Source organism: Mycobacterium sherrisii (assembly GCF_002102355.1).
GTDB classification, from domain to species: domain Bacteria; phylum Actinomycetota; class Actinomycetes; order Mycobacteriales; family Mycobacteriaceae; genus Mycobacterium; species Mycobacterium sherrisii.
The window spans coordinates 1-56285 of sequence record NZ_LQPT01000072.1 but is presented as its reverse complement, the minus strand read 5'-3'; the positions used below and the strand labels follow the sequence as shown (position 1 = coordinate 56285).

61 protein-coding genes (1 of these 61 running past the window's edge) are annotated in these 56285 nt (G+C 66.5%); 35 read left to right on the top strand and 26 right to left on the bottom strand.

Annotated elements, in window-relative coordinates:
• The 7 genes from AWC25_RS12330 to AWC25_RS12300 all read right to left on the bottom strand — a co-directional run.
• A protein-coding gene (locus tag AWC25_RS12330; RefSeq protein WP_069400682.1) for a cytochrome c biogenesis protein DipZ crosses the window boundary here: on the bottom strand, window positions 1-186 show its 5' portion. The gene continues 1554 nt to the left of window position 1, outside the view; only the first 186 of its 1740 coding nucleotides appear in the window; its start codon is at window positions 184-186; its stop codon lies beyond the left edge, outside the window.
• A 54-nt stretch (window positions 187-240) separates the two neighbouring features.
• Window positions 241-3138, bottom strand: a complete 2898-nt coding sequence (locus tag AWC25_RS12325; RefSeq protein WP_085166859.1) for an MMPL/RND family transporter — start codon at window positions 3136-3138, stop codon at window positions 241-243.
• Window positions 3135-3554 carry an MmpS family transport accessory protein gene (locus AWC25_RS12320; protein ID WP_069400684.1) on the bottom strand — a complete coding sequence of 140 codons (420 nt, stop codon included), beginning with the start codon at window positions 3552-3554 and terminating at the stop codon, window positions 3135-3137. Before AWC25_RS12320 ends, AWC25_RS12325 begins: the two co-directional genes overlap by 4 nt.
• Before the next feature lie 315 nt (window positions 3555-3869).
• The gene (locus AWC25_RS12315; protein ID WP_069400685.1) at window positions 3870-4322 is read right to left on the bottom strand and encodes a DUF5078 domain-containing protein; all 453 of its coding nucleotides are present in this window, start codon (window positions 4320-4322) and stop codon (window positions 3870-3872) included.
• 65 nt (window positions 4323-4387) lie between these two features.
• On the bottom strand, window positions 4388-5320 hold the full coding sequence (locus tag AWC25_RS12310; protein WP_069400686.1) for a crotonase/enoyl-CoA hydratase family protein: 933 nt from the start codon (window positions 5318-5320) through the stop codon (window positions 4388-4390).
• A gap of 14 nt (window positions 5321-5334) precedes the next feature.
• Complete coding sequence (locus tag AWC25_RS12305) at window positions 5335-5655, bottom strand: hypothetical protein (protein ID WP_084229353.1); 321 nt, start codon at window positions 5653-5655, stop codon at window positions 5335-5337.
• Between the two features lie 2 nt (window positions 5656-5657).
• On the bottom strand, window positions 5658-7697 hold the full coding sequence (locus tag AWC25_RS12300; RefSeq protein WP_069400688.1) for a prolyl oligopeptidase family serine peptidase: 2040 nt from the start codon (window positions 7695-7697) through the stop codon (window positions 5658-5660).
• Window positions 7698-7773: 76 nt separating this feature from the next.
• Between AWC25_RS12300 and exaC the strand changes: the two genes are divergently transcribed.
• The 6 genes from exaC to AWC25_RS12270 all read left to right on the top strand — a co-directional run bounded on the left by exaC (window position 7774) and on the right by AWC25_RS12270 (window position 12484).
• The gene (gene exaC / locus AWC25_RS12295) at window positions 7774-9297 is read left to right on the top strand and encodes an acetaldehyde dehydrogenase ExaC (protein ID WP_069400689.1); all 1524 of its coding nucleotides are present in this window, start codon (window positions 7774-7776) and stop codon (window positions 9295-9297) included.
• A complete protein-coding gene (locus AWC25_RS12290; RefSeq protein ID WP_069400690.1) occupies window positions 9297-9794 on the top strand; it encodes a DUF779 domain-containing protein in 498 nt (165 codons plus the stop codon). The genes exaC and AWC25_RS12290 overlap by 1 nt, the downstream gene beginning before the upstream one ends.
• An 18-nt stretch (window positions 9795-9812) precedes the next feature.
• Window positions 9813-10091 (top strand): putative holin, encoded by a 279-nt coding sequence (locus AWC25_RS12285; RefSeq protein ID WP_069400691.1) that lies wholly within the window; start codon window positions 9813-9815, stop codon window positions 10089-10091.
• Window positions 10084-10722: a hypothetical protein gene (locus AWC25_RS12280; RefSeq protein ID WP_232327058.1), complete on the top strand. Its 639-nt coding sequence runs from the start codon at window positions 10084-10086 to the stop codon at window positions 10720-10722. Before AWC25_RS12285 ends, AWC25_RS12280 begins: the two co-directional genes overlap by 8 nt.
• A gap of 79 nt (window positions 10723-10801) precedes the next feature.
• Window positions 10802-12199: a dihydrolipoyl dehydrogenase gene (gene lpdA, locus AWC25_RS12275; RefSeq protein ID WP_069400692.1), complete on the top strand. Its 1398-nt coding sequence runs from the start codon at window positions 10802-10804 to the stop codon at window positions 12197-12199.
• Between the two features lie 9 nt (window positions 12200-12208).
• Window positions 12209-12484: a hypothetical protein gene (locus AWC25_RS12270; RefSeq protein WP_069400693.1), complete on the top strand. Its 276-nt coding sequence runs from the start codon at window positions 12209-12211 to the stop codon at window positions 12482-12484.
• Between the two features lie 4 nt (window positions 12485-12488).
• Here the strand turns inward: AWC25_RS12270 and AWC25_RS12265 are convergent, their stop codons facing one another.
• Window positions 12489-13064, bottom strand: a complete 576-nt coding sequence (locus AWC25_RS12265) for a carboxymuconolactone decarboxylase family protein (RefSeq protein WP_085166858.1) — start codon at window positions 13062-13064, stop codon at window positions 12489-12491.
• On the bottom strand, window positions 13061-14482 hold the full coding sequence (gene ramB, locus AWC25_RS12260; RefSeq protein WP_069400695.1) for an acetate metabolism transcriptional regulator RamB: 1422 nt from the start codon (window positions 14480-14482) through the stop codon (window positions 13061-13063). Before ramB ends, AWC25_RS12265 begins: the two co-directional genes overlap by 4 nt.
• 129 nt (window positions 14483-14611) lie before the next feature.
• Here ramB and AWC25_RS12255 point away from each other — a divergent pair, with 129 nt between their 5' ends.
• From AWC25_RS12255 to AWC25_RS12240, 4 genes are all read left to right on the top strand, one after another.
• Window positions 14612-15406: an acyl-[acyl-carrier-protein] thioesterase gene (locus AWC25_RS12255; RefSeq protein WP_069400696.1), complete on the top strand. Its 795-nt coding sequence runs from the start codon at window positions 14612-14614 to the stop codon at window positions 15404-15406.
• A 261-nt stretch (window positions 15407-15667) separates the two neighbouring features.
• Window positions 15668-16954, top strand: coding sequence for an isocitrate lyase (gene aceA / locus AWC25_RS12250; RefSeq protein ID WP_069400697.1), 1287 nt, complete (start codon window positions 15668-15670; stop codon window positions 16952-16954).
• A gap of 171 nt (window positions 16955-17125) precedes the next feature.
• Window positions 17126-17989 (top strand): 3-hydroxybutyryl-CoA dehydrogenase, encoded by an 864-nt coding sequence (locus AWC25_RS12245; RefSeq protein ID WP_069400698.1) that lies wholly within the window; start codon window positions 17126-17128, stop codon window positions 17987-17989.
• Window positions 17990-18084: 95 nt separating this feature from the next.
• Window positions 18085-18945, top strand: a complete 861-nt coding sequence (locus AWC25_RS12240; RefSeq protein WP_069400699.1) for a cyclopropane mycolic acid synthase family methyltransferase — start codon at window positions 18085-18087, stop codon at window positions 18943-18945.
• 48 nt (window positions 18946-18993) lie between these two features.
• Here AWC25_RS12240 and pcaA read toward each other — a convergent pair whose 3' ends face one another.
• On the bottom strand, window positions 18994-19857 hold the full coding sequence (gene pcaA / locus AWC25_RS12235; RefSeq protein WP_085166857.1) for a cyclopropane mycolic acid synthase PcaA: 864 nt from the start codon (window positions 19855-19857) through the stop codon (window positions 18994-18996).
• Between the two features lie 183 nt (window positions 19858-20040).
• Window positions 20041-20742: a TetR/AcrR family transcriptional regulator gene (locus tag AWC25_RS12230; protein ID WP_061558207.1), complete on the bottom strand. Its 702-nt coding sequence runs from the start codon at window positions 20740-20742 to the stop codon at window positions 20041-20043.
• Between the two features lie 138 nt (window positions 20743-20880).
• Here AWC25_RS12230 and AWC25_RS12225 point away from each other — a divergent pair, with 138 nt between their 5' ends.
• From AWC25_RS12225 to deoC, 6 genes are all read left to right on the top strand, one after another.
• Complete coding sequence (locus AWC25_RS12225; RefSeq protein WP_198166661.1) at window positions 20881-22260, top strand: DUF445 domain-containing protein; 1380 nt, start codon at window positions 20881-20883, stop codon at window positions 22258-22260.
• Window positions 22261-22348: 88 nt separating this feature from the next.
• Entirely contained in the window at window positions 22349-22771 is a 423-nt protein-coding gene (locus AWC25_RS12220) for a helix-turn-helix domain-containing protein (protein WP_069400701.1), read from the top strand.
• 101 nt (window positions 22772-22872) lie between these two features.
• Window positions 22873-23481, top strand: a complete 609-nt coding sequence (gene hbhA, locus AWC25_RS12215) for a heparin-binding hemagglutinin HbhA (RefSeq protein WP_069400744.1) — start codon at window positions 22873-22875, stop codon at window positions 23479-23481.
• Between the two features lie 96 nt (window positions 23482-23577).
• Window positions 23578-23841: a DUF2516 family protein gene (locus AWC25_RS12210; protein ID WP_142278814.1), complete on the top strand. Its 264-nt coding sequence runs from the start codon at window positions 23578-23580 to the stop codon at window positions 23839-23841.
• Between the two features lie 4 nt (window positions 23842-23845).
• Entirely contained in the window at window positions 23846-24319 is a 474-nt protein-coding gene (locus AWC25_RS12205) for a DUF2599 domain-containing protein (RefSeq protein ID WP_069400703.1), read from the top strand.
• Between the two features lie 11 nt (window positions 24320-24330).
• Window positions 24331-24999 carry a deoxyribose-phosphate aldolase gene (deoC, locus tag AWC25_RS12200; RefSeq protein WP_069400745.1) on the top strand — a complete coding sequence of 223 codons (669 nt, stop codon included), beginning with the start codon at window positions 24331-24333 and terminating at the stop codon, window positions 24997-24999.
• 9 nt (window positions 25000-25008) lie between these two features.
• Here the strand turns inward: deoC and AWC25_RS12195 are convergent, their stop codons facing one another.
• From AWC25_RS12195 to AWC25_RS12185, 3 genes are all read right to left on the bottom strand, one after another.
• A complete protein-coding gene (locus AWC25_RS12195; RefSeq protein ID WP_069400704.1) occupies window positions 25009-26019 on the bottom strand; it encodes an LmeA family phospholipid-binding protein in 1011 nt (336 codons plus the stop codon).
• A complete protein-coding gene (locus AWC25_RS12190; RefSeq protein ID WP_085166856.1) occupies window positions 26016-26858 on the bottom strand; it encodes a carbon-nitrogen hydrolase family protein in 843 nt (280 codons plus the stop codon). Before AWC25_RS12190 ends, AWC25_RS12195 begins: the two co-directional genes overlap by 4 nt.
• A gap of 70 nt (window positions 26859-26928) precedes the next feature.
• Window positions 26929-27450: a DUF2505 domain-containing protein gene (locus AWC25_RS12185; protein ID WP_069400706.1), complete on the bottom strand. Its 522-nt coding sequence runs from the start codon at window positions 27448-27450 to the stop codon at window positions 26929-26931.
• A gap of 26 nt (window positions 27451-27476) precedes the next feature.
• Between AWC25_RS12185 and AWC25_RS12180 the strand changes: the two genes are divergently transcribed.
• Both AWC25_RS12180 and AWC25_RS12175 read left to right on the top strand, forming a co-directional pair.
• Complete coding sequence (locus AWC25_RS12180) at window positions 27477-28577, top strand: UDP-N-acetylmuramate dehydrogenase (RefSeq protein ID WP_069400707.1); 1101 nt, start codon at window positions 27477-27479, stop codon at window positions 28575-28577.
• 45 nt (window positions 28578-28622) lie between these two features.
• A complete protein-coding gene (locus AWC25_RS12175; RefSeq protein WP_069400708.1) occupies window positions 28623-29975 on the top strand; it encodes a L,D-transpeptidase in 1353 nt (450 codons plus the stop codon).
• Here the strand turns inward: AWC25_RS12175 and AWC25_RS12170 are convergent.
• Window positions 29959-30708, bottom strand: coding sequence for an SDR family NAD(P)-dependent oxidoreductase (locus AWC25_RS12170; RefSeq protein ID WP_069400709.1), 750 nt, complete (start codon window positions 30706-30708; stop codon window positions 29959-29961). The two genes, AWC25_RS12175 and AWC25_RS12170, sit on opposite strands and share 17 nt — an antisense overlap.
• A 177-nt stretch (window positions 30709-30885) precedes the next feature.
• On the opposite strand from AWC25_RS12170, the gene AWC25_RS12160 reads away from it, so the two are divergent.
• The 6 genes from AWC25_RS12160 to regX all read left to right on the top strand — a co-directional run bounded on the left by AWC25_RS12160 (window position 30886) and on the right by regX (window position 37025).
• Window positions 30886-32193 (top strand): ROK family transcriptional regulator, encoded by a 1308-nt coding sequence (locus AWC25_RS12160; protein WP_085166855.1) that lies wholly within the window; start codon window positions 30886-30888, stop codon window positions 32191-32193.
• A gap of 42 nt (window positions 32194-32235) precedes the next feature.
• The gene (gene mshA, locus AWC25_RS12155; protein ID WP_085166854.1) at window positions 32236-33576 is read left to right on the top strand and encodes a D-inositol-3-phosphate glycosyltransferase; all 1341 of its coding nucleotides are present in this window, start codon (window positions 32236-32238) and stop codon (window positions 33574-33576) included.
• A 55-nt stretch (window positions 33577-33631) separates the two neighbouring features.
• Window positions 33632-34141, top strand: coding sequence for a type III secretion system chaperone family protein (locus AWC25_RS12150; protein WP_169717124.1), 510 nt, complete (start codon window positions 33632-33634; stop codon window positions 34139-34141).
• A gap of 23 nt (window positions 34142-34164) precedes the next feature.
• Window positions 34165-34914 (top strand): phosphoglyceromutase, encoded by a 750-nt coding sequence (locus AWC25_RS12145; RefSeq protein WP_069400713.1) that lies wholly within the window; start codon window positions 34165-34167, stop codon window positions 34912-34914.
• 151 nt (window positions 34915-35065) lie between these two features.
• Complete coding sequence (locus tag AWC25_RS12140; RefSeq protein WP_142278806.1) at window positions 35066-36295, top strand: sensor histidine kinase; 1230 nt, start codon at window positions 35066-35068, stop codon at window positions 36293-36295.
• 46 nt (window positions 36296-36341) lie between these two features.
• On the top strand, window positions 36342-37025 hold the full coding sequence (regX, locus tag AWC25_RS12135) for a two-component sensory transduction protein RegX (protein WP_044509684.1): 684 nt from the start codon (window positions 36342-36344) through the stop codon (window positions 37023-37025).
• Here regX and AWC25_RS26530 read toward each other — a convergent pair.
• The 4 genes from AWC25_RS26530 to AWC25_RS12120 all read right to left on the bottom strand — a co-directional run bounded on the left by AWC25_RS26530 (window position 37022) and on the right by AWC25_RS12120 (window position 40452).
• Complete coding sequence (locus AWC25_RS26530; RefSeq protein ID WP_142278805.1) at window positions 37022-37225, bottom strand: hypothetical protein; 204 nt, start codon at window positions 37223-37225, stop codon at window positions 37022-37024. The two genes, regX and AWC25_RS26530, sit on opposite strands and share 4 nt — an antisense overlap.
• 88 nt (window positions 37226-37313) lie before the next feature.
• Window positions 37314-39176 (bottom strand): GMC family oxidoreductase, encoded by a 1863-nt coding sequence (locus AWC25_RS12130; RefSeq protein WP_085166852.1) that lies wholly within the window; start codon window positions 39174-39176, stop codon window positions 37314-37316.
• A complete protein-coding gene (locus tag AWC25_RS12125; protein ID WP_085166851.1) occupies window positions 39173-39502 on the bottom strand; it encodes a hypothetical protein in 330 nt (109 codons plus the stop codon). Before AWC25_RS12125 ends, AWC25_RS12130 begins: the two co-directional genes overlap by 4 nt.
• Window positions 39499-40452: a hypothetical protein gene (locus tag AWC25_RS12120; RefSeq protein ID WP_069400716.1), complete on the bottom strand. Its 954-nt coding sequence runs from the start codon at window positions 40450-40452 to the stop codon at window positions 39499-39501. The genes AWC25_RS12125 and AWC25_RS12120 overlap by 4 nt, the downstream gene beginning before the upstream one ends.
• Window positions 40453-40503: 51 nt before the next feature.
• Between AWC25_RS12120 and AWC25_RS12115 the strand changes: the two genes are divergently transcribed.
• Both AWC25_RS12115 and AWC25_RS27680 read left to right on the top strand, forming a co-directional pair.
• A complete protein-coding gene (locus AWC25_RS12115; RefSeq protein WP_085166850.1) occupies window positions 40504-41223 on the top strand; it encodes a FadR/GntR family transcriptional regulator in 720 nt (239 codons plus the stop codon).
• Window positions 41224-41444: 221 nt separating this feature from the next.
• On the top strand, window positions 41445-42686 hold the full coding sequence (locus tag AWC25_RS27680) for a PPE family protein (RefSeq protein WP_085166849.1): 1242 nt from the start codon (window positions 41445-41447) through the stop codon (window positions 42684-42686).
• A gap of 166 nt (window positions 42687-42852) precedes the next feature.
• Here the strand turns inward: AWC25_RS27680 and AWC25_RS12105 are convergent, their stop codons facing one another.
• Window positions 42853-43638 (bottom strand): DUF3109 family protein, encoded by a 786-nt coding sequence (locus AWC25_RS12105; RefSeq protein WP_085166848.1) that lies wholly within the window; start codon window positions 43636-43638, stop codon window positions 42853-42855.
• A 127-nt stretch (window positions 43639-43765) separates the two neighbouring features.
• On the opposite strand from AWC25_RS12105, the gene AWC25_RS12100 reads away from it, so the two are divergent.
• The 9 genes from AWC25_RS12100 to AWC25_RS12060 all read left to right on the top strand — a co-directional run bounded on the left by AWC25_RS12100 (window position 43766) and on the right by AWC25_RS12060 (window position 51310).
• Window positions 43766-44779, top strand: a complete 1014-nt coding sequence (locus tag AWC25_RS12100) for a Ppx/GppA family phosphatase (RefSeq protein WP_069400720.1) — start codon at window positions 43766-43768, stop codon at window positions 44777-44779.
• Complete coding sequence (locus tag AWC25_RS12095) at window positions 44776-45783, top strand: hypothetical protein (RefSeq protein ID WP_069400721.1); 1008 nt, start codon at window positions 44776-44778, stop codon at window positions 45781-45783. The genes AWC25_RS12100 and AWC25_RS12095 overlap by 4 nt, the downstream gene beginning before the upstream one ends.
• A 15-nt stretch (window positions 45784-45798) precedes the next feature.
• Entirely contained in the window at window positions 45799-46641 is an 843-nt protein-coding gene (locus AWC25_RS12090; protein WP_069400722.1) for a sugar phosphate isomerase/epimerase family protein, read from the top strand.
• A gap of 25 nt (window positions 46642-46666) precedes the next feature.
• Complete coding sequence (locus AWC25_RS12085; protein WP_069400723.1) at window positions 46667-47491, top strand: thioesterase family protein; 825 nt, start codon at window positions 46667-46669, stop codon at window positions 47489-47491.
• A 33-nt stretch (window positions 47492-47524) separates the two neighbouring features.
• Window positions 47525-48403 (top strand): pyrroline-5-carboxylate reductase, encoded by an 879-nt coding sequence (gene proC, locus AWC25_RS12080; protein WP_211281042.1) that lies wholly within the window; start codon window positions 47525-47527, stop codon window positions 48401-48403.
• 140 nt (window positions 48404-48543) lie between these two features.
• Complete coding sequence (locus AWC25_RS12075) at window positions 48544-48792, top strand: cell division/environmental response transcriptional regulator (protein WP_069400725.1); 249 nt, start codon at window positions 48544-48546, stop codon at window positions 48790-48792.
• 132 nt (window positions 48793-48924) lie between these two features.
• Window positions 48925-49026 (top strand): 30S ribosomal protein bS22, encoded by a 102-nt coding sequence (locus tag AWC25_RS12070; protein WP_003402602.1) that lies wholly within the window; start codon window positions 48925-48927, stop codon window positions 49024-49026.
• 83 nt (window positions 49027-49109) lie between these two features.
• Window positions 49110-50237 (top strand): SDR family oxidoreductase, encoded by a 1128-nt coding sequence (locus AWC25_RS12065; protein WP_085166846.1) that lies wholly within the window; start codon window positions 49110-49112, stop codon window positions 50235-50237.
• On the top strand, window positions 50219-51310 hold the full coding sequence (locus AWC25_RS12060) for a lysophospholipid acyltransferase family protein (protein WP_142278803.1): 1092 nt from the start codon (window positions 50219-50221) through the stop codon (window positions 51308-51310). The genes AWC25_RS12065 and AWC25_RS12060 overlap by 19 nt, the downstream gene beginning before the upstream one ends.
• A 95-nt stretch (window positions 51311-51405) precedes the next feature.
• On the opposite strand, the gene AWC25_RS12055 is transcribed toward AWC25_RS12060, so the two are convergent.
• The 6 genes from AWC25_RS12055 to AWC25_RS12030 all read right to left on the bottom strand — a co-directional run bounded on the left by AWC25_RS12055 (window position 51406) and on the right by AWC25_RS12030 (window position 56060).
• Complete coding sequence (locus AWC25_RS12055) at window positions 51406-52332, bottom strand: cyclopropane mycolic acid synthase family methyltransferase (RefSeq protein ID WP_069400728.1); 927 nt, start codon at window positions 52330-52332, stop codon at window positions 51406-51408.
• Window positions 52333-52342: 10 nt separating this feature from the next.
• Entirely contained in the window at window positions 52343-52855 is a 513-nt protein-coding gene (locus tag AWC25_RS12050) for an FAS1-like dehydratase domain-containing protein (RefSeq protein ID WP_069400729.1), read from the bottom strand.
• 46 nt (window positions 52856-52901) lie between these two features.
• Window positions 52902-53813 carry an HAD family hydrolase gene (locus tag AWC25_RS12045; RefSeq protein ID WP_069400747.1) on the bottom strand — a complete coding sequence of 304 codons (912 nt, stop codon included), beginning with the start codon at window positions 53811-53813 and terminating at the stop codon, window positions 52902-52904.
• Window positions 53814-54024: 211 nt separating this feature from the next.
• Window positions 54025-54690, bottom strand: coding sequence for a hypothetical protein (locus tag AWC25_RS27360; RefSeq protein WP_232327063.1), 666 nt, complete (start codon window positions 54688-54690; stop codon window positions 54025-54027).
• A gap of 286 nt (window positions 54691-54976) precedes the next feature.
• Window positions 54977-55366: a hypothetical protein gene (locus tag AWC25_RS12035; RefSeq protein ID WP_069400730.1), complete on the bottom strand. Its 390-nt coding sequence runs from the start codon at window positions 55364-55366 to the stop codon at window positions 54977-54979.
• Between the two features lie 493 nt (window positions 55367-55859).
• Entirely contained in the window at window positions 55860-56060 is a 201-nt protein-coding gene (locus AWC25_RS12030) for a hypothetical protein (protein ID WP_084229350.1), read from the bottom strand.
• Window positions 56061-56285: the final 225 nt, after the last annotated feature.

The following is a 56285-nucleotide window of genomic DNA, read 5'->3' as shown; positions in this document are numbered from 1 at the left end:
CAGACTGAAACTGCACACCAGCCCGGCGATCACCAGGTAGGGACGCATCGCCGAATTCAAGCCGCGGGCGCCGGCCCGGTCGCTGTCCATGCCGGACAGGAAGATCACCGGAAGCACCGGCAGGATGCATGGCGAGATGCCGGTAATCAGGCCGCCGAGGAAGCCGATGAGCGCGATGGTGTGCATACAGGTGGTATTCGCAGCCGTGAGGGTGTCGGAGGGGATGTCAAAGACTGTGACTTACACGGTAACCGCGTCTGCCCCGTTGGGGACCGCACCCATGACATTGGTCGTTGCCTGCGCCGCCGGAACCGGGCGCGGCCGGGAGCGCACCCGCATCGGCCACCAGAACCAGCGTCCCAGCAGGGCCGCGATGGCGGGGGTGATGAACGCGCGCACGACCAGGGTGTCGAACAGCAGGCCAAGACCGATGGTCGTGCCCAGTTGGCCGATCACCCGCAGATCGCTGACCACCATGGACGCCATCGTGAAGGCGAATACCAGGCCGGCGTTGGTGACCACCCTGCCGGTCCCGCCCATCGAACGGATGATGCCGGTGTTCAGTCCGGCATGGATCTCCTGCCGGAACCGGGACACCAGCAGCAGGTTGTAGTCGGACCCCACGGCCAGCAACACGATGACCGACATCGCGAGCACCGACCAATGCAGTTGCAGGCCGAGGAGATGCTGCCAGACCAGGACGGACAGGCCGAAGGAAGCGCCGAGCGAAAACGCCACGGTGCCCACGATGACGCCGGCGGCCACGAACGCCCGGGTGAGGATCAGCATGATGACGAAGATGAGGCACAGCGCACACACTCCGGCGATGATCAGGTCGTAGTTGGCGCCCTCGGCAATGTCTTTGAACACCGCGGCCGTGCCTGCCAGGTAGATCTTGGCGTCCTCTAGCGGAGTTCCCTTCAACGACTCCTGCGCCGCCATACGTATCGCGTCGATGCTCGCGATCTCCGCGGATGTGGCGGGGTCGCTGCGATGCAAAATGATGAAGCGGGCCGCGTGACCGTCGGGCGACAGGAAGGTGCTCATGGCTCGCTGAAAGTTCTTGTTGGAGAACACTTCCGGTGGCAGATAAAACGAGTCGTCGTTCTTGGAGGCGTCGAAGGCGTGCCCCATCGCCATTGCGTCCTGGCTCATCTCGTCCATCTGAGCGAAGATCCCGGACATGGTGCTGTGCATGGTCAGGATCGTGGTCCGCATGTTCACCATGGTGCTGATCATCGTGGGTATCTGGGCCAGCAGTTGCGGCATCAACCGGTCCAGATCAGACACGTCGCCCGACAGGGCGGTCAACTTCTCGGTGATCTGGTCGACACCGTCGAGCGCATTGAAAACCGATCCCAGCGACGCGCACAGGGGAATGTCGAAACAGTGCTTCTCCCAATAGAAATAGCTCCGGATCGGGCGCCAAAAATCTTCGAAGGTGGCGATGTTGTCCCGCAATTGGTCGGTGACGTCCACCATTTCGTGTGTGACGCCGTTCATGTCGTGCGTCGCCGTCGCTATCTGGGCGGTGATGCCGTACACCCGCTGCATGGCGTCGATGGATTGCTGCAGATCGTCGGCCTCCTGCAACAGGTCGTTCATCCGGTCCCGCTGGTACTGCATGGTTTGCAGTTGGCTGGCGTTTTGCATGCTCAGCTGAAACGGTATCGAGGTGTGGTCCATCGTCGTTCCGTCGGGCCGCGTAATGCCTTGCACCCGAGCGATTCCCGGAACCCGGAAGATACCCTTGGCCAGTCGGTCCAGCACTAGTGAGTCGGTCGGATTGCGCAGATCGTGATCGGCCTCGACCAGCAGGACCTCGGGCTTGAGCCGGGCCTGGGAAAAATGGCGGTCGGCCGCCGCGAATCCCTGGTTGGCCGGCAGGGTCGACGGCAGATACGCGCGATCGTTGTAGCTGGCGGTGTACCCCGGCAGTGTGACCAAGCCGATCAGGGCCACCGCGCAGGATGCGGCGAGAATCGGTAGCGGCCAGCGCACCACCACGGTGCCAACCCGTCGCCAGCCGCGAGGTTCGATCGGCCTTTTCGGGTCGAACAGGCCGAACCGACTGCCGACGGCCAGGACGGCAGGCCCCAGTGTGAGCGCGACGACGACCGCGACGATCATGCCCAACGCGCAGGGCAGGCCCATGGTGTTGAAATACGGAAGGCGCGCGAAGGCCAGGCAAAAGGTGGCCCCCACGATCGTCAGCCCGGAGCCGGCGATGACGTGGGCTGTGCCGCGATACGTTGTGTAGAAAGCAGTTTCGGGATCTTCTCCGGACTGCCGGGCCTCTTGATAGCGCCCGATGAGGAAGATTCCGTAGTCGGTGCCGGCCGCGATGGCCAGCGACGTGAGCAGGCTGACCGCAAACGTGGTGAGCCCGATCGAGGTGTGGTGCCCGAGCAGCGCGACGGCTGTCCGGGCCGCCATCGTTTCAACACCGACCGTGGCCAACAGCAGAACGACGGTGACCATCGAGCGGTATACGACCAGCAACACAAGGGAAATCACCACGACGCTGGCGACGATCATCTTCATCATCGACCGGTCGCCGCTTTGATGCATGTCGGTGGCGATCACCGATGCGCCGGTGATCCATACGGTGACGCCGGCCGGTGCGGTCATGCCGTTGACGATGCTGCGGACCGACTCGATGGATTCGCCGGCCAGTCGCTCGCCCCGATCTCCGGCGAGGTTCACCTCCACATAGGCGGCTTTTCCGTCGTTGCTCTGCACGCCCGAGGCGGTCAGCGGATCGCCCCACAAGTCCGGAACGCTTCGCACGTACCTGGTTTCGGCGCGCAGCTTGGCCACCAATCGGTCGTAGTACCGGTGGGCCTCGTCCCCAAGGGGTTTGGTGCCCTCCAGCACGATCATCGCCGAGTTGTCGGAGTCGCCCTCGTTGAACACCTTGCCGATGCGCTTCATCGCCTCGTAAGACGGTGCGTCGCCGGGGCTCAGGGCGACCGCCCGCTCTTGGCCGACCGATTCGAGCGAGGGAACGGAGGCGCTCAGCACGATGACCAATGCGACCCACCCCAAGACGATCGGTACCGCAAAGCGGTGGATCACCCCGGCCATAAACAAGTGTTCCGGGGGCTTCGACACATCGATGGCGGCGTGCGCGCTCATGCCGACTTCACCAGGCAGTAGGTGTAGGCGTTGACCTCATGGGAAATCCGCTCGGCTTTGACCTCGCCGTCGATCGTGATCCGGCAGCCGATGCTCTCACTATTGCCTTGCGCGATAAGGTCTCCCAGCGCGCCCGGTTTGGTCATCGTGATCTGCAACGACCACGGTAGCCGGGTGCCCTCCAGTCGCTGGGGATCGGAGTTGACGTCGAAATAGCTGATGTCGGCGAGGGTTCCGGCCGCGCCGAAAATCTCGTAAATGATGGACTTGGGCTTGAGCAGGCGGGGACCGGCGAGGCTCCCTGCGGCATACGATTCCGGCGTGCGAGAGCCGAAGTGGTTGTGGACGCGGTACACCACGAGGCCCCCGGCGACCAGTACCGCTATGACGACCGACGGAATCCACAGCCGCGACATGATCTTGAAAATCGCAAAACCCCTTTACCGATTGCCGCGATACGATCTGCCACTAAGTAGCTAAGGCTTACCTAAGGTGCGATCAGTGTAGGGCCGCGATCAGTCCCGCTGCTACCTGGGGTATGCGGATGGCGTTGCGGATTCACAATCAAAGCGCAGGCCAGAGGCACAACGAAGACACGGGCGGCGCATGGCGCAAGTCGCACGTGGACGTTCGGGTTCGCAAGTGGCGCAACTCACATCCCGACGCCTAGACGCCGAAGCAGCGGCGAGGCCCCCGGGACTGGCTCGGGGCTATGTCGGGAGGGTCAAAAACTACGCCCAGTTCCAGACCGACATGTCGCCGGCCGGGTACTGCATGCAGGCGTCGGTGGACTTGGCGACGACGCCTTTGTTGTTGAAGAAGATTTTCATGTGGTTCGGCCAAGCCACCCACAGCGGGTCGGAGACCGGCGCGTAGAAGTTCTCCGAATAGCCGCGGCGATCCTGCGGTGCCAGGGAGAAAAACCAATGCGCCTTGTCGATTGTCGCCTGCTGGACGTTCGGGTGGTTGTTGAAGTCGATCATGTACCGCTGGTAATACACCGGGCTGGTATCCCGGGTGGCCGCCAGGATCTGCTCGGCATCACAGCTCGTGTTGATCATCCGGCGGGGGATCGGGAAGTCTTCCGTGGAGTCGGCGACCGCGGTCTGCGGGAAAGCCACAGCGGCCATACCGAGGGCGACGGACACAGCGCCTGCGCGCAGGAACGAACTCAGCCGAGACATAGCGATAACGGTAGCACTTCAGCCCGCGCACGGGCGAGTCTCGGCCAACTTTCTAGTCCGTCTTATTAGCTATTGCCATCAGGGACAATGATGTGCGACGGATCGGGGCGCAGCTGCGCAGGTGCCTGGCTGTAGTCCCCGAAGGGGCCGTCGCGCCGCTGCACCGCCGCGCGTACCCCCTCGGTTTCGGCGGTGTGAATGAAGTCCAGGGCGTCCGGGGTGTTGCGCATCAGGCCGTCGAGGATGCCGCCCAGCGTCTGGGTGGAGGCCAACCCCATGTTCTCGTAGGCCTGGTTGACGATCAGCTTCTGCGCCTGCAACTGCGACAACGGGATCTGCGCCAGCTCGGCGGCGATCTCGCCGACGCGAGCCTCGAGGCGGGCGAACGGCACCGCCTCGTTGATCAGCTCGATCTCGGCGGCCTGCACGCCGGTCAGCGGCCGGCCGGTCAGCGAATGCCACTTGGCCTTGGCCAGGCTCAGCCGGTACAGCCACATGCCGGTCAGGTAGGCCCCCCACATCCGGCTGTACGGCGTCCCGATCACCGCGTCTTCGCTGGCGACCACGATGTCCGCGCACAGTGCGTAGTCGCTCGCCCCGCCGACGCACCAGCCGTGCACCTGGGCGATCACCGGCTTGGACGCCCGCCAGATCGCCATGAACTTCTGCGTCGGGCCGGTCGCACGGGCGCTGACCATCGCGAAGTCCTTGCCCGGATCCCACTTACCGTCGGTCATCATGGATTCGCCCCAGTGCTGGAAGCCACCGCCGAAGTCGTAGCCGCCGGAGAAGGCGCGCCCGGCGCCGCGCAGCACGATGACCTTGATTGTCTGGTCTCGCTCGGCCAACCCGATCGCGGCCTCGATCTCGTCGGGCATCGGCGGGACGATCGTGTTGAGGTGCTCGGGGCGGTTCAAGGTGATGGTGGCGACCGGGCCGGCGGTCCGGTACAGCAGGGTCTCGAAGTCGGACCCGGAACGCGACGTGGATGCTGGCATAGCCCAAGTGTGGGCTAACGCTGTTCGCCGGGCGGGTCGGGCTCACGATTCTCCGGGCTCGACGCGTAGATCCGGTCGCCGATCTTGAGGTAGGGCGTCGTCAGGTAGGCCGTCACCACCACGATGCCGCCGAAGATCAACGTCGTCATCACACCATTCGGCCAGAGTTTGCCCGTGCCGAACGCGAAGAAGATGATGCCCAGCGCCGAGGTGCCCCAGTAGAAGTACCGACCCTTGCGGCGTTCGGCGATGAACCGAAAGCGAGACTGTGCCCAACCGGCGATGATCAGGATCAGTCCGGCGATGACCAAACCGAATTCGATGATGTCGAGGATCTTCACGCTCGGCCTCCCAGGGTGCGCCACAGGAACGAATAGCTCAGGGCCGCCTTGAACGCGGCCTGCTCGTTGTCGGCCGCGCCGGCATGTCCACCCTCGATGTTCTCGTACAACCAGACCGAGTGGCCGGCCGCCTGCAGCGCGGCGACCATCTTGCGGGCATGGCCGGGATGCACTCGATCGTCGCGGGTCGACGTGGTGAACAGCACCGGCGGGTAGCGTCTGGTCGCCGAAATATTCTGATACGGCGAGTATTTGGCGATGAACTTCCAATCGTCCGGGTTGTCCGGGTCGCCATACTCGGCGACCCACGAGGCGCCGGCCAGCAACAGGTGGTAACGCTTCATGTCCAGCAGCGGCACATCGCACACCAGGGCGCCGAACTTCTCCGGGTATTTGGTCAGCATGATGCCCATCAGCAGTCCGCCGTTGCTGCCGCCCTGCGCGCCGAGTTGTTTGACCGTCGTGATGCCGCGTGCCACCAAATCGTCTGCCACGGCGGCGAAGTCCTCGTCGACCTTGTGCCGGTTCTCCCGCATCGCCTGGGTGTGCCAGCCGGGCCCGTATTCGCCGCCGCCACGGATGTTGGCCATCGCGTAGGTGCCGCCACGGGCCAGCCACAGCCGGCCCAGCACTGCGCTGTAGCCCGGGGTCCGGGAGGACTCGAAACCCCCGTAACCGCCGAGTAGGGTGGGCCCGGGCTGGACGGCGTCGCGCGAACGCACCACAAAGTACGGGATCGACGTTCCGTCCTGCGACGGCACGAAATATTGCTGTATGTCCAGGTTCTCGGCGTCGAAGAACGCCGGAGCCGACTTGATCTGCTCGAGCTGGCCGGCGTCCGTGCCGCGCAACAGCCGCGACGGCGTGTCGAATCCGCTTGAATCCAAGAAGAACTCGTCGCCGATGTCGTCGGCGGCGACGACGACCGTGTTGGTCGCCGGCGGTATCCCGGCCACGACCTCGCGCCGCCACGTTCCGGGCGTGACGATTTCGACCCGGCTGGCCACGTCGGCCAACGTCACCAACAGCAGCCGGTCCCGGGTCCAGGCGTTCTGATGCAGACAAGTGTGCTCGTCGGGTTCGAACACGACCCGTAAATCTCTTGCGCCGCTGAGGAATTCGTCATACTTCGCGGCCAACAGGGAGCCGGCTCGGTAGCTGCCGGCGCCGACGGTCCAATCGCTGCGCAGCTCGACCAACAGCCACTCACGGTGCACCGACACGGTCGCGTCGGTCGGCGTGTCGATGCGAAGCAATTCCGAGCCGCGAACCTCGTAGACCTCGGAGTTCCAGAAATCGATCGAGCGGCCGACGAAACAGCGTTCGAAGCCGGGCGTGCGGTCGACGCTTGCCGACACGCTGACGTCGCTGGGTGTCCCCTCGAAGACGACCTCGGCCTCGTCGAGAGGGGTGCCGCGGCGCCAGCGTTTGACGATCCGCGGATAGCCGGATTCGGTCAGCGAGCCGGGCCCGAAATCGGTGCCTACCAATACCGTGTCCGGATCCGCCCAGCCGATGTCGGACTTGGCCTCGGCAAGAGTGAAGCCGTCGGCAATGAATTCGCGTGTGGTCATGTCGAATTCGCGCACAATCACCGCATCCGAACCGCCGCGCGACAGGTTGACCAGCGCGCGGGTGAACTCCGGATCGAGCACCGCGGCGCCGGCCCACACCCACTTCTCGCCGTCGGCACGCCCCAGCGCGTCCACGTCGATCAGCACGTCCCAGTCGGGCGAGTCGGTGCGGTAGCGCTGCAGCGTGGTGCGCCGCCACAGGCCGCGTGGGTTGCGCGCATCGCGCCAGAAGTTGTACAGGTACTCGCCGCGCCGACGCACGTAGGGGATCCGGGCATCGGTGTCGAGCACTTCCAGCGCCTCGGTGCGCATCCGCTCGAAATCGCCGTCGCAGAACTCGGCCAGGGTGGGTTGGTTGTGGGCCCGCACCCAATCCAGCGCGTTGTCCGCGGTGACATCCTCCAGCCATAGGTAGGGGTCGTCTTGCTCGCGATTTGCGGGTGCGGCAACCTCTGCTGTCATGGAAGCCATTGTGGCCCCAGCGGTAGTGTGAGCTGTAGCACAACAGTCGTCGAAGAGCGAGCGAGGAGCCGAGAAGATGACCGTTTTCGCACGTCCAGGGGCCGCCGGCGCGCTGATGTCCTACGAGTCGCGGTACGACAATTTCATCGGCGGTCAGTGGGTCGCGCCCACCCAGGGCCGGTACTTCGAGAACCCGACACCGGTGACCGGCCAACCGTTTTGCGAGGTGGCGCGGTCCGACGAAGCCGACGTCGACAAGGCGCTCGACGCGGCGCATGCGGCCGCCCCGGGCTGGGGCAAGACCTCCCCGGCCGAGCGGGCGGCGGTGCTGAACAAGATCGCCGATCGCATCGAGGCCAACAAGGACGCGTTGGCGGTGGCCGAGGTGTGGGACAACGGCAAGCCGATCCGCGAGGCGTTGGCGGCCGACATCCCGCTGGCCGCCGACCATTTCCGTTACTTCGCCGCGGCGATCCGCGCCCAGGAGGGCTCGCTGTCGCAGATCGACGAGGACACCGTCGCCTACCACTTCCACGAGCCGCTCGGCGTCGTCGGGCAGATCATCCCGTGGAACTTCCCCATCTTGATGGGCGCCTGGAAACTGGCCCCCGCGCTGGCCGCCGGGAACACGGTGGTGCTCAAGCCCGCCGAGCAGACCCCGGCGTCGATCCTGTACCTGATGTCGCTGATCGGTGATGTGATCCCGCCGGGCGTGGTCAACATCGTCAGCGGCTTCGGCGTCGAGGCCGGCAAGCCGCTGGCGTCCAGCAACCGCATCGCCAAGGTCTCGTTCACCGGGGAAACCACCACCGGCCGGCTGATCATGCAGTACGCCTCGCAGAACCTGATCCCGGTCACCCTCGAACTCGGCGGCAAGAGCCCCAACATCTTCTTCTCCGACGTGATGGCGGCCAACGACAACTTCCAGGACAAGGCGCTGGAGGGCTTCACCATGTTCGCCCTCAACCAGGGCGAGGTCTGCACCTGTCCGTCGCGCAGCCTGATCCAGTCCGACATCCACGACGAGTTCTTGGAGCTCGCCGCGATCCGCACCAAGGCCGTCCGCCAGGGCGACCCGCTGGACAGCGAGACCATGTTGGGCTCCCAGGCCTCCAACGATCAGCTGGAAAAGATCTTGTCCTACATCGAAATCGGCAAGGGGGAGGGCGCCAAGGTCGTCACCGGCGGGGAACGCGCCGAGCTCGGCGGTGACCTATCCGGCGGGTACTACGTTCAGCCCACGATCTTCTCCGGCAACAACAAGATGCGCATCTTCCAGGAGGAAATTTTCGGCCCGGTGGTGGCGGTGACGTCGTTCAGCGACTTCGCCGACGCGATGAGCATCGCCAACGACACGCTCTACGGGCTGGGCGCCGGGGTATGGAGCCGCGACGGCAACACCGCCTACCGGGCCGGGCGCGAGATCAAGGCCGGCCGGGTGTGGGTGAACTGCTACCACGCCTATCCGCCGCACGCGGCGTTCGGCGGTTACAAGCAGTCCGGGTTCGGCCGCGAGACCCACAAGATGGCGCTCGAGCACTACCAGCAGACGAAGAATCTGCTGGTGTCCTACGCGGACGAGGCGCGGGGGTTCTTCTGATGCCGGCCGGCGTCGTCGTCACGGCCGCGGCCGCCGATTTGCTGGGCCGGCTGCAGCAGCGGCACGGCCGGGTGATGTTTCACCAGTCCGGCGGCTGCTGCGACGGATCGTCGCCGATGTGCTATCCGGTCGGTGACTTCCTCGTCGGCGACCGCGACGTCCTACTCGGAGTCCTCGACGTCGGCGACGAGGGCGTCGAGGTGTGGATCTCGGGCCCGCAGTACCAGGCTCACTATCGAGGCGAGAAGCGCACCCAGCTGGTCATCGACGTGGTGCCCGGCCGCGGCGGTGGGTTCAGCCTGGAGGCTCCCGAAGGGGTGCGGTTCCTCAGCCGCGGCCGCGCCTTCACCGACGAGGAAAAGGCCGAGCTAGAGACCGAATCGGTGATCACCGGCGCGGTGTACCAGCGGGGTGAACGTCCGCCGGTACGCGGTCCGGTGATTGACCCTGTGAATTACGAAGCCGTGCCGGAAACGTGCCCGCCTCGTATTCCGTGACTCAGTAACCTCGATGGGGTGATCCCTTTACCGCGTCCCTGGCAGCTGGCCAGCGCGATGCTGATGGGCACCGCGGTCGGGTTGCTGTTGGGAGTGGCGCTGACCGTGCTGATTCACACCCCGGTGCGACCCGACGTGGTGATCGCCCTGGTCGTCGGCCTGCCCAGCGTGATCGGGCTGCTGACCATCCTGTTCTCCGGGCGCCGATGGGTCACGATGCTGGGCGCCTTCATCTTGGCGTTGGGGCCCGGCTGGTTCGGGGTGCTGGTGGCCATCGAGGTGACGGCCCGTGGCTGACAAACCCGTGGCTGACAAGGACGCCGAACACGGCCCGGCCACCAACCCGGGCACCGAGCCGTTTGTCCCCGACTTCGACTCCGACGACGGCGGCACCGACACCGGGACCCAGGGTTTCGTCCCGGATTTCGACGACACCGGTGCTCAGCCGATACCCGTCCTCGCCGGGCACCGGGACGCGGCCAAGAACACGGCCGAACCGGGCAAACCCGAAGTCGCGCCCGCGGCGGAGCGAGACGCCGGGACGCCGGAGGCCAGCGGCGCGCCGGCGCAGTCGGTCAGCGTGCCGGGCCGCTACCAATACCTGAAGTGGTGGAAGCTGGCGCTGGTGATCCTCGGCACCTGGGCGGTGACCGCCGAGGTCGGCCTGAGCTTGTTCTATTGGTGGTACCACACCATCGACAAGGCGGCGCCGGTGTTCATGACGCTGGTCTACGTGGTCGCGTGCGTGGTCGGCGCCGTGATGCTGGCGATGGTGCAGGGCAAGCCGGTGGTCGCGGCGCTGTCCATCGCGGTGTTGTCCGGGCCGTTCGGCTCGCTGCTCGCCGCGGCGCCGCTCTACGGCTACTACTACTGCGCGCGCGTCGGCCCGCCAGTAGGTCACTGCGTGATCGGCGTCATCCCGTACTGACCGACCGACCGGGGCGGCCCGGGCCTGGGCCGGCCCACGTGTCGTGCGGCCAGAAGTCGTCGCCCACTAATGTGGGCTCGTGACTTCTCACTATGACGTCGTTGTCCTCGGAGCCGGCCCCGGCGGTTATGTCGCCGCCATCCGCGCCGCGCAGCTGGGCCTGAACACCGCAGTCGTCGAACCGAAATATTGGGGCGGCGTTTGCCTCAACGTCGGCTGCATCCCGTCCAAGGCGTTGCTGCGCAACGCCGAACTCGTGCACATCTTCACCAAGGATGCGAAGACCTTCGGCATGACCGGCGAGGTGTCGTTCGACTACGGGGTTGCCTTCGATCGCAGCCGCAAGGTGGCCGAGGGGCGCGTCGCCGGCGTGCACTTCCTGATGAAGAAGAACAAGATCACCGAGATTCACGGCTACGGACGGTTTACCGACCCGCACACGCTGTCGGTCAACCTCAATGACGGCGGCACCGAAACGGTCACGTTCGACAACGCCATCATCGCCACCGGCAGCAGCACCCGGCTGGTGCCTGGGACGTCGCTGTCGGAAAACGTGGTCACCTACGAAGAACTGATCATGTCCCGCGAGTTGCCGGAGTCGATCATCATCGCCGGCTGTGGGGCGATCGGCATGGAGTTCGGCTACGTGCTGCGCAACTACGGCGTCGAGGTCACCGTCGTCGAGTTCTTGCCGCGCGCGCTGCCCAACGAGGACGCCGAGGTCTCCAAAGAGGTCGAAAAGCAGTTCAAGAAACTCGGCGTCAAGATCCTGCTCGGAACCAAGGTGGAGTCGATCACCGACGAGGGATCCGTGGTCCGGGTCGCGGTCAGCAAGGACGGCAAGTCCGAGGAACTCAAGGCCGAAAAGGTGTTGCAGGCCATCGGTTTTGCGCCCAACGTGGAGGGCTACGGGCTGGACAAGGCCGGTGTCGCGCTCACCGATCGGCGGGCCATCGGGATCACCGACTACATGCGCACCAACGTCGAGCACATCTACGCGATCGGCGACGTCACCGGCAAGCTGCAGCTCGCGCACGTCGCCGAGGCCCAAGGGGTGGTGGCAGCCGAAACCATCGCCGGCGCAGAGACTTTGGCGCTGGGCGACTACCGGATGTTGCCCCGCGCCACCTTCTGCCAACCCAATGTCGCAAGCTTCGGGCTCACCGAGGAGCAAGCCCGCGCGGAAGGCTACGACGTCGTGGTGGCCAAGTTCCCGTTCACCGCCAACGCCAAAGCGCACGGGGTGGGCGACCCCAGCGGCTTCGTCAAGCTGATCGCTGACGCCAAGTACGGCGAGTTGATCGGCGGCCATTTGGTCGGCCACGACGTCTCCGAGTTGCTGCCCGAGCTGACGCTGGCCCAGAAGTGGGATCTGACCGCCACCGAGCTGGCCCGCAACGTGCACACCCATCCGACCATGTCCGAGGCGCTGCAGGAATGCTTCCACGGCCTGATCGGCCACATGATCAACTTCTGAGCCTGGTCGATGCTGCGCGGCGAAACCATCCTCGGTGCCATCGGCGGCGCCGCGACCGGTTATGTGCTGTGGCTGATCGCCATCTCAGTTGCCGGCGACAACGCGACGGCCGGGCATTGGGCCCCGTTGCTGCTGCTGGCGTCGGTGCTGCTGGGCGTCGCTGCAGCGATCTTTGGCTGGCAATTGCGGCGCCGGGGCAAGTACCTGTGGGCGGCGTTCGCGTTCGACTTGCCGATCCTGCCGGTGATCCTGACGCTGGCGGTGCTGGTCGACGTGCTCGCCTGAGTCCCTACCGGGGGTTGTCCAGCTCGATGTTCAGCGCGCTGATCGTCGCCGCCAGTCCATCGTATTGCGTTGCGAGCAAACAGAATTCGATGAGACGACGGCGGTCGAGATGCGCCGCCAGCTGCTGCCAGGTGCCGTCGCTGATGGACCGGTGTTTGATTAGCTCGTCCGTCGCGTTGAGTAGCGCCTGCTGACGCGCGCTCAGGATCACCCGGGGGCCGTCACCGGCGGGGGCGTCGGGCCAGGCGAAAATTGCCTCCTGCACGTGCGCGTCCAGACCATAGTGGCGGCCCATCCGCCGATGGTGCTGCAGTTCGTACTCGCTGCCGCGCAGGTGCGCGACGCGCAGGATCACCAATTCGGTGTCGACCCGGGGCAGCCGGCCGCGCAGCAACCGCCCCCCGTATAGCGACCACGCCCAAAACAGGCCTTGGCGTTGACCCAGCGTGGTGAACAGATGCATCTCGGGTGCGGAAACGGTGCGGGCGGCCGCCCTCGCCAGCACCCAGTTGACCGGCCCCAGCCGGCGCAACTTGGTGGAGGACGGAATGCGGGCCGCGTGGCCCGCCTGCTCGCTCACGGCTGCTTCACCAGGTAGGGCGACACCGTGCTGCGGTGCTCGTCGAGATCGAGTGCGCGACCGAGCGCCGGGAAGGCCCGCTGCGGACAGTTATCGCGCTCGCAGACACGGCAACCCGCGCCGATGGGGGTGGCCGCAAGAGGGTTGCCCGACAAGTCGAGTCCTTCCGAGTAGACGAGCCGGTGCGCGTGCCGCAACTCGCAGCCCAGCCCGATCGCGAAGGTCTTACCGGGCTGACCATACCGGGCGGCGCGGCGTTCGACGGTACGCGCCACCCACATGTAGTTGCGGCCGTCGGGCATCTGGGCGATCTGCACCAAGATCTTGCCGGGGTTGGCGAAGGTCTCGTACACGTTCCACAACGGGCAGGTCCCGCCGCTGGAGGAGAAGTGAAAACCGGTGGCGGACTGACGTTTTGACATGTTGCCGGCGCGATCCACCCGGACGAAGGAGAATGGCACACCGCGCATCGACGGCCGCTGCATGGTCGAAAGCCGGTGCGCGATGGTCTCGTAGCTCACCGAATAGAACGCCGAGAGCCGTTCGACGTCGTACCGGAAATTCTCGGCGACGTCGTGGAACTGCCCGTAGGGCAGGACCGCCGCCGCCGCGAAGTAGTTCGCCAAGCCGAGCCGCGCCAAGGTGTGCGACTCGGGGCTGGTGAACTTGCCCTCGGCGACCATGGCGTCGATCAGGTCACCGAATTCGAGATAGGCCAATTCGGCGGCCATCTTGAACACCTGCTGCCCCAGCGACAGGTGACTGCTGATCTCCAGCGTGTTGGTCTTGGCGTCGTAGCGGTGCAGCACGGTGTCACCGAGGTCGACGCGCCGGTTGATGTGCACGCCGTGCACCTCGGTGAGCCGGCGGGTCAACTCGCGGGCCAAATCACCCTGGTTGAGCCGGGTGTGGATGGTGAGGTCCTCGGCCGCGGTGTCGAGCTCGTGCAGGTAGTTCTGCCGCTCGTAGAAGTAGTCGCGCACCTCTTCGTGCGGCATCGTGATCGACCCGCTGCCGCTGCCGTCGGAGTAGCGCTCCTCGGTGGCCGCGGCCAGCTGGGCGGTGGTGAGCCGGTAGCGCCGGTGCAGGTTGACCACGGCGCGGGCCAGCGCGGGATGGGCGTTGACCATGTCGGCGACCTCGGACGGATCGACGTTGATGCCCAAATCGCGGTCCATCGTCACCTCCCGCAGCTCGGCGACCAACCGGGTGTCGTCCTGGGAGGCGAAGAACGTCGCGTCGACCCCGAACAGTTCGGTGATTCGCAGCAGCACGGCCACCGTCAGCGGGCGAACATCGTGTTCGATCTGGTTGAGGTAGCTCGGTGAGATCCCCAGCATCTGGGCCAGCGCGGCCTGCGAGAGCCCGCGCTCGTTGCGCAGTTGGCGAACCCGTGACCCGACGTACGTTTTCGACATTTAACGAGCCTACCGGCAATGCCAAGGTTGGCTTAGCAGACTTGGCAACCGGGACAGGTTTGGTGTTTCGGCGTCTCGTTGGCATGATGCGCACGAAGCCCATGTGAAGGTCAACGGGGGAGCAAAGTCGTGAGCCTGGACAAATCAATGATGCCGGTGCCCGACGGTCACCCCGACGTGTTCGACCGCGAATGGCCGCTGCGCGTGGCCGACATCGACCGCACCGGCCGGTTGCGCCTGGACGCCGCGTGCCGGCACATCCAGGACATCGGCCAGGACCAGCTGCGCGAGATGGGATTCGAGGAAACGCACCCGCTGTGGATCGTTCGGCGCACCATGCTCGATTTGCTGCGCCCCATCGAGTTCCAGGACATGCTGCGGTGCCGGCGGTGGTGTTCGGGCACCTCCAACCGGTGGTGTGAAATGCGGGTCCGCATCGACGGGCGCAAGGGCGGCCTGATCGAATCCGAGGCGTTCTGGATCAACATCAACAGGGAAACGCAGATGCCGTCGCGTATCTCCGACGACTTCCTGGCCGGCCTGCACAAGACGACGTCCGTCGACCGGCTGCGCTGGAAGGGTTACCTGAAGCCCGGTAGCCGCGACGATGCGGCCGAGATCCACGAGTTCGGGGTCCGGGTCACCGACATCGACCTGTTCGACCACATGAACAACTCGGTCTACTGGTCCGTCATCGAGGACTACCTGGCGTCGCATCTGGCGCTGATGGCCCGTCCGCTGCGCATCACGATCGAGCATGAGGCCCCGGTGGCGCTGGGCGACAAGCTGGAGATCATCTCGCACATTCATCCGGCCGGGTCGACCGACCAATTCGGTCCCGGGCTCACCGATCGGCCTGTTACAACGCTCACATATGCGGTCGGCGAGGAGACCAAAGCGGTCGCCGCGCTCTTCAATCTCTAACAGGACAAGCGTCCGGTTAATTTGCGCGTTGACCTGCGGGTTTCGGTTACCGGTCGGTAGCTTCTGAACCGGTTCAGTTACCCCCTATCTTCGCAATCTTCACAACATCGGCTCGGAGTCGTGGCCGAAATTGGCAAAGAAAATGGGTGGACCTGCATCAACACCCTGTGTCATCGTCGGTAAAGCATAGGAGCGAAGTTGAGCCACAGTCATCGCAAGACGCGCGGTCCGGCTCAAAAAAGAACATAAGGAGCAAGCCCAATGTCTGTTGTTGGCACCCCGAGAAGCGCCGAGCAGATCCAGCACGACTGGGACACCAACCCGCGCTGGAAGGCGATCAGCCGTACCTACACCGCCGAGGACGTCGTGGCCCTGCAGGGCAGCGTCGTCGAGGAGAGCACGCTGGCCCGCCGTGGCGCGGAGGTGCTGTGGAAGCAACTGCACGAGCTCGAGTTCGTCAACGCGCTCGGCGCACTGACCGGCAACCAGGCCGTTCAGCAGGTCCGCGCCGGCCTCAAGGCCATCTACCTGTCGGGTTGGCAGGTCGCCGGTGACGCCAACCTCGCCGGCCACACCTACCCCGACCAGAGCCTCTACCCGGCCAACTCGGTGCCGCAGGTCGTGCGCCGCATCAACAACGCGCTGCTGCGTGCCGACCAGATCGCCAAGATCGAGGGTGACACCTCGGTGGAGAACTGGCTGGCCCCGATCGTGGCAGACGGCGAGGCCGGCTTCGGTGGCGCGCTGAACGTCTACGAGCTGCAGAAGGCGATGATCGCCGGCGGTATCGCCGGTTCGCACTGGGAGGACCAGCTCGCCTCGGAGAAGAAGTGCGGCCACCTCGGTGGCAAGGTGCTGATCCCGACCAGCCAGCACATCCGGACCCTGACCTCCGCCCGCCTGGCCTCGGACGTTGCCGACGTGCCGACCGTGGTCATCGCCCGCACCGACGCCGAGGCGGCGACTCTGATCACCTCCGACGTCGACGAGCGCGACCAGCCGTTCATCACCGGCGAGCGCACCAAGGAGGGCTTCTTCCGCGTCCGTAACGGCCTGGAGCCCTGCATCGCCCGCGCCAAGGCCTACGCGCCGTACTCCGACCTGATCTGGATGGAGACCGGCACCCCGGACCTCGAGCTCGCGGCCAAGTTTGCCGAGGGCGTCAAGGCCGAGTTCCCGGACCAGATGCTGGCCTACAACTGCTCGCCGTCGTTCAACTGGCGCAAGCACCTGGACGACGCGACCATCGCGAAGTTCCAGAAGGAGCTGGCCGCGATGGGCTACAAGTTCCAGTTCATCACGCTGGCCGGCTTCCACGCCCTCAACTACGCGATGTTCGATCTGGCCTACGGCTACGCCCGCAACCAGATGAGCGCTTACGTGGAGTTGCAGGAGCGCGAGTTCGACGCCGAGGAGCGCGGTTACACCGCGACCAAGCACCAGCGCGAGGTCGGCGCGGGTTACTTCGACCGCATCGCCACCACGGTGGACCCGAGCTCGTCGACCACCGCGCTGGCCGGCTCCACCGAAGAGGGTCAGTTCCACTGAGCACTGAGCACTGAGCACTGAGCACTGAGCGATGCTTTGCCGAACGTGCATCTGGTGCGAGGAGCAGTGAAGATCGGCTGAAGTAGCATAGGCCCCGCCCGGCGATCCCGGGCGGGGCCTCTTGCGGTCCACGACGGCACAGTGGAGAAACGACGACACAACGGAGAAACAGTGAGCGACACAGGGATTGCGCGAGTAGGAGTTGTCGGGGCCGGGCAGATGGGATCCGGAATCGCCGAAGTCTCCGTCCGCGCCGGCGTCGCCGTCACCGTGTACGAAACCACCGACGCCCTCGTCACCGCGGGGCGAAACCGCATCGTGAAGTCGCTGGAGCGAGGCGTCAGCGCGGGCAAGGTGACCGAGCGCGAGCGGGACCGTGCGCTGAGCCAGCTCACCTTCACCACCGACTTGACCGACCTCGCCGACCGGCAGCTGGTGATCGAGGCGATCATCGAGGACGAGGCCGTCAAGGCCGAGGTCTTCGCCAAGCTCGACGAGGTGATCACCGACCCGGACGCGGTGCTCGCGTCGAACACCTCCAGCATCCCGATCATGAAGCTCGCGGCCGCCACCAAGAATCCCAAGCGGGTGCTGGGCCTGCACTTCTTCAACCCCGTTCCGGTGCTGCCGCTGGTCGAACTGGTCAGCACGCTGGTCACAGACGAGGCCGCGGCCGCGCGCACCGAAGAGTTTGCCAGCGCCGTGCTCGGCAAACGGGTGGTGCGCTGCTCGGACCGGTCCGGGTTCGTCGTCAACGCCCTGCTGGTGCCCTACCTGCTGTCAGCGATACGGATGGTGGAGTCCGGTTTCGCCACCGTCGAGGACGTCGACAAGGCGATCGTCGCCGGACTGTCGCACCCGATGGGGCCGCTGCGGCTTTCCGACCTGGTGGGGCTGGACACCCTCAAGCTGATCGCCGACAAGATGTACGAGGAATTCAAGGAGCCGCACTACGGCCCACCGCCGTTGCTGCTGCGGATGGTCGAGGCCGGCATGCTGGGCAAGAAATCCGGTCGGGGTTTCTACACGTACTGAGACACCCGGGCGCCACGCACTTCGGTTATCTGGCATTTACTTCGTTTTTTGGATACCATCCTCGCGACCAATCGAGGGAAGGTAGCCACCCGGGCATGGCGCAACTGAGACCGTATTACGAAGAATCGCAATCGATTTACGACGTATCCGACGAATTTTTCGCTCTATTTCTGGATCCGACGATGGGTTACACGTGCGCGTATTTCGAACGCGACGACATGACTCTCGAGGAAGCGCAGCAGGCCAAGTTCGACCTGGCCCTGGGCAAGCTGAACCTCGAACCGGGGATGACGCTGCTCGACATCGGGTGCGGCTGGGGCGGCGCGCTGGTGCGCGCGGTTGAGAAGTTCGACGTCAACGTCATCGGAATCACGTTGAGCCGCAACCAGTTCGAATACAGCAAGAAAAAACTGTCCGCCATCCCGACCAACCGCTCCGTCGAGGTGCGGCTGCAGGGCTGGGAGGAATTCGAGGACCGGGTGGACCGTGTCGTCACCATCGGTGCATTCGAGGCGTTCAAGATGGAGCGCTACGCCGCGTTCTTCGACCGGATGTACAACGTCCTGCCTGACGACGGCCGCATGCTGCTGCACACGATCTTGACCTATACCCAGCAGCAGCAGCTGCAGCGCGGCGTGAGCATCACGATGAGCGACATCCGGTTCATGCGGTTCATCGGCACCGAGATCTTCCCGGGCGGCCAATTGCCCGCGCAGGAAGACATTTTCAGGTTCGGCGAGGCGGCCGGCTTTTCGATCGAGCGAGTGCAATTACTGCCAGAGCATTACGCCCGAACGCTGAACATTTGGGCCGCCAATCTCGAGGCCAACAAGGAAAAGGCGATCGCTATCCAATCCGAAGAGGTTTACGACCGTTATATGCACTATTTGACGGGATGCGAGAACTTCTTCATCAAGGGCATCAGTAATGTGGGGCAATTCACCCTGGTGAAATGACGAGACCCCGGGCGCGGTGCCGGGGCCTCGGAGGCGGAATAGCGCCGGTTACTTTTCCAGCGTGAACTGGTCGACGTCGGTATAGCCCTGGCGGAACAGCTTCGCGCAGCCGGTCAGGTACTTCATGTAGCGGTCGTAGACCTTTTCGGACTGGATCGCGATGGCGGTGTCCCGGTTCGCTTCGAGCGCGGCGGCCCACATGTCCAGGGTCCGCGCGTAGTGCAGCTGCAAAGACTGTGTGCGGGTGAGTTTGAAACCCGCGTCGCACGCGTGCTCCTCGACCAAGGCGGGAGTGGGTAGCCAGCCGCCCGGGAAAATCTCGGCCAGGATGAATTGCGTGAAATGAACGACTTCGTGCGTCAACGGCAAGCCCTTGGCCCGGGCCTCCTTGAACGACGGACGCACGATGGTGTGCAGCATCATCACCCCGTCGGCCGGCAACACCGAGTACGCCATCTCGAAAAAGCGCGCCCACCGGGCGCGGCCGAAGTGCTCGAAAGCGCCGATCGACACGATCCGGTCGACCGGCTGGTCGAATTTCTCCCAACCCTCGAGCAGCACCCGGCGGGTGCGGTGGGTGTCCAGTTCGTCGAACGACTTCTGCACGTGTTCGGCCTGATTCTCCGACAGGGTCAGCCCCACGACGTTGACGTCGTATTTCTCGATGGCCCGGCGCAGGGTAGCGCCCCAACCGCAACCGATGTCGAGCAGCGTCATCCCGGGTTCGAGGCGCAGTTTGGACAGCGACAGGTCGATCTTTGCGAGCTGAGCCTCCTGCAGCGTCATGTCGTCGCGCTCGAAGTACGCGCAGCTGTAGGTCTGGGAGGGGTCGAGAAAGAGCCGGAAAAAGTCGTCCGACAGGTCGTAGTGCGCCTGCACATTGCCGAAATGCGGGGTGAGCTGCACGGCCATAACGAAAGGAGCCTTCCTGTATCCCGGAGGTGCGGGGCCGACGTGGTCGGGGGTTGCCATGCACCCCCGGCGCATGCCCCTGCATGCTAGCGGTTTCCGCAGGCACATGCCGTGTGCCCCGGGCCACACCTAGGGTCACACGGCGCGGGCCGAACGCACAAAACGGCAGGCATGCCGGGGCGTTTACGAGTCTCGTGGTGGCACGATCGGCGACGGATGCGGCTCGGCGCGAAATTTCTCCAGCGATCCACCCACCTCGACGATTCCACACAGGGCGTTCCAGCTGAGCATCGTCAGGTAGTCGATCAACTCGTCTCTGGTCATCCGTGGATTGGACATCCACGAGTGCGTGGCCAATTGCACACCACCGACTATCAAGTAGGACCACGGCTCGGCGCCGCCGGTGTCCATCCCGGCCTGCACCATGCGACGGCGCATCATCACCGCGATCATCCGGGCGATGATCCGCTCGGAGTCGGCGATCACCTTGCTCTTGCTGGCCGAGCTGTTCGCCATCACGAACCGATACGGTTCGGGCTCGTTGGCCACGGTGTCGACGTAGACGCGGATGACCTCCCGGGTCAGGTCGATCCCGTCGAGGTTGGAGGTCAACGCCGCGGCCATGTTCGGAATCAGCGTGGTCTGGGCAAACCGCATCATCACAGCCGTCGTCAAGTCGTTTTTGTCGACGAAATATCGGTACAGCACGGTTTTGGAAACGCCGATCTCCGCGGCGATCTCGTCCATGCTCAAGTAGCGGCCGTGCCGGCGAATCGCGTCGATCGTTCCATCAACCAGCTCGTTGCGGCGCTCCACCTTATGTTGGTGCCAACGCCGCTTACGACCGTCCGTCTTGACGATTACAGCCGGGATTTGCTCTGTCACTATCGACGATTCCCATTCACTAGAACGCTGTTGATAATACGGCGTAGCCGGTGTGGATGGCGGACGGGACGGCCATCGGAAACGGCGCCTGCGGCGGTGTCGTAACACGAACTGGCGCAATCGATACATGATGGTGGGGTGGCACATAGACCCTCGTCGCGAGCCGACGCACCGGGCACGGCCGCCGGGTGGGCGCAGCCGCCCTCGCCCGCGGCCGCGTCGCCGGCCCCGCGGACGTCCTTCGCGGAGTCGTTCGCTGGCGCCGACCCGGAGGCGGATGCCGCGCGGCGGGTAGCGCTGCGCCGCATGAAGTTGGTCGCGCTGAGCTTTCTGATCGGCGCCACCGGCGTGTTCCTTGCGTGCCGCTGGGCGCAGGCGCACGGCAGCGCCGGCGCCTGGGCCGGTTACGTCGGCGCGGCCGCGGAAGCCGGCATGGTGGGTGCGCTGGCCGACTGGTTCGCGGTGACGGCGCTGTTCAAGCATCCGTTGGGCATACCGATCCCGCACACCGCGATCATCAAGCGCAAGAAGGACCAGCTGGGTGAGGGCCTGGGCACCTTCGTGCGGGAGAACTTTTTGTCTCCGGAGGTGGTGGAGACCAAGCTGCGCGACGCCCAGGTGCCTGGCCGGCTCGGCAAGTGGTTGTCGGACGCCTCGCACGCCGAGCGGGTAGCCGGCGAGACCGCAACCGTGCTGCGCGTGCTCGTCGAGTTGCTGCGGGACGAAGACGTCCAGCAGGTGATCGACCGGATGATCGTGCGGCGCATCGCCGAACCGCAGTGGGGGCCGCCGGCGGGTCGGGTGCTGGCGACGCTGCTCGCCGAGAACCGCCAGGAAGCCCTGATCCAACTGCTGGCTGACCGGGCGTTCCAGTGGTCGCTGAACGCGGGCGAGATCATCCAGCGCGTCGTCGAGCGTGACTCGCCGACGTGGTCGCCGCGCTTCGTCGACCACCTCGTCGGGGATCGCATCCATCGCGAACTGATGGACTTCACCGACAAGGTGCGCCGCAACCCGGATCACGAACTGCGCCGATCGGCCACCCGCTTTCTGTTCGAATTCGCCGACGATCTGCAACACGATCCGGACACCATCGCCCGCGCCGACGCGGTCAAAGAGCAGCTGATGGCGCGCGACGAGATCGCCAATGCCGCGGCGACGGCGTGGAAGACGCTGAAGCGTCTGGTGCTCGAGGGCGTCGACGACCCGTCCTCGGCGCTGCGCACCCGCATCGCCGACGCCGTCGTTCGCATCGGCGAGTCGTTGCGCGACGACGCCGAGCTACGCGACAAGGTCGACGCCTGGATCGCGCGGGCCGCCCAGCACCTGGTCTCGCAGTATGGGGTCGAGATCACGGCGATCATCACCGACACGATCGAACGGTGGGACGCCGAGGAGGCAAGTCGGCGCATCGAGCTGCATGTTGGCCGCGATCTGCAGTTCATCCGGATCAACGGCACCGTGGTCGGCTCGCTGGCGGGGTTGGTGATCTACACCATCGCGCAGCTCTTTTTCTAGGGGTGCTAACTAGCGCTTGCAAATGCAAGCACATGTCCGTACGCTGCGTACCTGTCAATGTTTGCCCACGGGACGAAAAGGAGCCCGCATGCCGCCGGAGGAGACGCTCTCCGCGAAGGTGTCCACCGCGGCCTCCGACATGGCGTCCGACATCGGCAGCTTCATCCGCAGCCAGCGCGAACTGGCCCAGGTGTCGGTGCGCCAACTCGCCGAACTGGCCGGCGTCAGCAACCCGTACCTGAGCCAGGTGGAGCGCGGACTGCGCAAACCGTCCGCCGACGTGCTCAGCCAGATCGCGAAGGCGCTGCGGGTCTCCGCTGAGGTTCTCTACGTGCGGGCCGGAATCCTCGAGCCCAGCGACAAGAGCCAAGTGCGCGACGCCATCATCACCGACACCGCGATCACCGAGCGTCAAAAGCAGATTCTGCTCGACATCTACGCCTCCTTTGCCCAGCAAAACGAGGCCATCCGTGAGGAGCCCGCACCCGAATCGACAGCCACGAATGAGTAGCCGCGTCCCGGCGCCGCGGTCGCGCTGATGCCGACCGGGTCCCGCCCGGAGACCGAATTTCACAGACCTCAGCCCGACAACCAACCATGAAAGGAAAAACCATGGCTGAAAACACGAACATCGAAGAACTGCGGGCACCGTTGCTCGCCGCCCTGGGGGCCGCCGACCTGGCCCTGGCCACCGTGAACGAACTCATCGGCAACCTGCGCGAGCGGGCCGAAGACACCCGCACCGACACCCGCAGCCGCGTCGAGGAGAGCCGCGCTCGGATCGCCAAGCTGCAGGAAGACCTGCCCGAGCAGTTCACCGAGCTGCGCGAGCGCTTCACCCCCGAGGAACTGCGCAAGGCCGCCGAAGGCTACCTGGAGGCCGCGACCAGCCGGTACAACGAGCTCGTCGAGCGGGGCGAGGCCGCGCTGCAGCGGCTGCGCAGCCAGCGGCCGTTCGAGGAGACCACGGCGCGCGCCGAGGGCTACGTCGACCAGGCCGTCGAGCTGACCCAGGAGGCGCTGGGCACCGTGGCGTCGCAGACCCGCGCGGTCGGCGAGCGTGCCGCCAAGCTGGTCGGCATCGAGCTGCCCCGCAAGGCGGAGGGGACCTCCACGGCGGTGGCCAAGAAGGCCCCGGCCAAGAAGGCTCCGGCCAAGAAAGCCCCCGCCAAGAAGGCACCGGCGAAGAAGGCCGCCGCCAAGAAGGTCACGCAAAAGTAGTCCGAGCGCCGAGTGGCCCTGCGGGGCGGCTCGGATTCGACGGACATGACGCAACCCGCATACCCTTGAGCGGTGAGCCAAGCCGTGAATACCGTCATGTGGGTCTTGCAGATCGGCGTCCTGGTCATGACGGTGTACGCGTTCGTACACGCCGCGATGCAGCGGGCCGACGCCTATACCGCCGCGGACAAGATGACCAAGCCGGTGTGGCTGGTGATCCTGGGCGGGGCCGTCGCATTGACATCCATCCTGGGCTATATTTTCGGGGTGCTCGGGATGGCAATCGCCGCCTGCGCGGCGGGTGTGTATCTGGTCGACGTGCGGCCAAAGCTGCTGGAAATTCAGGGTAAGTCGCGCTGACGCGATGAAGATCCTGATGGCCGTGCCCGCGGCCGTCGTCCTGCTGGGCGCGGCGCCGGCGGCGGGCTCGCTCGCCGGTGTGGCGTCGGCCGAGCCCGGCGCGATCGGCCCGGCCGACTCCGGCCCTGAGTCAGGTCCGCCGTTCGTCGATCACACCGCGTGGGTTTCCGAGTGGTCGCAGTGGGGAGACCGACCGACCCTGCGGGTCTTTCCGACCCCGTCCGGACGGCTGGCGTCCGGCCACCCCGGGACCGCGGCCGCCGGGGCCTGGTCTGAGGCCTGGTCCGAAGTGGTGGCAATGACGCCGGACGCCGACACTGCCGGTATGCGGGCGCAGTTCAGCTGCCATTGGCAGTTTGCCGAGACGGCCGAGCCCGGCAAGACCAGCTGGAATCTCGAGCCATGGCGTCCCGTCGTCGACGACGCCGAGATGGTCGCCTCCGGCTGCAATCCGGGCGGCCCGGAGGACCTCCGCTGATGGCCCCTCTGATGGCACTGAGCCGCACGCAGATGGCGGGCCTGGTCGACCATACGCTGCTCAAACCCGAGGCCACCGACGCCGATGTGAGGGCCTTGGTCGACGAAGCCGTGGACCTGGGCGTCTACGCGGTGTGCGTGTCCGCGTCGATGGTGCCGGTCGCCGCGGCCGTCCCGGGCGTGCGGGTCGCGGCGGTAGCCGGCTTTCCGTCGGGCAAGCACACATCGGCGGTCAAGGCCCAGGAGGCCGCCACGGCGGTCGCATCCGGTGCGAGCGAAGTCGACATGGTGATCGACATCGGTGCCGCGCTAGCCGGGCAGCTGGCGGCGGTGCGTTCCGACATCGCGACGGTGCGCGCCGCGATACCCGACGCGGTGCTCAAAGTGATCGTGGAATCGGCTGTGCTGCTGGGTGATTCGGACGGGCGCACGCTGACCGACGTGTGCCGTGTCGCTGCGGACGCCGGCGCCGACTTCGTCAAAACCTCGACCGGATTTCACCCCGCCGGCGGCGCGTCGGTTCGTGCCGTCGCCCTGATGGCCCAGACCGTCGGCGGCCGACTCGGCGTCAAAGCCAGCGGCGGAATCCGCACCGCGGCCGACGCGATCGCGATGGTGGGCGCCGGTGCCACCCGGCTGGGCCTGTCCGGCACCCGGGCGGTGCTCGACGGACTCGGCTAGCGCCCGCCCCTACAGGTTGGCGAAGCAGGAGTCGTTGTTGTCCCCGGCCGGAATGGTCGCATTGCGGGTGGAGAAGTGACTCGTCACCCCGGAGTCGGTGACCTGCACGCTGTCGGCGTGAATGCCCAGCGGGTAGTTGGCCGTCAGCTTCTGCGTGTAGCTATCCAGCGTCGACTGCACACTTTCGCGGGGCATTGTGAAGCCGAGCGCGTTGAAGCTCTGGATCTGTAGCTGGATGCCGTTGCCGGACACCACCGGCTTGGTGGTGATGTTGTCCAGCATCCCCTTGAGCTCGACGGTGCCGTCGCTGGGATGGGTGGTCACGCTGTTGGTGACGAAGGGACCCAGCACCGGGATCGCGTTCTGCACGGACTGCTTGATGCCGTCGCTGGTCCAGGTGATGGTCGCGTCGAGCGCGCCGATGGTGCCCTTGGCGTTGGCCGTCTTGTCGAGTTTGACGTCCTTGATGCTGATGTCGATCTTCATGGCCTTGGCGTCACGGACCTGGTTGCCCGCCGTCGACACCGAGATGTTGGTGAAGTGCTGCGTCGCGAGCTGCCACAGCAGCAGCGGCGCGACGCCGAACGACGCCGTCGCCTGATCCTGGACCTCGCAGGCGACCGCCTGGGCGACCTTGTTGTTGGCGACGTGACGGGCGTAAAGCTCCCCGCCGATCAGGCCCGCGAGCACCAACGACACCACGATCACGCAGATCAGGACGATGGCCAGCGGGTCGCGCAGCCGTTTGCCCTTCTTCGGCGCCGGCTCCTCGCTGGGGGCGGCGGTGCGTTGGGTGGGCGGCGCGGGCGGCGGCGCATAGCTCCCGCCCGGACTGTCCGGGCCGGCCGGGCCGCCGGGGCGAGGCCCCCCGGCGGCCGCCGCCGGATGCGGCGGCGGGGTGTTCCCGGGCGCGCTCAACCGCTCGGTAGGGCGTTCAGTGGGCGGGCCGAACGGGGTCTGATTGCCGGGACGCGCCCACGACGACGGGCCCTCGCTGGATGGTCCTTGCGGGTTCGTCACCCAACCGATTCTGCCCTATCGCCATGAGCAAACTCCGCTTGGTTGCGCAGCACCGCGATGCTCTCTCGGGCCCTGACGACCTCGTCGATGTCGATGTCGGCGACCACCAGCTGCGGGTCCGCGCCGGCCGCGGCGACCACTTCGCCGAAGGGGGAGGCCACCAAACTGCCGCCCACTCCGGTCGGCGCTGCGGACGCCGATCCCGAGTCGGCCAGCGTGTCACCGGGATCAGCCTGGCCGGCCGCGGCGACGTAACTCATCGAGTCCAGCGCGCGAGCGCGTGCCAGTAACGTCCACTGCTCGAGTTTTCCGGGACCCGACCCCCAGGAGGCGCACACGGCAATGAGCTGGGCGCCGCGGCGGGCCAGTTCGGTGTAGAGGCCCGGGAAGCGGATGTCATAGCAAACGGTCAGGCCGACGCCCACCCCGTCGACGGTGATCACCACCGGTTCCCGGCCGGGCGCGACGGTGCGCGACTCGGTGAAGCCGAACGCGTCGTAGAGGTGGATCTTGTCGTAGTGGGTGTCCGGCTGGTTGGGGGTGCCCGGTCCGGCCGCGATCAGGGTGTTGGTGACGCGGCCGTCGCCGGACGGGGTGAACATGCCGGCCACGACCGTGATGCCGGCGTCGGCGGCGATCCGTCGGACACCGTCCGCCCACGGGCCGTCGATGGGCTCGGCGATCGGTTTGAGCGGGACCCCGAACCGGCACATCGTCGCCTCGGGGAACACCACTAGCGTCGCGCCAGCGTCGGCGGCGCGACGGGTGTAGTCGCGGACCTGCTGCAGGTTCGCGGCCGGGTCGCTGCCACTGAGCAGTTGCGCCAACGCGATTCGCATGTCCGCCAGCTTAGGCGTGGGACGACGCGGGCAGCACGATCCCGGACCTATGCCCGGAACTATGCCGGAACTATGCGTTGTGGGTGATCCATTCGGTGGTGAAGCGTTGTTCCCGGTTGACCAGCTCGGCCAGATGGGTGCCGATGATCTTCTCCACCTTGCCGCCGATCAGCGGGATCCGGACCTGGATGGTGGCACGGTAGGTCAGGCGGGCGCGGCCGTCGGCGATCGGGGACAGCTCGGCCGTGCCCGCCACGTGCACCGGGGTATCCACGATCGAGCCTCGGATGGCTGCCGTCGCGACGCCGTCGGTGACCGCGCCCCAGCGTTCTTCGCGCCGGAACAACAGATCGCCGCGATGCAGCTGGGTCACCATCGCGGGCAGGTTGTGGCTGCGCACGTGCTGCAGGGTTACCACCTCGATGGTGCCGTCGTCCCCGGAGTCCCCCCCGACGCGAAGCGACTCCAGCCGAGCCTCGTCGACCGGAATATCGGCGAGCCGGGCCTGCCAGTAGGCCGCGTCAGCGAAAGCACGGTGCAGCTCCTCGACACGGTCCGCATAGTCGGCGGACAAGTCGAATGAGCGTGGCATAGCAGGTCAGGCTACCGTTACGGGCCATGAAGCCGAGCGAGGCCGGATCGCTCTTCGCCGGTGCGCACGTCGACGAGGCGGTGCCGTTGGCCCCGTTGACCACGTTGCGGGTGGGGCCGGTGGCGCGGCAGCTGATCACCTGCACCAGCAGCGAACAGGTCGTCGCCGTGCTGGGCGAGCTGGACGCGGCCAGCCGCGCGGGCGACGGCGGACCCGTGTTGGTGTTCGCCGGCGGCTCGAACCTGGTGATCGCCGACGACCTGCCCGACCTGACCGTGGTGCGGCTGGCCAGCCGCGGCATCACCGTCGAGGCCAACGTGGTGCGCGCCGAGGCCGGCGCGGTGTGGGACGACGTGGTGGTCGCCGCCATCGAACAGGGGCTGGGCGGGCTGGAATGCCTTTCCGGCATCCCGGGATCCGCCGGGGCGACCCCGGTGCAGAACGTGGGTGCCTACGGGGCGGAGGTCGCCGACACGATCACCCAGGTCCGGGTGCTGGATCGCCGCACCGGCGCGGTGCGCTGGATCCCCGGCGCGGAGCTCGGTTTCGGCTACCGCACCAGCATGTTCAAGCAGAACCCGCAGGTACCGGCGGTCGTGCTGGAGGTGGAATTCGCGCTGGACGCGACGGGCCGCAGCGCGCCGTTGCGCTACGGCGAACTGACCGCGGCGCTCAACGCGGCCACCGGTGACCGGGCCGACCCGCAGGCGGTGCGCGACGCGGTGCTGGCGCTGCGCGCCGGCAAGGGCATGGTGCTCGACCCCGCCGACCCGGACACCTGGAGCGTGGGCTCGTTTTTCACCAATCCGGTTGTCGCGCCGGCGGTTTACGAGTCGCTGGCCGCGCAGGTCGACGGCCCGGTGCCGCACTACCCGGCCCCGGCCGGGGTCAAGCTGGCCGCCGGCTGGCTGGTGGAGCGCGCGGGTTTCGGCAAGGGCTATCCCGACGATCCGACGGCTCCGTGCCGACTGTCCACCAGGCACGCGCTTGCTCTGACCAACCGCGGCAACGCCCGCACCGCGGACGTGATCGCATTGGCGCGTACCGTTCGCGACGGCGTGCGCGACGTGTTTGCCATCACACTGGAACCCGAACCTGTGCTGCTTGGGTGCGGGTTAGACGGCTAAATCACGCCCGGTCGGACGCCTTTTCGAGTTGTCGCGGCGCCGAGGATGTCGCCGCTGCCGGTATCTTTTAGTGTCGTGAGCACATCCGAGGACAGGCCGCCGATGAACCGGCGGCTAGCCCTGACCGCCCTGGGGCTGGGTGTGTTCGCGCCGAGTGTGCTGGCCGCCTGCGGCGGCAGTGCGACCAAGCAAGCGGAGAAGAGCAAACAGCAGTCGGCGCCCAGCCTGAAATACCAGCCCGCCGACAACGCCACCGATGTGGTTCCCATCGCGCCGATCAGCGTCTCGGTCACCGACGGCTGGTTTCAGAAGGTGGCGTTGACGAACTCGTCCGGCAAGGTCGTCGCCGGCGCGTTCAACGCCGACCGCACCGTCTACACCACCACCGAGCCGCTGGGCTACGACGCCACCTATAGCTGGAGTGGCTCGGTCGTCGGCCACGACGGCAAGACCGTCCCGGTCACGGGCAAATTCAGCACGGTCGCGCCCGCCAAGAAGATCGACGGCGGCTTCCAGTTGGCCGACGGGCAGACGGTCGGCGTCGCCGCGCCGATCATCATCCAGTTCGACGCGCCGATCAGCGACAAGGCCACGGTCGAGAAGGCGTTGACGGTCACCACCAACCCGCCCGTGGAGGGCAGCTGGGCCTGGCTGCCCGACGAACAGCAGGGCGCCCGCATCCACTATCGCCCCCGCGAGTACTACCCCGCGGGCACCACCGTCAGCGTCGACGCCAAGTTCTACGGGCTGCCGTTCGGTGACGGCGCCTACGGCCTGCAGGACATGTCACTGAAGATCCAGATCGGCCGGCGCCAGGTGGTCAAGGCCGAGGTGTCCTCGCACCGGATGCAGGTCGTCACCGACGCTGGTGTGATCATGGACTTCCCATGCAGCTACGGCGAGGCCGACAAGGCCCGCAACGTCACTCGCAACGGCGTCCACGTGGTCACCGAGAAGTACGCCGACTTCTACATGTCCAACCCCGCGGCCGGCTACAGCCACGTGCACGAACGCTGGGCGGTGCGAATCTCCAACAACGGCGAGTTCATCCACGCCAACCCGGCCAGTTCCGGTGCGCAGGGCAACACCAACGTCACCAACGGGTGCATCAACCTGTCGACCGAGGATGCCGCGCAGTACTACAGCTCGGCGATCTACGGCGATCCGGTCGAGGTGACCGGCAGCTCGATCCAGTTGTCTTATTCCGACGGCGACATCTGGGACTGGGCCGTGGATTGGGACACCTGGGTGGCCATGTCGGCGTTGCCGCCGCCGAGCGCACACCCGCCCGCCAGTCAGATCCCGGTGACCGCGCCGGTCACCCCGTCGACGGCGCCGAGCCTGTCGGGAACTCCGACCACCACGACGACGTCGCCGTCCCCTAGCCCCGGCGGTTGAACCGCACCGCGTTGGCCTGATCCCGCGGCCGGACCACGATCAGGTCCAGGTTGACGTGCGACGGCCGGGACGCCACGAACCCGATTACCTCCGCGACGTCGGTCGCGGTCAGCGGCGTGATGCCCGCATACACCGCGTCCGCGCGCTGCTGGTCGCCATCGAAGCGCACCAGTGAAAACTCGGTTTCGACTGCGCCAGGGGCGATTTCGGTGAGCCGCACCGGTTTTCCGAGCAGCTCACCGCGCAGCGTGCGGTGCACGGCGGCCTGGGCGTGTTTTGCCGACGTGTATCCCGCGCCGCCGTCGTAGACCTCCAGCGCGGCCCCCGAGGTGACGGTGATGATCAGGCCGTCGCCGGAGTCGATCAGCTTGGGCAACAGCGCGCGAGTGATCCGCAGCGTCCCCACCACATTGGTCTCCCACATCCACCGCCAATGCTCCAGGTCGGAGTCGGCCACCGGCGCCAACCCTCGAGCGCCACCCGCGTTGTTAACTAGCATGTCGACCCGGCCCACCGCGGAGGCCAAGGCTTGCACGGCCACCTCGTCTGTGACGTCGGCCACAACCGCGCTGCCGTCGATCTCCTCCGCGAGGGCGTTGATGCGGTCCGCGCGTCGGGCCACCGCAACCACATGAAACCCAAGGGCGGCAAGGGTTCTCGCGGTTGCTGCACCGATCCCGGAACTGGCGCCGGTGACTACCGCCACCCGTTGATTGGCGTTCGCAACACTCACCGGGACAACTCTAATAAACGTGCTAAATTCCTGATGTGCACCACAGCGCCCAGTTCAACAACACCGCCGCGTGTCTTTGCGCGGCATGTGCGTGTTGTTGCCGCGCACTTTGCCGCGCCTGAACCCAAAACAGGTTGTGGCCAAGACCGGCCATCAGAACTCGGACAAAGGACGCTCGTGCGCTCGACTTCTCTCACCCACACCCATCATTCGCCCAGCCGCAAGGGTCACCTCCGGCTGCATCGGCAAATCCTTCCGCCGGCGCTGCACATCGCCGACTCCGCCGCGGCCTCGGTATTCCGGGCGGTCCGGTTGCGCGGTCCGGTCGGCCGCGACGTCATCGCAGGGGTGACTTCGCTGAGCATCGCGACGGTGAACCGCCAGGTCATCGCCCTGCTCGACGCCGGGCTGCTCCGCGAACGGGCCGACCTGGCCGTCTCCGGGGCCATCGGACGCCCGCGCGTACCGGTCGAGGTCAACCACGAACCCTTCGTGACGCTCGGCATCCACATCGGCGCCCGCACCACCAGCATCGTGGCGACCGACCTGTTCGGCCGGACGCTGGACACCGTCGAGACCCCGACGCCGCTCAGCCCCCCGGCCGCCGCGCTGACCTCGCTTGCCGAAAGTGCCTGCCGCTATCTGCGGCGCTGGCACCGGCGCCGGCCGCTCTGGGTCGGAGTGGCCATCGGTGGCACCGTCGACGGCACCACCGGCCACGTCGACCACCCGCGGTTGGGGTGGCGGCAAGCGCCGGTCGGGCCGGTGCTTGCCGACGCGTTGGGCCTGCCCGTGTCGGTGGCCTCGCACGTCGACGCGATGGCCGGCGCCGAGCTGCTGCTGGGTATGCGGCGGTTCGCGCCCAGCTCGCCGACCAGCCTGTACGTCTACGCCCGCGAGACCGTGGGCTACGCGCTGGTGATCGGCGGACGGGTGCACTGCCCGTCCAGCGGTCCCGGCACCATCGCGGGTCTGCCGGCACACTCCGAGCTGCTCGGCGGCACCGGGCAGCTGGAGTCCACGGTCAGCGATGAGGCCGTCTTGGCCGCGGCCCGCCGGCTGCGCATCCTGCCGGCGGCCCCGGCGGTCCGGCCCAACGGCGCCACCACCGGCATCACCGATCTGATTCGGGTGGCCCGGTCCGGCAACCAGCAGGCCCAGGATTTGCTGGGGGAGCGGGCCCGGGTGCTCGGCGAGGCCGTCGCGTTGCTGCGTGACCTGCTCAATCCCGACGAGCTGGTGGTCGGCGGGCAGGCCTTCACCGAGTATCCGGAGGCGATGGAACAGGTGGAGTCGGCCTTCGCGGCGCGTTCGGTGCTGGCGCCGCGGGACATCCGGGTGACCGCCTTCGGCAACCGGGTGCAGGAAGCCGGAGCGGGCATCGTGTCGCTGGGCGGGCTGTACGTCGACCCCTTGGGTGCGATGCGCCGCGCCGGTGTGATCGGTTCCCGGATCGCCGAAATCATCCCGGAGTCATCCGCCTGACGCGGACGGCCGCCACTCGGGCCGTGCTGTAAAGATGAAAGAGTGCGGCACGACGAGGTCCTCCGAAACGATCCGCGCCGGGTCGCGCTATTGGCAGTGCACACCTCCCCCCTGGCGCAGCCCGGCACCGGCGACGCCGGCGGGATGAATGTGTACGTGTTGCAGAGTGCGTTGCATCTGGCCAGGCGGGGTATCGAGGTCGAGATCTTCACCCGGGCCACCGCCTCGGCCGATCCGCCGGTCGTCGAGGTCGAGCCCGGCGTGCTGGTGCGCAACGTGGTGGCGGGCCCGTTCGAGGGCCTGGACAAATACGATCTGCCCACCCAGCTGTGCGCGTTCGCGGCCGGGGTGCTGCGCGCCGAGGCGTCGCACGACGCCGGCTACTACGACATCGTGCACTCGCACTACTGGCTGTCCGGCCAGGTCGGTTGGCTGGCCCGGGATCGGTGGGCGGTGCCGCTGGTGCATACGGCGCACACCCTGGCGGCGGTGAAGAACGCCGCATTGGCCGTCGGCGACTCACCGGAGCCGCCGCTGCGCACGGTGGGCGAGCAGCAGGTCGTCGACGAGGCGGATCGGCTGATCGTCAACACCAATGACGAGGCGCAGCAACTGATCTCGCTTCACCGGGCCGACCCCGCCGCGATCGACGTGGTCCATCCCGGCGTCGACCTGGAGGTATTCCATCCCGGTGATCGTCGGGCCGCCCGGGCCGCCTTCGGGCTTGACCTCGAGGAACCCATCGTCGCTTTCGTCGGGCGCATCCAGCCGCTGAAGGCGCCCGACATCGTGCTGCGGGCGGCGGCGAAGCTGCCCGGCGTGCGCATCGTGGTCGCCGGCGGGCCGTCCGGCAGCGGCTTGGCCACGCCGGACGGACTGGTGCGCCTGGCCGACGAGCTCGGCATCACCGATCGGGTGACGTTCCTGCCGCCGCAGTCCCGCGAGGACCTGGCCACCCTGTTCCATGCCGCGAATCTTGTTGCGGTGCCTAGTTATTCGGAATCGTTCGGTCTGGTCGCGGTGGAGGCGCAGGCCTGCGGCACGCCGGTGGTGGCCGCCGCGGTCGGGGGGCTACCGGTGGCCGTGCGCGACGGGGTCACCGGCTGTCTGGTCCGCGGCCACGACGTCGACGACTGGGCGCACGCGCTCGACGGGCTGCTGGCGCTGGACGGCACCCCGCGGGGCCGGGCGATGAGTCGGGCCGCCGCAGCGCACGCGGCGACGTTCTCCTGGGAGAACACCACCGACGCGCTGCTGGCCAGCTACCGGCGGGCGATCAACGATTTCACCGCCGCACGGCAGCGCCGGGTCGGGTCGGCGCTGGATCGTGCGGCGGCCCGCAAACCACGCCGATGGGCACCGCGCCAGGGCGTGGGCGCATGAGCGGCCACAGCCGCACCGGCGCCGGTGTGCTGCGATGGGCCCGGGAGCGCAGCTCGTGACGGCGACGGTGCAGCAGGTGATCGAGCGGGCCCTGCAGGCCAGCGACCTGACCTATTCGAAACACGAAGGGGCGCACGGGGGTTTGCCCGGCCTGGTGGTGGAGCTGCCCGGCGAGCGTCGACTCAAGACCAACACCATCCTGAGCATCGGTGAGCATTCGGTGCGCATCGAGGCATTCGTGTGCCGCAAGCCCGACGAGAATCACGAGGGCGTCTACCGGTTCCTGCTCAAGCGCAACCGCCGGCTTTACGGGGTCGCGTACACCCTCGACAACGTGGGGGACATCTATCTGGTCGGCCGGATGTCGCTGGCCTCGGTGGACGCCGAGGAAATCGACCGCGTGCTCGGGCAGGTCCTGGAGGCGGTGGATTCGGATTTCAACACCTTGCTCGAGTTGGGTTTTCGGTCCTCCATCCAAAAGGAGTGGGAGTGGCGGGTCTCGCGCGGCGAGTCGCTGAAGAATCTGGAGGCTTTCAGCCACCTGATCGAAGATGACGACCATTAGTTGGTGCGTGAGAGACTGACCGCATGGCTGACACTGCGACCCTGGTATTACTTCGCCACGGCGAGAGTGAATGGAACTCGCTGAACCTGTTCACCGGATGGGTCGACGTCGGCCTCACCGAAAAGGGGCGGACCGAAGCGGTGCGCAGCGGCGAGCTGCTGGCCGAACACAATTTGCTGCCCGACGTGCTGTACACGTCGTTGTTGCGGCGGGCGATCACCACCGCCCATCTGGCGCTGGATGCCGCGGATCGGCTGTGGATCCCCGTGCATCGCAGTTGGCGGCTCAATGAACGGCACTACGGCGCGCTGCAGGGCCTGGACAAGGCCGAAATCAAGGCGCGCTACGGCGACGAGCAATTCATGGCCTGGCGGCGCAGCTACGACACCCCCCCGCCGTCCATCGAGAAGGGCAGCAAATACAGCCAGGACGCCGACCCGCGTTATGCCGACATCGGCGGCGGCCCGCTCACCGAATGCCTGGCCGACGTGGTGGTGCGCTTCCTGCCGTATTTCACCGACGTCATCGTCCCGGATCTGCGGGTCGGCCGGACGGTGCTCATCGTCGCGCACGGCAACTCGCTGCGGGCGCTGGTCAAACACCTCGATCAGATTTCCGACGAGGCGATCCCCGGGCTGAACATCCCCACCGGCATCCCGCTGCGGTACGACCTGGATGCCGACCTGCGTCCGGTGGTGGCGGGCGGTACCTATCTGGACCCGGAGGCGGCGGCCGCCGGCGCCGCGGCGGTAGCCAGCCAGGGCAATCGGTAGGCTTTTTGCAGCGGCGTCGCTCACGCCAGGACGCTCGTCAGCCAAACATCGCGTGAACGGCGGTGGAACAGATGTGACGCAAGTTGTGACTTGTCCGATTTTGGCCTCGTTCCGCTAGGGCTGCGTTCACCAGATTTGTAGGATTTCGTTCGTGACCGTGTTCTCGGCGCTGTTGCTGGCCGGGGTCTTGTCAGTGCTTGCGCTGGCCGTTGGTGTGGCGGCCGGCACTCGGTTGTCCGCACGGGTGGCGCTGCGGCGGCAGCGAGCGACCACCGAATCGACCGGTATCACCGTCGCGGAGATGCTGCAGCAGATCGTCACGCTGATGCCGCTGGGCGCGGCGGTGGTGGATTCCCACCGCGACGTCGTCTACCTCAACGAGCGGGCCAAGGAACTGGGCCTGGTGCGCGACCGCCAGCTCGACGACGAAGCCTGGGATGCGGCGCAGCAGGCGCTCGACGGCGAACAGATCGAGTTCGATCTGCAGCCCGCCAAGCGTGCGGCCGCCGGCCGGTCCGGGATTTCGGTGCACGGTCAGGCTCGGCTGCTCAGCGAGGAAGACCGCAGGTTTGCGGTCGTCTTCGTGCACGACCAATCCGACTATGCGCGCATGGAGGCGACCAGGCGCGACTTCGTCGCCAACGTCAGCCACGAACTCAAGACCCCCGTCGGCGCGATGGCCCTGCTCGCGGAGGCGTTGTTGGCGTCGGCGGACGACTCCGAAACCGTGCGCCGGTTCGCGGAAAAGGTGCTCATCGAGGCGAATCGGCTGGGGGACATGGTCGCCGAGCTCATCGAGCTGTCCAGGCTGCAAGGCGCGGAGCGTCTGCCCAACGTCACCGCCGTCGATGTCGATACCGTTGTGTCCGAAGCGATTTCACGACACAAGGTGGCGGCCGACAATGCCAAGATCGAGGTTCGCACCGACGCACCCACCGGGTTGCAGGTGCTGGGGGATCAAACGCTGTTGGTGACCGCGCTGGCCAATCTGGTGTCCAACGCGATCGCCTATTCGCCGCCGGGTTCGCCGGTGTCGATCAGCCGTCGCCGCCGCGGCGACAACATCGAAATCGCGGTCACCGACCGCGGTATCGGGATTGCGCTGGAAGACCAGGAGCGGGTCTTCGAGCGGTTTTTCCGGGGGGACAAGGCGCGTTCGCGAGCCACCGGCGGCAGTGGGCTGGGGTTGGCGATCGTCAAACACGTTGCCGCGAACCACGACGGCAGCATCGGCGTGTGGAGCAAGCCGGGAACCGGGTCGACGTTCACGTTGTCCATCCCGGCCTACCAGGACACCGCCGGCGACGAGGAACCCGAGCAACCCCGGGCTCGCGAGGTGCGGCCCAGCAGGTCCCAACGAGAGGAAGAACTGAGTCGATGACCCGCGTGCATGACGATGCAAGGCGAAAGGATGAGGAGCACCCCCGATGACCAGCGTGCTGATCGTTGAAGACGAGGAGTCGCTTGCCGACCCGCTGGCTTTTCTGCTCCGCAAGGAGGGCTTCGAGGCCACCGTGGTGACCGATGGGCAGGCTGCGCTCGCCGAGTTCGACCGGGCCGGCGCCGACATCGTGCTCCTGGACCTGATGCTGCCCGGCATGTCGGGCACCGACGTGTGCAAGCAGCTGCGGTCCCGCTCCGGCGTGCCGGTGATCATGGTGACGGCTCGCGACAGTGAGATCGACAAGGTGGTCGGCCTGGAGTTAGGCGCCGACGACTATGTGACCAAGCCGTATTCGGCACGCGAGCTGATCGCACGGATTCGGGCGGTGCTGCGCCGGGGCGGCGACGACGACTCCGAGATCAGCGACGGCGTCTTGGAGTCCGGGCCGGTGCGCATGGACGTCGAGCGGCACGTCGTGTCGGTCAACGGCGACACAATCACCTTGCCGCTCAAGGAATTTGATCTGCTCGAGTATCTGATGCGCAACAGCGGCCGGGTGCTGACCCGCGGGCAGCTGATCGATCGGGTCTGGGGCGCCGATTACGTCGGGGACACCAAGACGCTCGACGTGCACGTCAAACGGCTGCGGTCCAAGATCGAAGCCGACCCCGCCAATCCGGTGCACCTGGTGACCGTTCGGGGGCTGGGCTACAAGCTCGAGGGCTAGTTCGGCATCGCCGGATCGTCCCGCAACCGCGGCTGCACCGCCCCGGTCAGCTCCGGCGGGACCGTCATGACCATAAATTCCGGCGCCAGCACCACCGGCGTTTTCGTTCCCGTCGTTTCGGCCACCACACCGGCCGTGTCCGGGGTGGACGTCGCGAGTCCGCTGCTGGCCACGCCGGGCCTGGCGGGTACGGCTGGCATCCAACCCCAGCTCAACGCCGAGGCCCTCTCGGAGTTCCTGTCCGGAGCGGTCACCGCGGCGACCGGATGTGATCTCGACCTGGCAGGGTCAGCGGGCGCTGACCACCTCGCCGGCCACCGCCAGCGCCAGCGCCATGATGGACAGCTGCGGATTGACCTCCGGGCAGCTGGGCAGGATCGACGCGTCGGCCACCCACACACCGTCGATGCCGCGCAGCCGTCCCGTCTGATCGACGGGACAGACCTGCGCGTCGGCACCGGCGGCCGCGGTGCCGGTGGGATGGAAGGCGGCCAGGTGCAGGCTTCTCGGGTCGCTTCGGCTCAGCACGTCGCGCAACGCGGGCAGCGACGTCACCGTCATCGCCCCGGGCAAGGCGGTGAGCACCTCGACGGCTCCCGCCGCGAACAACAGCCGCCCCATGGCCGCGACCGCGATCATCAGCTTGGCGAGGTCGGCCCGAGAGATGTTGTAGCGCATGACCGTCTCGCCGCGCACCGAGGACACCGAGCCGACTCCGCGATCGGCGATCATGGCGCCGAACGTCGCGACTTGAGGCGCTCGGTCGAGCCAGCCGAGCAACCGAGCGCCGTACCCGGGATAGACCATCGAGCCCATCCCCGGCGGTGTCGAGGTCGCCTCGATCAGCACACCGTCCGACTCGTGAAGCTCGTGCACGGCCGCGCTCTGCAGCACCCCGCGCCAGGCCAGGACGTCGTCGTCGAACCGGCCGGCGAGCACCGTCGCGGGATGCAGCGCAAGGTTGCGCCCAAGGCGGGGGTGGGCGCCAATGCCGCTGCGGCGCAACAGGACCGGTGTCTCGGTAGCGCCGGCCGCGACGACGACGGTGTCGGCGAGGATGTCGATCACGGTGCCGTCCGGCCGGCGGGCCCGCACACCGCGGGCGCGGCCGTTATGGTGCAGCACCCGCTCGGCGCGGGCCTGGGCAATGATCCGCGCCCCCGCGGCGCAGGCCTGCGGCAGCGCGTTGAGGTGCACGCCGAACTTGGCGTTGCTCGGGCAGCCGATCGCGCATTGGCAACAGCCCCGACATCCCGGTGCGTTGCGGGGGATGGGCGCCGCACTCCAGCCCAGGGTTGCCGCGGCATCCAGCAGCAGGCGTCCGTTGCGGCCCATGATCTGCAGCGGCACCGGCGCGACCCGCAGCGTGCGCTCGACTTCGTCGAGATGCTGAGCCAGCCCGTCCGGTTCCGCCAGAGCCAGACCGAACTCGTCGTGCCAGCGACGCTGCACGGAATGTGGTGGCCGCAAACATGTTCCGGAATTCACCACGGTGGTGCCGCCGACCGCCCGGCCGGTGGGCGTGATGATGGAGGGGCGGCCCAGCGCAACGGTGGCGCCGGCGCCGCGGTACAACCCGGCATAGCGGTCGATCGGGTGGGTGGTGCGGAATTCGTTGACCGTCCACCGGCGTCCCTCCTCGAGGACCACGGTGTCCAGCCCGGCCCGGGCCAGGGTGCGCGCCACCATGGCCCCGCCCGCGCCGGAACCGACGATCACCGCGTCGGTGGTGATGACGGAGCGGCTCTGGGCCGATGGAATCACCGTCAACGGCGCGTCGGGTCGGGCCGGATCGTGCGCCTGGGCGCGTGAAAGTAGTTCTGGCGCAAAGGTATCCGCGCCATTGGCGAGCAGCACGATCGCCTTGAGGGCTTCGATCACGGCGCCGGCGTCCGGGCCGAGCGCGCTCAGCCGGTGCAGCACTCGATCGCGCCGGGCGGGGTCGAGGCGCGATAGCGACCGCCCGGTGGTGAGGCAGCTCGCCGTGTTCAGGCACAGCAGTGCGCCGCGCACCGCTAGTCGTGTCGTGGCGGGCAATTGGGTGAGATAGCGCTCGACGCGGCCGACCAGTTGACTCGACGGCGGGCCGCCGTGCTCCTCGGGCAGCAACGCGCTGCCGAACGAGGACAACGCCGACCCCGCCCGGCTCATAGCAAACGCGCGAGCCGGCGGCCCAGCTTGATGAAGAACGGATAGGTGGTGAAGATGGCCCCGGCCGCCGCGTGCAACTTCCAGCCGGCCGGTTCGGTCCTGACGCCGAAAGCGCCGCTGTTCCACATGAAGTCGCGGCCGTTGCGAGCCCGGAACGGTCGCCACAGCACGCCCAGCCCGGGCACGTTGTGGTAGAGCCCGAACGATCCGCCGAAGAAGACGCCGAGCGTGGCGGCCTCGGCGACGTCACGGCGATCCGGCGGCAGTTGCCGCTCGATCAGCACTCCGGACGCCACCAGCAGTGGCGGGTCCAACAGAAAGCTCACGTCAAGTCCTTACGTTCGTTGAGTTCCGGTGCCTGGCTGCCGCGCAGGCCGACTTCGGCGTGGCCGGTGCCCAGCACCGTCCATCGCCGGTCGTCGACTTCGACGTAGACGTCGGCCTGCTCGGTGTTGGTGCACACCGCGGCGCCGCCGTCGGGGTCGGTGTAGCCCAGGCTCACGCAGCGCTGCGGGGGCTGATCGACGCGGATGAGCACCCGGCGACCGCCGATCCGACCTTCCAGCTGCCAGTGCTGCAGTCCCAGCGTCGAGCGCATCCGAAGTGAGGGTAAAGGGCTTGCGGGCCAATCCTTTCCGTCGATCCGGAAGCGGACGAACGCCAGCGGCGGCAGTCGACGCAGTCCCGGCTTGTGGGACACCGCGGTGACCACCTCCAGGACATCGCCGCCGCCGAGGTCGGCGTGAATCCAGCCCCAGCGTTTGGCGTTGCCGTGTCCGTAGATGTGGGCGACGCCGCCGCGCCACCCCTCGATCTGCGCGGCGGCGTCGTCGATGGTCATCGAACCGGAGAAGTCGGCGGTGGGCGCGAGGACGACCTGGGCGCCGGGCAATAGTTCGCGTTGCCAGACGGGCCGGGGAAATGTCCACAACGGCGCGCCGGCGTCCTTCCAGGTCAGGTCCCAGGCCAGCGCCCCGGCCCGGCCGACCAGTTCTTCGGGGGCGGCGCGCACACCGGCCGCGTCGAACCAGGCGCCGACGGCCGGTCGCACCGGTGCGGGGCCGAAACGCCCGGTGCGTGGGGAGCCGTCGGCGGGAAACCAGGTGGCCCAGCCGTGCGCATAGGGGGAGCGGTCGCCGGTCGGCGCGACCGTCTCGCAATGCATCCACAGCCCCGCCCGGGTCCGCGGGTCCGACAGGGTGGCGTACCAGACCTCCAGCCGGCCGGCCTGGCCCCGCCAGCGCGGCGACGCCGCCGATCCATGCTCGTCGTCCACAGCCTCGCCTCCGCCCCGTTATCGGTTCCGTCCACTATATTGGTTGAGCCAATGAACCAGTCAAATGTCTTGCAGCCACCGGACCGCCAACGGGTGGACGAGCAGATCACCGCCTCGATCGCCGACGCCATCCTCGACGGCGCGTTTCCGCCCGGCTCGGCGCTGCCGCCCGAACGCGAGCTGGCCGAGCAGCTCGGGGTCAACCGCACGTCGTTGCGGCAAGGGTTGGCCCGGCTGCAGCAGATGGGCCTGATCGAGGCCCGCCACGGCAGCGGCAACGTGGTGCGCGACCCGCAGGAGCTGACGCATCCGGCGGTGGTCGAGGCGTTGATCCGCAAGTTGGGTCCCGAGTTCCTGGTCGAGCTGCTCGAGATCCGCGCCGCGCTCGGCCCGCTGATCGGCCGCTTGGCGGCGCAACGGTCCCGTCCCGAGGATGACAAGGCGTTGCGGGCCGCGCTGGCGGCGGTGCGCGACGCCGGCGGCGCGGCGGCGCTACAGGCCGCCGACCTCGCCTACTTTCGCGCGCTCATCCACGGCACCCGTAACCGTGCCTTGGGATTGCTCTACCGCTGGGTGGACGACGCCTTTGGCGGGCGGGAGCACGAGCTCACCCGCGCCTACGACGATCCCGAGCCCGTGGTGGCTGACCTGCGGGCGATCACCGACGCGGTGCTGACGCGCGACGCCCCCGCGGCCGCCGCGGCCGTCGAGGCCTACCTGAACGCCAGCGCGCTGCGCATGGTCGCGGCCTACCGCTCGCAAGCCACCTGACGCAACGCGTTCGCTCCCCGCCGAGGCGCTGGCGGCGCTGGCAACTCTGCGATGAGCAGAGTCGCAACCGACCTGATGTGATGCATGTCACCCTGACCAGCGTGGATTTTGGTGTTCGCCTGGTATTACATGTGATTGTTATTTGACACGTGTGTTAATCCCGGCAGTGTTCGCTGGGAACGAGACCGCACGCCACGCGCTCAAGCAAAGGGGCTCGGGGAATGGATTTCGGTTTGCTACCACCGGAAGTCAATTCGGGACTGATGTATGCCGGGCCCGGGGCCGGGCCGATGTTGGCCGCGGCGGCGGCCTGGGATGAGGTGGCGGCCGAGCTGGAGTTCGCGGCCGGGGGCTACTCGGCGCAGGTCGCCGGGTTGGTTGGGCAGGTGTGGATCGGTCCTTCCGCGGCGGCGATGTCCGCCGCGGTCGCGCCGTACACGGCCTGGCTGCAGGCGTGCGCGGGTCAAGCCGCGCAGACGGCTACGCAGGCATTTAGCGCCGCCGCGGCCTATGAAGCGGCCTTTGCGATGACGGTGCCGCCGCCGGTGGTCGCGGCCAACCGGGCGCAGCTGTTGGCGTTGATCGCGACGAATTTCTTCGGGCAGAACACGCCGGCGATCGCGGCGACCGAGGCGCAGTACATGGCGATGTGGGCACAAGACGCCACCGCGATGTACGGCTACGCGGCGGCCGCGGCCTCGGCCAGCACCCTGAAACCGTTCGACGAACCCCCACAAACCACAAACCAGTCCGGACAGGCTCGCCAAGCCAGCGCGGTCGCTAAATCCGCCGGCGATGCGACCAGCGCTCGCACCCAATCCGTAATGCAGCTCGCCGCCTCCCAGCAGTCCGGGGGCGTCGACCCGCCCCTGCCCTCCGGCAGCAGTGCCAACGTCGCACCCGGCGGCGCGGTCATCGATCCCGGCGTCACCGTCACCGCCACCGAGGGCTACCCCATCACCTTCAGCGGAGGCATGTTCAAGGCCGTCACCAGTGTGACCTTGAACGTTCCGTCGTACGGGGAAACCGTCACCGTACCCGCGGGTTTGACTTTGCAGTTTCAAGCCGGCGTCACCGGCACCCTCACGAACGGCACGGTTACCGTCATGCCCAATAGCGGCATGTTCACCGGCACTTTCACCGCCCCAACCGGCGGTCTCACCGCCAGCGGGGCCGGGGTCAATGTCACCCTCAACTCCGGCGGCGCGATCCTCGCCGTCAACACCGGCACCGTCATCACAGGCCCCGCCGTCGCCACGCCCCTCCCGACTCCGAGTTCCAGCGGGGCAGCGGCGGCATCCGCGGCAAGCGCCAGCTCGGCCAGCGCCGCGAGCAGCAGTTCGGCCAGCGCGGCGAGTAGCGCGGCGAGCACGACGGGAAGCGCATCGAGCGTGGCGGGAAATGCTTCGAGCGTGGCGGAAAACGCCGGAATCCAAGTCCCGGTCGGCGTCCAAGGGCCGTAAGAGTTTCGCCAATCCGGCTTCCGGCGAACCGGATAGTTAAGGCGTACCGGTAGGCGGGTGTGCATTGAGGGCGCGGGGTGTGCTGCTACGGCTAGCCCGCTCGGCGTGTCGACGCCGCGGACGCACAGTCAACGCCACGGGCGCACACTCAACGCCGAACGGCCCGCTACTCGGCGATGCGAGTGGCCGGATGCACGGCGATCAAGCCTAATTGGCTGCGGCGCTTACACATTGCGGCTAGCTCGGCGTACGCCTTGGCGCCCAGCAGCTCGGCCAGTTCGTCGGCCAGGCTTTCCCACACCTGCTTGGCCCCGACATGCGCGCCCGGGTCCCCCGTGCAGTACCAGTGCAAGTCGGCGCCACCGGAACCCCAGCCCCGCCGGTCGTATTCGGTGACCCAGGTCTTAAGGATCTCGGTGCCGTCGGGCCGGGTGATCCACTCCTGGCTGCGCCGGATCGGCAGTTGCCAGCACACGTCGGGCTTCATGGTCAGGGGCGGCACTCCGAGCTTGAGGGCCTTGCTGTGCAACGCGCATCCGATGCCGCCGGCAAACCCGGGGCGGTTCAAAAAGATGCACGCCTGCTTGTATTTGCGGGTGCGATACGCCGGTTCGCCGTCGTGCTCGTCTAATTCGAGGTAACCCTTGCGGCCCAAGCCCTTTTCGCGGAACTGCCAGTCGTCGTCGGTGAGTTGTTTGACGGCGTCGTCCAACCGCGCCCGGTCGTCGTCGTCGGACAAAAAGGCGCCGTGCGAGCAACATCCGTCATCGGGGCGCCCGGCCACCGTGCCGCGGCAGGCCAGGGTGCCGAACACACAGGTCCAGCGGGACAGCAACCAGGTGAGGTCGGCCGCGATCAGGTGCTCCGGATTGTCCGGATCGAAGAACTCCACCCATTCACGGGCAAAATCCAATTCCACTTCTTGCCCAGGCTGCGGGTGCGAATTCGCCACGGATGCAACGTTAGACCAAAATTCCGGCGGCAGAGCGGCAGACACCCGCCGCCTCTGGCACCGCCAATGTGCCGTTCCTCAGCGGGGCGCAACCCGGTCCGCGCTACTGTCCCGCTAGGTTGTTTTCGTGCGATTAGGCGTGCTTGACGTGGGCAGCAACACGGTCCATCTGTTGGTGGTCGATGCCCACCGTGGGGGCCATCCGACGCCGATGAGTTCGACGAAGGCCACCCTGCGGTTGGCCGAAGCCACCGATAGCTCGGGCAAGATCACCAAGCGCGGTGCCGAAAAACTGATCTCCACCATCGACGAGTTTGCCAAGATCGCCGTCAGCTCCGGCTGCGCCGAACTGATGGCGTTTGCCACCTCGGCCGTCCGCGACGCCGAGAACTCCGACGACGTGCTGAGCCGGGTCCGCAAGGAGACCGGCGTCGAGCTGCAGGTGCTGACGGGTGAGGCCGAGTCACGGCTGACGTTCCTGGCGGTGCGCCGCTGGTACGGCTGGAGCGCCGGGCGAATCATCAACCTCGACATCGGTGGCGGCTCGCTGGAGCTGTCCAGCGGCGTCGACGAGGAACCCGAAGTCGCGCTGTCGCTGCCGCTGGGCGCGGGACGGTTGACCCGGGAGTGGCTGCCCGACGACCCGCCGGGCCGGCGGCGGGTGGCGATGCTGCGCGATTGGTTGGACGCCGAGCTGGCCGACGCCAGTGTGGCCGTGCTCGAGGCCGGCGGGCCGGACCTCGCCGTCGCGACGTCGAAGACGTTCCGCTCGTTGGCGCGGCTCACGGGCGCGGCGCCTTCGGCCGCCGGACCCCGGGTGAAACGGACGCTGACGTCCAACGGCCTCAGGCAACTCATATCTTTCATCTCTAGGATGACCACCGCTGACCGGGCCGAATTGGAAGGAGTGAGCGCCGAGCGCGCGCCGCAGATCGTGGCGGGCGCGTTGGTGGCGGAGGCGAGCATGCGAGCGCTGGCGATCGACACCGTGGATATCTGCCCGTGGGCATTACGGGAAGGTCTCATCTTGCGCAAGCTAGACAGCGAAGCCGACGGAACCGCCCTCGTGGAGACGTCGGTGCGCAATGCTGGAGGCCAGACAGATCGGAACACCAACCGATCGAGAGGCGACAAACCATGACCGGACCACACTCCGAGACCGAGAGCCCCGGCACTCGGCCGATCTCGGTGGCCGAGCTATTGGCCAGGAATGGAACGATTGGCGCCCCGGCGGTCACCCGGCGGCGGCGTCGTCGGCGCGGCGACAGCGACGCGGTCACCGTCGCCGAATTGACCGGCGAAATTCCCGTCATCCGGGACGACGAGGAGCGCGCCGACACCAAACCCGCCGAGATTGCCCACACCGAAGCGCCTGCGGCCGAGCCGGGTAGCGACGAGCGGCCCAAGGCCGCATCGCGCCCGGAAACCGAGCCGCGGTGGCCCAAATCGCCCCCGCGGTCCCCGCACCTAGGACCCGAGCGCAGCGCCTACCCGCGGCCCACCCGCCGCGATGCCGAGGCGCCGGCCGAGCGCGCCCGTCCGGCGGCGTCCGCGTCAGGAGCCGAGGACATGAGCCCGGATCCGCTGCAGCAGTACGCCGATATGCCGGTGGATGTCATGGATTCCGACGTGCGCGAGGCCGAGCCCGCGACCGAGGACTCCGCCTACGTGCGGTCCTACCTGCAGGGGGCGGATTCGACCCTGTTCGGCGGCCAGACGCTGGCCGACGAGGTGGCCCGGCGCCGCAGCGACGAGCGGGAGGGAGCCGACGCGGCCGCGCTGGCCGCCGATAAGGCCGCCATCAAGGGCGCCAAGAAGGCCGAGTCCGCCAATGAGGACGCCGAGATCCCGACGCTGTCCACCGAGACTCCCGGCCGGCTCGACGCGCTGTGGCGCGGCAGCCTGATCGTGTTCCAGTCGATGGTGGCCGTCGCGTTCGGTGCGGGGCTGTTCATCGCGTTCGACCAATTATGGCGGTGGAACAGCCTGGTGGCGCTGGTGCTGTCGGTGCTGGTCATCCTCGGGCTGGTGGCCGGCGTACGGGTGGTCCGCAAGACCGAGGACATCGCCAGCACGCTGATCGCGGTGGCGGTCGGGGCGCTGATCACCCTGGGCCCGCTGGCCCTGTCCATGCAAACCGGCTAGGCGCCACCGCCCACAGTGCGTCCCGCGATCAAAGTCGGCCTGTCCACGGCGTCGGTCTATCCGTTGAGGGCCGAGGCGGCGTTCGAGTATGCGGCCCGGCTCGGCTACGACGGCGTCGAGTTGATGGTGTGGAGCGAGTCGGTCAGCCAGGACATCGGCGCCGTGCAGAAGCTGTCCCGGCGCTATCAGGTGCCGGTGCTGTCGGTGCACGCGCCGTGCCTGCTGATCTCCCAACGCGTGTGGGGATCCAACCCGATTCCCAAGCTGGAACGCAGCGTACGCGCCGCCGAGGAACTCGGTGCCCAAACCGTCGTCGTGCATCCGCCGTTTCGCTGGCAGCGGCGCTACGCCGAGGGATTCAGCGAGCAGGTGCAGGCGCTGGAGGCGTCCAGCGACGTGCTGGTGGCTGTGGAGAACATGTTCCCGTTCCGGGCGGATCGGTTTTTCGGCGCGGACCAGTCGCGCGAGCGGATGCGTCGGCGCGGCGGGGGCCCGGGGCCGGCGATTTCGGCGTTCTCGCCGTCCTTCGACCCGCTGGACGGTAACCACGCGCATTACACGCTGGACCTGTCGCACACCTCGACCGCGGGCAGCGATGCGCTGGACATGGCGCAGCGGATGGGCTCCGGCCTGGTGCATCTGCATCTGTGCGACGGCAGCGGCAGGCCGTCCGACGAGCATCTGGTGCCCGGACGCGGCAGCCAGCCGACCGCCCAGGTGTGCCAGCGGTTGGCCGCCGGTCAGTTCGCCGGCCATGTCATCCTCGAGGTGTCCACGTCCAGCGCGCGCTCGGCGGGCGAGCGTGAGGCCATGCTTGCCGAGTCGTTGCAATTCGCTCGCACGCATCTGCTGCGATGAGCGTGCCGCCACCCCTCAGGAGATCATGACCGCGTTATTCACCGAGGCAATGCGCCTGCGCGAGGTCGAGCCGGGTATTTACGAGGGCGAACTCAACAAGCACTGGACCATCGGTCCCAAGGTGCACGGCGGCGCGATGCTCGCCCTGTGCGCCAACGCCGCCACCCAGGCCTGTGCCGAGGCCGGGCACGAACCGGTGGCGGTATCGGCGAGCTTCTTGTGGGCGCCCGACCCGGGACCGATGCGGTTGATAACCGCGATCCGCAAGCGCGGCCGGCGGATCAGCGTGGTCGACGTAGAGCTCGTCCAGGGTGGCCGCACCGCCGTCCATGCGGTGATCAATCTTGGTGCACCAGAACATTTTTCGTCGAATGGGTCGACGGTGCCGCTGCTATCGGCGAACCCGGTGGTGGATCTGATGGCGCCGGAACCGCCGGACCACATCGCACCGATCGGCCCGGGCCACGCGCTGGCCGGCCTGGTGCATCTGGGCGAGGGCTGCGATGTGCGGCCGGTGCTGTCCACGATGGGACCCAGCACCGACGGAAGGCCGCCGGTGCTGCAGATGTGGGCGCGGCCCCGCGGCGCGGCTCCCGACGGGCTGTTCGCGCTGATGTGCGGGGACCTGTCGGCGCCGGTGACCTTCGCCGTGGAACGCACCGGCTGGGCGCCCACGATCCAGCTCACGGCGTTCCTGCGGGCGTTGCCCGCCGATGGCTGGCTGCGCGTGATCTGCACCTGCCTGGAAATTGGCCACGACTGGTTCGACGAAGACCACATCGTCGTCGACAGCCTGGGCCGGCTCATCGTCCAGTCCCGGCAGCTCGCGCTGGTGCCCGCGCCCCGGTAACGCGCCCCCGCGCGGTCTGCGATGCTTTCTCCCGTGGCGAGAATCGCGATCATTGGCGGCGGCAGCATGGGCGAGGCGTTGCTCTCGGGTCTGCTGCGGGCGGGGCGGCAAGTCAAGGACTTGGTGGTGGCCGAGCGGGTGCCCGAACGGGCCAAGTACCTGGCCGACACCTATGCGGTCTGGGTGACCTCGTCGCCGGCCGACGCCGCCGAGAACGCGGCATTCGTCGTGCTCGCGGTCAAGCCCGCCGACGTCGATGCGCTGACGACCGAGCTGTCCAAGGCCGCCGGCGCGGCCGAGGGCGGCAGCGGGGAACAAGTTTTCGTCACCGTCGCCGCGGGGGTCACGCTCACCTATTTCGAGTCCAAACTGCCGGCCGGCACGCCGGTGGTGCGGGCGATGCCCAACGCGGCGGCGGTGGTCGGCGCGGGGGTGACCGCCCTGGCCAAGGGGCGTTTCGTCACCGCGCCGCAGCTCGACGAGGTCGCCACGCTGTTCGGGGCGGTCGGCGGCGTGCTGACCGTGCCCGAGTCGCAGATGGACGCGGTGACCGCGGTCTCGGGCTCCGGCCCGGCCTATTTCTTCCTGATGGTCGAGGCCCTGGTGGACGCCGGCGTCGCGGCGGGCCTGAGCCGGGAGGTGGCCACCGACCTGGCGGCGCAGACGATGGCCGGGTCGGCGGCGCTGTTGTTGGAACGGCTGGATCAAGAGTCGGGGACCGCCGAGGGGCAAGCGCCGGGCGGGCGGGCGGACACCACCGCGGCTCAGTTGCGCGCGACCGTGACCTCGCCCGGCGGCACGACCGCCGCTGCGCTGCGCGAACTCGAACGGGGCGGGCTGCGGGCCACTGTTGACGCGGCCGTGCAGGCCGCCAAAATACGCTCTGAGCAGCTAAGAATTACATCGGAGTAATTGAAGAATTTTCAACTGATTGTCTCTCACCAGTACCAGTAACCCCACTAGTCCCGCTATTCTCCTTTTTGTATGCCCGTGTGGGTGCCAGCGGAGGGGAAGCCGCTGGCATTGCGCGGGCCTGACACGATTGGGTAGCGATGACGTCTACGAACGGGCCATCAGCGCGAGATTCCGCAGGTAAGGCGGCTTCCGTCGATGGCCAGCAGTCCAGGACACAATTTCTCACCGTCGCCGAGGTGGCGGCCCTGATGCGGGTCTCCAAGATGACGGTTTACCGCTTGGTGCACAACGGTGAGTTGCCGGCGGTGCGCGTGGGCCGGTCGTTCCGAGTGCACGCCAAGGCCGTCCACGACATGCTGGAGACGTCCTACTTCGACGCCGGCTAGTCGCGCGCCGCGAGCTGGCATCCCGTCAGGCGTTCGCGTCTGACGAGATGCCGGTTTGGTGTTGCGGGTGACCGGTTGGGTAAAGTGTCCGGGTCAAGTCATAAAGCGGTCCCGGGTTAGATAGCGGAGTTCATGGGTTCAGTAATCAAGAAGCGGCGCAAGCGCATGTCGAAGAAGAAGCACCGCAAGCTGCTGCGTCGCACGCGGGTGCAACGCAGAAAACTTGGCAAGTAACTTCCGCTCCGCCACAGTCTTTTTCTTACCGAGGGCCACGCGGCTGTAACGCTGCGGGTTGTGTCGGCCGTTAGGCTGTTCGAGTGGATTCCTCGAGCGGGGGCGGCGCCGGAACGGGCGACAACGCGGATGACACCGTGCACTACCCCAAGGTGGTGTTGGTGACGGGTGCGTGCCGGTTTCTCGGCGGCTATCTGACGGCCCGGCTGGCGCAGAATCCGATGATCAAGACCGTCATCGCCGTGGACGCCATCGCGCCGAGCAAGGACATGCTGCGCCGCATGGGGCGGGCCGAGTTCGTCCGGGCCGACATCCGAAACCCCTTCATAGGCAAGGTGATTCGCAACGGGGATGTCGACACCGTGGTGCACGCCGCGGCCGCTTCGTATGCGCCCCGCTCCGGCGGTTCGGCGGCGTTGAAGGAACTCAACGTGATGGGCGCGATGCAGCTTTTCGCGGCCTGCCAGAAAGCGCCCTCGGTCCGCCGCGTGGTGCTCAAGTCGACCTCGGAGGTCTACGGGTCGAGCCCACACGATCCGGTGATGTTCACCGAGGACAGCAGCAGTCGTCGTCCGCTGCGCGGCGGCTTCGCCAAGGATTCCCTCGACATCGAGGGCTACGTGCGGGGGCTGGGCCGGCGCCGGCCCGACGTCGCGGTGACGATTTTGCGTCTGGCCAACATGATTGGGCCGGCGATGGACACCACGCTGTCGCGGTATCTGGCCGGGCCGTTGGTCCCGACGATGTTCGGCCGCGACGCGCGGCTGCAGTTGCTGCACGAGCAGGACGCGTTGGGTGCCCTGGAGCGGGCGGCCATGGCCGGCAAGGCGGGCACCTTCAACATCGGAGCCGACGGAATTCTCATGCTGTCTCAAGCAATTCGGCGCGCGGGCCGGATTCCGTTGCCGGTGCCCGGATTCGGAGCGTGGGCGCTCGATTCGCTGAGACGAGCTAACCGCTACACCGAGATCGATCGCGAGCAATTCAATTACCTGAGTTATGGCCGCGTGATGGACACCTCCAGGATGCGCTCGGAGCTCGGCTACCAGCCGAAATGGACGACGGCGGAGGCGTTCGATGACTACGTTCGTGGTCGTGGGCTCACTCCCATAATCGACCCTGATCGGGTACGCTCCTTGGAAGGTCGCGCCATAGCCTTGGCACAGCGCTGGGGTAGCCGAAATCCAATTCCATGGAGTGGGGTCAGGTAGATATCGTGGCGGGTGAAACCAGAGCGAATGTCATTCCACTGCATAGCAATAGGGGTCGGGTAGCGGCTCGCCGGAGAGCCGATCAGCGTGCCGAAGCTTCGCGTCAGCATCCGTCGCTGCTGACCGATCCGCACGGTCGCGCCTCGGCCGAACAGATCGCCGCGGTGGTCCGCGAGATCGACGAGCACCGCCGCGCCGCGGGCACCGCGGCGCCGGCCGAAGTGCCACTCAACGAGTTTGCTCAACAAGTCGCCGCGGTTGCCGGTTTTTTCCGGAAGCGGTTGACGGGCGACTACAGCGTCGACGAATTCGGGTTCGACCCGCATTTCAACGACGCCATCGTCCGGCCGCTGCTGCGTTTCTTTTTCAAGTCGTGGTTCCGCGTCGAGGTGAGCGGGATCGAGAACCTGCCGAGCGAGGGCGCGGCGCTGCTGGTGGCCAACCACGCCGGCGTGCTGCCGGTCGACGGCCTGATGCTGTCGGTGGCGGTGCACGACGAGCATCCGGCGCACCGGGACATGCGGCTGCTGGCCGCGGACATGGTGTTCGATCTCCCGCTGATCGGCGAGGCCGCGCGCAAGGCGGGCCACACCATGGCCTGCACGACCGATGCGCATTGGTTGTTGGCCGCCGGCGAACTCACTGCCGTCTTCCCGGAGGGTTATAAGGGCCTGGGCAAGCGCTTCGAGGACCGTTACCGGCTGCAGCGGTTCGGCCGCGGCGGCTTCGTGACGGCCGCGCTGCGCACCAAGGCGCCGATTATCCCGTGCTCCATCATCGGCTCCGAAGAGATCTACCCGATGATCGCCGACGTCAAATTGCTGGCGCGGCTGTTCGGCCTGCCCTACTTTCCGGTGACCCCGCTGTTCCCGTTGGCCGGTCCGGCCGGCCTGGTGCCGTTGCCGTCGAAGTGGCGCATCGCGTTCGGCGAACCGATCTACACCCACGACTATGGGGCGTCGGACGCCGACGACCCGATGGTCACGTTCGAGCTGACCGATCAGGTGCGCGAGACGATCCAGCAGACGCTGTATCGGCTGCTTGCCGGGCGGCGCAACATCTTCCTGGGCTGAAGTCTTCGTTTCCCGGCTAGCGGCGTTTTCGTTCCGCGGCGGCCTAAGCAGAAACGACCCGGAGCCCATGGCTCCGGGTCGTTTGCGTGCAGGACCTATTTGACCAGCGTGAACTGGCAGACGTTGGTGTAGCCGTCGCGGAACAGATCGGAGCAGCCCCGCAAGTACTTCAGGTAGATGTCGTAGGTGTCCTGCCCCTTCAGGGCAATCGCCTCTTCCTTGTGCGCCTCGAGCGCGTCCGCCCAGGCCGTCAGCGTCGGGACGTAGTTCTTGCCGATGAAGTGATGCCGCTCGATCTTGAACCCCGCATCCGTCGCGTATTTGTCGACCAGGTCAACCTGCGGCAGCTTTCCGCCGGGGTAGATCTCTTTCAAGATGAAACTGATGAAGCGCAGCAGGGTCATGTTCACCTTGAGACCCATCGCGTTGCCCTCTTCGCGGGTGGGCACCACGATCGAATGCAGCAGCATGCGGCCGTCGTCGGGCAGCAAGTCGTAGTACTTCTTGAAGAAGGTGGCGTACCGCTCGTAGCCGGCGTCGCCGGCGCCGTCGGCGAAGTGCTCGAACGCACCCAGCGACACGATGCGGTCGATCGGTTCGTCGGGGAATTCCTCCCAGCCCTGGATGCGCACCTCCTTGCGGCGCGGGCTGTCCATCTTGTCGAACTCGGCCACGCAATGGGCGTACTGGTTCTCGCTGAGCGTCAAGCCGATGACGTTGACGTCGTACTCGGCGACCGCGTGCCGCATGGTCGAACCCCAGCCGCTGCCGATGTCGAGCAGCGTCATGCCGGGCTCGAGGTTGAGCTTGTCCAGGGCGAGTTTGCGCTTGGCGTACTGCGCCTCTTCCAACGTCTTGGTGAGGTTCTTCGGGTCCGGATTCTCGTCGAAGTAGCCGCAGCTGTACGTCATCGACGGATCAAGCCAAAGCTTGAAGAACTCGTTCGACTTGTCGTAGTGGGACCGGACCGCTTCTACCGGCGGCTTGAGCTGGGTGCCACCTGTTTCCCCCTGTGACGTCATTGGATCGACCCTACTTTCCAGCAGATATGGATGCAATCGCGGCGACGGTTGCTTCAGCGCCGGCTTCCTGGTGTGCCGCCTCGCCGAGCATCGTGACGATGCTGGTGACGAGCGGCCTCCCGTCGGCATCGGTGACCTCGCTGCGAATCTCCGCGATGACGGTGCCGTGGGACTCGATTACGGAGTCTAGATAGGTGTCGAAGTGCAGTCTATCGTGGGCCAGGATCGGGCGGTGGAAGCGGAATTTCTGGTCCCGGTGCAGGACACGGGCAATGTTGATCGGGATGCTGAACTTGGTGAAGATGTCCAGCTGCACGCGCCGTCCGGCGATCGCCAGGAACGTCAGTGGGGCCACCACGGCGGGGTAGCCGGCCTCTGCGGCCGCCGCCTCGCTCAAGTGCGTCGGGTGCTCGTCTTGCACCGCGGCCGCGAATTCGCGAATCTTCTCGCGTCCCACCTCGAAGTAATCGGGTGCCCGGTAATGGCTACCGATGAGTCCTTCGGCGCCTTCTGGAGTTGTCATCCTTTGGCCGCTCTCCGTTCGAATTGTTGCTCAGCGGCGCAGCCTATCAGCGTGATTGCCGCCGAGAGGCCAGCGCGGCCAGTGCACCACCCGCGGCGCCGAGTGCCAGCGCCGAGGGCACGCCGATCCTCGCCGCCTTGCGGGCGGTCCGAAAATCCCGGATTTCCCAGCCTCGTTCGCGCGCCAAGCTGCGCAGCCGGGCGTCGGGGTTGATGGCGACCGCGGTGCCGACCAGCGACAGCATGGGCACGTCGTTGAAGCTGTCGGAGTAGGCGGTGCACCGTTTCAGGTTGAGGCCCTCGCGGATGGCCAGCGATCGCACGGCGTGTGCCTTGCCGGGCCCGTGCAGGATGTCGCCGACCAGCCGCCCGGTGAAGATTCCGTCGACGGACTCGGCCACCGTTCCCAGCGCGCCGGTCAGGCCGAGCCGGCGGGCGATGGTGGCGGCGAGCTCGTACGGTGTGGCGGTGATCAGCCACACCTGTTGGCCGGCGTCCAGGTGCATCTGGGTGAGCTCGCGGGTTCCCGCCCAGATCTTGTCGGCGATGATCTCGTCGTAGATCTCCTCGCCCAGGGCGACCAGCTCGTCGACCGAGCGGCCTTCGATGAAGGTCAGTGCCTTGCGCCGGCCGGCGGCCACGTCGTTGCTGTTCTCCTTGCCGAGGAGCTGAAACTTGGCCTGCGCGTAGATGAATCCGAGCACATCGCGGTACGTGAAATAGTGGCGGGCGGCCAGGCCGCGGCCGAAGTGCACCGCGGAGGAGCCCTGCACCAACGTGTTGTCCACGTCGAAGAACGCGGCGGCGGTCAGATCGATCGGCGGTTGCGGGCGGCCCTCGGTCGATTCCTGCAGGCCTTCGAGGGCGCGGGCCGCGCTGGCGTTGGCGGCCACCGATTCCAGGTCGACGCGAACGGCGGGATCTGCGCCGTTGGACCCACCCGACTCAGAGGAAGTCATCGCCACACCTCCAAAATCGCCGTGTCGCCCGGTGGCCGGTTCCATCAACCCTATCCGGCAGATGTCATGGCCACGTTTACGCCTCTGACATGGGCTGGTGTCACGCTGACGGTTGGCTTGCAGCCGTTCATCGCAGAGGCCGAACCTGCTGTCGGACATAAGTTTTGGCGTGCCTGTCGCTGGAGTCGGGGCTGCGACGTCACCCACGTCGTCACCGGGGATGCACTTTTGACGTGATGGTTTCTGGCATGCCATCCAGCAATGCTGCTGTCAGTTCGTCGAAAGACAACGCGAGGATTTCCATTCTTGGTTGTTCGTAATCCAAAGCAATGCCGTAAGATCCTGGACTGTCTACTAATGAGTACCTCTTCAGATGCTTTTCCGCATATTCTTTATCATCGCGTACGTCTATGAAAAGACCGATATCCTTTTCGCTTGCGGCTTGCACCTTTATGCCTGGACTCAGTCCGCGAGCCTCCCAGTTAAGGAATAGCGATTTGAGTCGCACATTGCTACAGGTGCGGATACTGTCGCCCAATTGCATAATAACGTACTTACCTGCATCCAAAAAGCTGGAGAAGACAACCTCCATCCGCTCGGTCCTAAAGACTTCTCTTTCATGCTTTAGTGAGTGCGATACGCAGATATAGCCCGGCTCAGGCGTGATGATCCACGCACCCCAGTCGCCGAACTCCGCCCATTTGGGCCATTCTTTCAGTTTTTGTGAATAGTCGGAACGAAAGAACAACCGGCCAGCATCCCAGTCTGGCTCGTCATCTGGCCCGTCGCCCACCAAGTTGGCGATCCCGCGCCACAGATCGTAGTAACGGGCTACCTCCACAAGTTCGTCCCTCGGAACTTGGCGCTCAACTTCCATATCCACCTTCGAAGTCTCGTCTAGGTACCTGCACTTCCCGAGTCCAGGTAACCTTCGCCTTAATCAGCACTATTTGACGTTCCATATCAATGACGACCCCGTTGCATTCCGCTGCCGGGCTGACCATACGCTTGCGCGATCTTTCCGAATCTGACTTCCCACCCCTCCGGTAATTCCTTGTGGAATCGATTGTAATTACCGGACGAACCCGGCGCGAGACCTCGCCGGGGATAACCCGGAAACCTGTGGATGACATCTCCGACGGACTAATAAAACAAGGGCTCGGTCAGTTGCAACGAATGTCGATGGTGAACCAGTCCTTCGGGATTCCTTCCCTAAGGATTAAATCCAGTTCCTCGAAGCTGAGGACTAAGATATGCGATGCTGCGAGTGCGTCGCTCTCGCCCATCCAGCCGCGATCGTTAGGCTCTTGATCCACCCTTAAGCTGACACGACCGGGGCAGTTCACAGGATCGGGTGTAGTCAGCGTCACCTGTGGGTCTAGGCCCTCTTCGGACCACCGGAATGCAGGCGAGTTGGTGTATCGTCCGGGGCGGGCCATCTGGCTAATCAAGAGTAAAAGATACTTTTCAGCGTCCTCATACTGTCTGAACATCCAATACCTGGCGCGCGACCCTCTTTCCTTGCTGTCGATATAAAAGCGATCGCTTCCCACACTAACTAGTAAGAAACATCCGCTTCGTCGATAAAGCCCATTTCATTACTGCTAGTCAGTTGAGGTGGACGACGTCCCCAAAAAATTTGTTCACGTGTCTCGGAGCCCGTTGGCTCGCGCCGATCGTACCCGGGATACCGTCCTTGCTTTCGAAGGTAGATCTCTTCCCACACGTACCACGACTTCACAATCCGATGTAGAAAGGCAGGATAACCGCTGAGGTCGAGCCGGTAGTCAACCATTTAAACCCTCCGGCACTAGTAAGTCCTGTAAGAAAAGTACGAGATGCTGCCTGAGCGGATGCCGATGGGTCGTGGCGCTGGGAACCCCGGCTGGCGGGTATGAGCTCGTACGGGCGGCCTACCATAGTAGGCCGTTTGCGGCGGACGCAAAGGTATCGCGGTACGTCAGAAAGAGTTGATTGTTACGTTGTACACAGCAGCCGTCGTCAGGAGGACGCGGAACGCTTCTATTGGAACTGGCTCAGGCAAAATCAACGGCTCTTTGGATCGTACTCAGTCCCTGAAAGGTCATCCCAAAATTTTGGCGACACTTCCTGAACGATGTCTTCCGGCTTCACGGCTTCGATTTTTGCTGATAACTTTCTCGCGCGAGCGACCTCGTCGTCCGTGGGTGGTGTGACGCCGGCTTCCTGGGGTGTCGAGAACGTCTTTCCGGCCATCTTTTTACTCATCGTGGGAACTTCCTCATCTCTTCTGGCTACATACCAGGTACCTATCGCTCAATTATTTCGATGACGTATGGCCTGTTTGCGGGCCTATCGTCTTGCTCAGAATATAGAGTTTTGCGCCAGGTGGGAATAAGATTTCTGCTCGCCGGGGGGGTAAGTCCCCTGGCGTGGTGGGTTTTTGGGGCCGGAGATGACGGTGCCGGGTGTGTCGTTGCCGGTGTTGGGGTG

Bases quoted from the DNA above. Each gene is read 5' to 3' on its own strand.
- AWC25_RS12310 (WP_069400686.1), bottom strand. From the start codon at position 5,320: ATGCCAGCATCCACGTCGCGTTCCGGGTCCGACTTCGAGACCCTGCTG.
- AWC25_RS12185 (WP_069400706.1), bottom strand. From the start codon at position 27,450: ATGCCACGCTCATTCGACTTGTCCGCCGACTATGCGGACCGTGTCGAG.
- AWC25_RS12030 (WP_084229350.1), bottom strand. From the start codon at position 56,060: ATGAGTAAAAAGATGGCCGGAAAGACGTTCTCGACACCCCAGGAAGCC.
- AWC25_RS12095 (WP_069400721.1), top strand. From the start codon at position 44,776: ATGACCGGACCACACTCCGAGACCGAGAGCCCCGGCACTCGGCCGATC.
- AWC25_RS12320 (WP_069400684.1), bottom strand. From the start codon at position 3,554: ATGTCGCGGCTGTGGATTCCGTCGGTCGTCATAGCGGTACTGGTCGCC.
- AWC25_RS12240 (WP_069400699.1), top strand. From the start codon at position 18,085: ATGGCGCAACTGAGACCGTATTACGAAGAATCGCAATCGATTTACGAC.
- AWC25_RS12070 (WP_003402602.1), top strand. From the start codon at position 48,925: ATGGGTTCAGTAATCAAGAAGCGGCGCAAGCGCATGTCGAAGAAGAAG.
- AWC25_RS12315 (WP_069400685.1), bottom strand. From the start codon at position 4,322: ATGTCTCGGCTGAGTTCGTTCCTGCGCGCAGGCGCTGTGTCCGTCGCC.
- AWC25_RS12190 (WP_085166856.1), bottom strand. From the start codon at position 26,858: ATGCGAATCGCGTTGGCGCAACTGCTCAGTGGCAGCGACCCGGCCGCG.
- AWC25_RS27360 (WP_232327063.1), bottom strand. From the start codon at position 54,690: ATGGAAGTTGAGCGCCAAGTTCCGAGGGACGAACTTGTGGAGGTAGCC.
- AWC25_RS12055 (WP_069400728.1), bottom strand. From the start codon at position 52,332: ATGACGTCACAGGGGGAAACAGGTGGCACCCAGCTCAAGCCGCCGGTA.
- exaC (WP_069400689.1), top strand. From the start codon at position 7,774: ATGACCGTTTTCGCACGTCCAGGGGCCGCCGGCGCGCTGATGTCCTAC.
- AWC25_RS12180 (WP_069400707.1), top strand. From the start codon at position 27,477: ATGAAGCCGAGCGAGGCCGGATCGCTCTTCGCCGGTGCGCACGTCGAC.
- pcaA (WP_085166857.1), bottom strand. From the start codon at position 19,857: ATGGCCGTGCAGCTCACCCCGCATTTCGGCAATGTGCAGGCGCACTAC.
- aceA (WP_069400697.1), top strand. From the start codon at position 15,668: ATGTCTGTTGTTGGCACCCCGAGAAGCGCCGAGCAGATCCAGCACGAC.
- AWC25_RS27680 (WP_085166849.1), top strand. From the start codon at position 41,445: ATGGATTTCGGTTTGCTACCACCGGAAGTCAATTCGGGACTGATGTAT.
- AWC25_RS12300 (WP_069400688.1), bottom strand. From the start codon at position 7,697: ATGACAGCAGAGGTTGCCGCACCCGCAAATCGCGAGCAAGACGACCCC.
- ramB (WP_069400695.1), bottom strand. From the start codon at position 14,482: ATGTCGAAAACGTACGTCGGGTCACGGGTTCGCCAACTGCGCAACGAG.
- regX (WP_044509684.1), top strand. From the start codon at position 36,342: ATGACCAGCGTGCTGATCGTTGAAGACGAGGAGTCGCTTGCCGACCCG.
- AWC25_RS12130 (WP_085166852.1), bottom strand. From the start codon at position 39,176: ATGAGCCGGGCGGGGTCGGCGTTGTCCTCGTTCGGCAGCGCGTTGCTG.
- AWC25_RS12050 (WP_069400729.1), bottom strand. From the start codon at position 52,855: ATGACAACTCCAGAAGGCGCCGAAGGACTCATCGGTAGCCATTACCGG.
- AWC25_RS12325 (WP_085166859.1), bottom strand. From the start codon at position 3,138: ATGAGCGCGCACGCCGCCATCGATGTGTCGAAGCCCCCGGAACACTTG.
- AWC25_RS12290 (WP_069400690.1), top strand. From the start codon at position 9,297: ATGCCGGCCGGCGTCGTCGTCACGGCCGCGGCCGCCGATTTGCTGGGC.
- AWC25_RS12145 (WP_069400713.1), top strand. From the start codon at position 34,165: ATGGCTGACACTGCGACCCTGGTATTACTTCGCCACGGCGAGAGTGAA.
- AWC25_RS12060 (WP_142278803.1), top strand. From the start codon at position 50,219: ATGGAGTGGGGTCAGGTAGATATCGTGGCGGGTGAAACCAGAGCGAAT.
- AWC25_RS12220 (WP_069400701.1), top strand. From the start codon at position 22,349: ATGCCGCCGGAGGAGACGCTCTCCGCGAAGGTGTCCACCGCGGCCTCC.
- AWC25_RS12115 (WP_085166850.1), top strand. From the start codon at position 40,504: ATGAACCAGTCAAATGTCTTGCAGCCACCGGACCGCCAACGGGTGGAC.
- AWC25_RS12205 (WP_069400703.1), top strand. From the start codon at position 23,846: ATGAAGATCCTGATGGCCGTGCCCGCGGCCGTCGTCCTGCTGGGCGCG.
- AWC25_RS12075 (WP_069400725.1), top strand. From the start codon at position 48,544: ATGACGTCTACGAACGGGCCATCAGCGCGAGATTCCGCAGGTAAGGCG.
- AWC25_RS12210 (WP_142278814.1), top strand. From the start codon at position 23,578: ATGTGGGTCTTGCAGATCGGCGTCCTGGTCATGACGGTGTACGCGTTC.
- AWC25_RS12175 (WP_069400708.1), top strand. From the start codon at position 28,623: ATGTCGCCGCTGCCGGTATCTTTTAGTGTCGTGAGCACATCCGAGGAC.
- AWC25_RS12045 (WP_069400747.1), bottom strand. From the start codon at position 53,813: ATGACTTCCTCTGAGTCGGGTGGGTCCAACGGCGCAGATCCCGCCGTT.
- AWC25_RS12270 (WP_069400693.1), top strand. From the start codon at position 12,209: ATGCTGCGCGGCGAAACCATCCTCGGTGCCATCGGCGGCGCCGCGACC.
- hbhA (WP_069400744.1), top strand. From the start codon at position 22,873: ATGGCTGAAAACACGAACATCGAAGAACTGCGGGCACCGTTGCTCGCC.
- AWC25_RS26530 (WP_142278805.1), bottom strand. From the start codon at position 37,225: ATGCCAGCCGTACCCGCCAGGCCCGGCGTGGCCAGCAGCGGACTCGCG.
- AWC25_RS12085 (WP_069400723.1), top strand. From the start codon at position 46,667: ATGACCGCGTTATTCACCGAGGCAATGCGCCTGCGCGAGGTCGAGCCG.
- deoC (WP_069400745.1), top strand. From the start codon at position 24,331: ATGGCACTGAGCCGCACGCAGATGGCGGGCCTGGTCGACCATACGCTG.